General features: G+C 71.2%; 51 protein-coding genes and 1 pseudogene (2 of these 52 running past the window's edge). 22 read left to right on the top strand and 30 right to left on the bottom strand.

All coding sequences use genetic code 11. The features are described 5' to 3' along the window. A protein-coding gene (gene phaZ, locus JGR68_RS03975) for a polyhydroxyalkanoate depolymerase (protein WP_199360776.1) crosses the window boundary here: on the top strand, positions 1-591 show its 3' portion. The gene continues 696 nt to the left of window position 1, outside the view; only the last 591 of its 1,287 coding nucleotides appear in the window; its start codon lies off the left edge, out of view; the stop codon is at positions 589-591. On the opposite strand, the gene JGR68_RS03970 is transcribed toward phaZ, so the two are convergent. After that, positions 569-1,489: a sensor domain-containing protein gene (locus JGR68_RS03970; RefSeq protein ID WP_199360774.1), complete on the bottom strand. Its 921-nt coding sequence runs from the start codon at positions 1,487-1,489 to the stop codon at positions 569-571. The genes phaZ and JGR68_RS03970 overlap by 23 nt on opposite strands. Then, a complete protein-coding gene (locus JGR68_RS03965; RefSeq protein WP_199360922.1) occupies positions 1,486-1,854 on the bottom strand; it encodes a PadR family transcriptional regulator in 369 nt (122 codons plus the stop codon). The genes JGR68_RS03970 and JGR68_RS03965 overlap by 4 nt, the downstream gene beginning before the upstream one ends. A 176-nt stretch (positions 1,855-2,030) precedes the next feature. Between JGR68_RS03965 and JGR68_RS03960 the strand changes: the two genes are divergently transcribed. The 3 genes from JGR68_RS03960 (at position 2,031) to JGR68_RS03950 (ending at position 5,226) form a co-directional block, all read left to right on the top strand. Further along, positions 2,031-2,942, top strand: coding sequence for a peptidylprolyl isomerase (locus tag JGR68_RS03960; RefSeq protein ID WP_199360920.1), 912 nt, complete (start codon positions 2,031-2,033; stop codon positions 2,940-2,942). A 94-nt stretch (positions 2,943-3,036) separates the two neighbouring features. Continuing rightward, positions 3,037-3,333 carry a hypothetical protein gene (locus tag JGR68_RS03955; RefSeq protein ID WP_199360771.1) on the top strand — a complete coding sequence of 99 codons (297 nt, stop codon included), beginning with the start codon at positions 3,037-3,039 and terminating at the stop codon, positions 3,331-3,333. An 84-nt stretch (positions 3,334-3,417) separates the two neighbouring features. Next, positions 3,418-5,226 carry a DUF885 domain-containing protein gene (locus JGR68_RS03950; RefSeq protein WP_199360770.1) on the top strand — a complete coding sequence of 603 codons (1,809 nt, stop codon included), beginning with the start codon at positions 3,418-3,420 and terminating at the stop codon, positions 5,224-5,226. 144 nt (positions 5,227-5,370) lie between these two features. Here JGR68_RS03950 and JGR68_RS03945 read toward each other — a convergent pair whose 3' ends face one another. After that, positions 5,371-6,981: a serine hydrolase gene (locus JGR68_RS03945; protein WP_199360767.1), complete on the bottom strand. Its 1,611-nt coding sequence runs from the start codon at positions 6,979-6,981 to the stop codon at positions 5,371-5,373. Positions 6,982-7,108: 127 nt separating this feature from the next. Between JGR68_RS03945 and JGR68_RS03940 the strand changes: the two genes are divergently transcribed. From JGR68_RS03940 to JGR68_RS03915, 6 genes are all read left to right on the top strand, one after another. Then, positions 7,109-7,984: a DUF72 domain-containing protein gene (locus JGR68_RS03940; protein WP_199360765.1), complete on the top strand. Its 876-nt coding sequence runs from the start codon at positions 7,109-7,111 to the stop codon at positions 7,982-7,984. A gap of 110 nt (positions 7,985-8,094) precedes the next feature. Then, on the top strand, positions 8,095-9,036 hold the full coding sequence (locus tag JGR68_RS03935; protein WP_199360763.1) for a DMT family transporter: 942 nt from the start codon (positions 8,095-8,097) through the stop codon (positions 9,034-9,036). 4 nt (positions 9,037-9,040) lie between these two features. Further along, the gene (locus tag JGR68_RS03930; RefSeq protein WP_199360760.1) at positions 9,041-10,753 is read left to right on the top strand and encodes an ExeA family protein; all 1,713 of its coding nucleotides are present in this window, start codon (positions 9,041-9,043) and stop codon (positions 10,751-10,753) included. Between the two features lie 8 nt (positions 10,754-10,761). Beyond that, positions 10,762-11,544 carry a general secretion pathway protein GspB gene (locus tag JGR68_RS03925; protein ID WP_199360758.1) on the top strand — a complete coding sequence of 261 codons (783 nt, stop codon included), beginning with the start codon at positions 10,762-10,764 and terminating at the stop codon, positions 11,542-11,544. Between the two features lie 75 nt (positions 11,545-11,619). Beyond that, on the top strand, positions 11,620-12,153 hold the full coding sequence (locus JGR68_RS03920) for a sigma-70 family RNA polymerase sigma factor (RefSeq protein ID WP_199360756.1): 534 nt from the start codon (positions 11,620-11,622) through the stop codon (positions 12,151-12,153). Between the two features lie 8 nt (positions 12,154-12,161). Then, positions 12,162-12,809, top strand: coding sequence for a hypothetical protein (locus tag JGR68_RS03915; protein WP_200672723.1), 648 nt, complete (start codon positions 12,162-12,164; stop codon positions 12,807-12,809). Between the two features lies 1 nt (position 12,810). Here JGR68_RS03915 and JGR68_RS03910 read toward each other — a convergent pair whose 3' ends face one another. Next, the gene (locus JGR68_RS03910) at positions 12,811-13,200 is read right to left on the bottom strand and encodes an MAPEG family protein (RefSeq protein WP_199360752.1); all 390 of its coding nucleotides are present in this window, start codon (positions 13,198-13,200) and stop codon (positions 12,811-12,813) included. A gap of 102 nt (positions 13,201-13,302) precedes the next feature. On the opposite strand from JGR68_RS03910, the gene JGR68_RS03905 reads away from it, so the two are divergent. The 4 genes from JGR68_RS03905 to JGR68_RS03890 are packed head-to-tail and all read left to right on the top strand — an operon-like array spanning position 13,303 to position 17,708. Continuing rightward, positions 13,303-13,530 carry an RNA-binding S4 domain-containing protein gene (locus JGR68_RS03905; RefSeq protein WP_199360750.1) on the top strand — a complete coding sequence of 76 codons (228 nt, stop codon included), beginning with the start codon at positions 13,303-13,305 and terminating at the stop codon, positions 13,528-13,530. Then, complete coding sequence (locus tag JGR68_RS03900) at positions 13,527-14,084, top strand: LemA family protein (RefSeq protein ID WP_199360748.1); 558 nt, start codon at positions 13,527-13,529, stop codon at positions 14,082-14,084. Before JGR68_RS03905 ends, JGR68_RS03900 begins: the two co-directional genes overlap by 4 nt. Further along, a complete protein-coding gene (locus JGR68_RS03895; protein ID WP_199360746.1) occupies positions 14,081-15,853 on the top strand; it encodes a DUF2207 domain-containing protein in 1,773 nt (590 codons plus the stop codon). Before JGR68_RS03900 ends, JGR68_RS03895 begins: the two co-directional genes overlap by 4 nt. Before the next feature lie 19 nt (positions 15,854-15,872). After that, positions 15,873-17,708 (top strand): ABC transporter ATP-binding protein, encoded by a 1,836-nt coding sequence (locus JGR68_RS03890; RefSeq protein ID WP_199360918.1) that lies wholly within the window; start codon positions 15,873-15,875, stop codon positions 17,706-17,708. A 129-nt stretch (positions 17,709-17,837) separates the two neighbouring features. Here the strand turns inward: JGR68_RS03890 and JGR68_RS03885 are convergent, their stop codons facing one another. From JGR68_RS03885 to JGR68_RS03855, 7 genes are all read right to left on the bottom strand, one after another. Beyond that, positions 17,838-18,983: a hypothetical protein gene (locus JGR68_RS03885; RefSeq protein WP_199360744.1), complete on the bottom strand. Its 1,146-nt coding sequence runs from the start codon at positions 18,981-18,983 to the stop codon at positions 17,838-17,840. 104 nt (positions 18,984-19,087) lie between these two features. Further along, positions 19,088-22,363 carry an error-prone DNA polymerase gene (locus JGR68_RS03880; RefSeq protein ID WP_234446622.1) on the bottom strand — a complete coding sequence of 1,092 codons (3,276 nt, stop codon included), beginning with the start codon at positions 22,361-22,363 and terminating at the stop codon, positions 19,088-19,090. A 130-nt stretch (positions 22,364-22,493) separates the two neighbouring features. Then, positions 22,494-23,975 carry a DNA polymerase Y family protein gene (locus JGR68_RS03875; RefSeq protein WP_199360740.1) on the bottom strand — a complete coding sequence of 494 codons (1,482 nt, stop codon included), beginning with the start codon at positions 23,973-23,975 and terminating at the stop codon, positions 22,494-22,496. Positions 23,976-23,982: 7 nt separating this feature from the next. Beyond that, a complete protein-coding gene (gene imuA / locus JGR68_RS03870) occupies positions 23,983-24,606 on the bottom strand; it encodes a translesion DNA synthesis-associated protein ImuA (RefSeq protein ID WP_234446583.1) in 624 nt (207 codons plus the stop codon). A gap of 20 nt (positions 24,607-24,626) precedes the next feature. Continuing rightward, a complete protein-coding gene (gene lexA / locus JGR68_RS03865) occupies positions 24,627-25,301 on the bottom strand; it encodes a transcriptional repressor LexA (protein WP_199360735.1) in 675 nt (224 codons plus the stop codon). A 137-nt stretch (positions 25,302-25,438) separates the two neighbouring features. Beyond that, positions 25,439-25,735, bottom strand: coding sequence for a type II toxin-antitoxin system RelE/ParE family toxin (locus JGR68_RS03860; RefSeq protein WP_199360733.1), 297 nt, complete (start codon positions 25,733-25,735; stop codon positions 25,439-25,441). Then, a complete protein-coding gene (locus JGR68_RS03855) occupies positions 25,735-25,929 on the bottom strand; it encodes an addiction module protein (protein ID WP_200672721.1) in 195 nt (64 codons plus the stop codon). Before JGR68_RS03855 ends, JGR68_RS03860 begins: the two co-directional genes overlap by 1 nt. A 124-nt stretch (positions 25,930-26,053) precedes the next feature. Here JGR68_RS03855 and JGR68_RS03850 point away from each other — a divergent pair, with 124 nt between their 5' ends. From JGR68_RS03850 to JGR68_RS03835, 4 genes are read left to right on the top strand one after another with little or no spacing between them, the layout of a single operon-like run. Further along, positions 26,054-27,508: a Wadjet anti-phage system protein JetA family protein gene (locus tag JGR68_RS03850; protein ID WP_234446582.1), complete on the top strand. Its 1,455-nt coding sequence runs from the start codon at positions 26,054-26,056 to the stop codon at positions 27,506-27,508. Next, positions 27,505-28,176 carry a DUF4194 domain-containing protein gene (locus JGR68_RS03845; protein ID WP_199360728.1) on the top strand — a complete coding sequence of 224 codons (672 nt, stop codon included), beginning with the start codon at positions 27,505-27,507 and terminating at the stop codon, positions 28,174-28,176. Before JGR68_RS03850 ends, JGR68_RS03845 begins: the two co-directional genes overlap by 4 nt. Continuing rightward, on the top strand, positions 28,163-31,591 hold the full coding sequence (locus JGR68_RS03840; protein ID WP_199360726.1) for an SbcC/MukB-like Walker B domain-containing protein: 3,429 nt from the start codon (positions 28,163-28,165) through the stop codon (positions 31,589-31,591). Before JGR68_RS03845 ends, JGR68_RS03840 begins: the two co-directional genes overlap by 14 nt. Continuing rightward, positions 31,588-32,805, top strand: a complete 1,218-nt coding sequence (locus JGR68_RS03835; protein ID WP_199360724.1) for a Wadjet anti-phage system protein JetD domain-containing protein — start codon at positions 31,588-31,590, stop codon at positions 32,803-32,805. Before JGR68_RS03840 ends, JGR68_RS03835 begins: the two co-directional genes overlap by 4 nt. 244 nt (positions 32,806-33,049) lie before the next feature. On the opposite strand, the gene JGR68_RS03830 is transcribed toward JGR68_RS03835, so the two are convergent. Continuing rightward, positions 33,050-33,649, bottom strand: a complete 600-nt coding sequence (locus JGR68_RS03830) for a YdeI/OmpD-associated family protein (protein WP_199360722.1) — start codon at positions 33,647-33,649, stop codon at positions 33,050-33,052. Between the two features lie 161 nt (positions 33,650-33,810). Between JGR68_RS03830 and JGR68_RS03825 the strand changes: the two genes are divergently transcribed. Continuing rightward, positions 33,811-36,336: an excinuclease ABC subunit UvrA gene (locus JGR68_RS03825; protein ID WP_199360720.1), complete on the top strand. Its 2,526-nt coding sequence runs from the start codon at positions 33,811-33,813 to the stop codon at positions 36,334-36,336. A 30-nt stretch (positions 36,337-36,366) separates the two neighbouring features. On the opposite strand, the gene JGR68_RS13995 is transcribed toward JGR68_RS03825, so the two are convergent. From JGR68_RS13995 to JGR68_RS03785, 9 genes and pseudogenes are all read right to left on the bottom strand, one after another. Next, complete coding sequence (locus JGR68_RS13995) at positions 36,367-36,531, bottom strand: CrcB family protein (RefSeq protein WP_343225115.1); 165 nt, start codon at positions 36,529-36,531, stop codon at positions 36,367-36,369. 107 nt (positions 36,532-36,638) lie between these two features. Continuing rightward, a pseudogene (locus tag JGR68_RS14140) lies at positions 36,639-36,746 on the bottom strand (hypothetical protein); the annotation flags it as partial. A gap of 39 nt (positions 36,747-36,785) precedes the next feature. After that, entirely contained in the window at positions 36,786-37,256 is a 471-nt protein-coding gene (locus JGR68_RS03815; RefSeq protein WP_199360718.1) for an RDD family protein, read from the bottom strand. A gap of 247 nt (positions 37,257-37,503) precedes the next feature. Next, positions 37,504-37,830: a hypothetical protein gene (locus tag JGR68_RS03810; RefSeq protein ID WP_199360716.1), complete on the bottom strand. Its 327-nt coding sequence runs from the start codon at positions 37,828-37,830 to the stop codon at positions 37,504-37,506. A 74-nt stretch (positions 37,831-37,904) separates the two neighbouring features. Next, positions 37,905-38,831 (bottom strand): restriction endonuclease, encoded by a 927-nt coding sequence (locus tag JGR68_RS03805; protein ID WP_305067840.1) that lies wholly within the window; start codon positions 38,829-38,831, stop codon positions 37,905-37,907. Further along, positions 38,828-42,502, bottom strand: a complete 3,675-nt coding sequence (locus JGR68_RS03800; RefSeq protein WP_199360714.1) for a class I SAM-dependent DNA methyltransferase — start codon at positions 42,500-42,502, stop codon at positions 38,828-38,830. The genes JGR68_RS03805 and JGR68_RS03800 overlap by 4 nt, the downstream gene beginning before the upstream one ends. A gap of 95 nt (positions 42,503-42,597) precedes the next feature. Beyond that, on the bottom strand, positions 42,598-42,948 hold the full coding sequence (locus JGR68_RS03795; protein ID WP_199360712.1) for a response regulator: 351 nt from the start codon (positions 42,946-42,948) through the stop codon (positions 42,598-42,600). Next, entirely contained in the window at positions 42,945-44,087 is a 1,143-nt protein-coding gene (locus JGR68_RS03790; protein WP_199360710.1) for a PAS domain-containing sensor histidine kinase, read from the bottom strand. Before JGR68_RS03790 ends, JGR68_RS03795 begins: the two co-directional genes overlap by 4 nt. Before the next feature lie 55 nt (positions 44,088-44,142). Beyond that, positions 44,143-44,517, bottom strand: a complete 375-nt coding sequence (locus tag JGR68_RS03785; protein ID WP_199360708.1) for a response regulator — start codon at positions 44,515-44,517, stop codon at positions 44,143-44,145. A gap of 106 nt (positions 44,518-44,623) precedes the next feature. Here JGR68_RS03785 and JGR68_RS03780 point away from each other — a divergent pair, with 106 nt between their 5' ends. Continuing rightward, the gene (locus tag JGR68_RS03780; RefSeq protein WP_199360706.1) at positions 44,624-44,842 is read left to right on the top strand and encodes a hypothetical protein; all 219 of its coding nucleotides are present in this window, start codon (positions 44,624-44,626) and stop codon (positions 44,840-44,842) included. A gap of 34 nt (positions 44,843-44,876) precedes the next feature. Here the strand turns inward: JGR68_RS03780 and JGR68_RS03775 are convergent, their stop codons facing one another. From JGR68_RS03775 to JGR68_RS03740, 8 genes are all read right to left on the bottom strand, one after another. Continuing rightward, positions 44,877-46,229 (bottom strand): sigma-54 dependent transcriptional regulator, encoded by a 1,353-nt coding sequence (locus tag JGR68_RS03775; RefSeq protein WP_199360703.1) that lies wholly within the window; start codon positions 46,227-46,229, stop codon positions 44,877-44,879. Between the two features lie 3 nt (positions 46,230-46,232). Next, positions 46,233-46,748: a hypothetical protein gene (locus JGR68_RS03770; RefSeq protein WP_199360701.1), complete on the bottom strand. Its 516-nt coding sequence runs from the start codon at positions 46,746-46,748 to the stop codon at positions 46,233-46,235. A 99-nt stretch (positions 46,749-46,847) separates the two neighbouring features. Next, a complete protein-coding gene (locus JGR68_RS03765) occupies positions 46,848-48,347 on the bottom strand; it encodes a catalase (RefSeq protein WP_199360699.1) in 1,500 nt (499 codons plus the stop codon). Positions 48,348-48,417: 70 nt separating this feature from the next. Continuing rightward, positions 48,418-49,365 (bottom strand): glutathione S-transferase family protein, encoded by a 948-nt coding sequence (locus JGR68_RS03760; RefSeq protein ID WP_199360697.1) that lies wholly within the window; start codon positions 49,363-49,365, stop codon positions 48,418-48,420. 27 nt (positions 49,366-49,392) lie between these two features. Further along, entirely contained in the window at positions 49,393-50,940 is a 1,548-nt protein-coding gene (locus JGR68_RS03755) for a UdgX family uracil-DNA binding protein (RefSeq protein ID WP_199360695.1), read from the bottom strand. Beyond that, a complete protein-coding gene (locus tag JGR68_RS03750) occupies positions 50,940-52,160 on the bottom strand; it encodes a putative DNA modification/repair radical SAM protein (protein WP_199360692.1) in 1,221 nt (406 codons plus the stop codon). The genes JGR68_RS03755 and JGR68_RS03750 overlap by 1 nt, the downstream gene beginning before the upstream one ends. A 63-nt stretch (positions 52,161-52,223) precedes the next feature. After that, positions 52,224-53,201, bottom strand: a complete 978-nt coding sequence (locus JGR68_RS03745; RefSeq protein WP_199360910.1) for an NAD(P)H-quinone oxidoreductase — start codon at positions 53,199-53,201, stop codon at positions 52,224-52,226. Further along, entirely contained in the window at positions 53,198-53,602 is a 405-nt protein-coding gene (locus JGR68_RS03740; RefSeq protein WP_199360690.1) for a DUF6165 family protein, read from the bottom strand. Before JGR68_RS03740 ends, JGR68_RS03745 begins: the two co-directional genes overlap by 4 nt. A gap of 75 nt (positions 53,603-53,677) precedes the next feature. Here JGR68_RS03740 and JGR68_RS03735 point away from each other — a divergent pair, with 75 nt between their 5' ends. Together JGR68_RS03735 and JGR68_RS03730 are read left to right on the top strand one after the other, a co-directional pair. After that, positions 53,678-54,442, top strand: coding sequence for a hypothetical protein (locus tag JGR68_RS03735; RefSeq protein WP_199360688.1), 765 nt, complete (start codon positions 53,678-53,680; stop codon positions 54,440-54,442). A gap of 127 nt (positions 54,443-54,569) precedes the next feature. Next, positions 54,570-55,061: a BON domain-containing protein gene (locus JGR68_RS03730; RefSeq protein WP_199360686.1), complete on the top strand. Its 492-nt coding sequence runs from the start codon at positions 54,570-54,572 to the stop codon at positions 55,059-55,061. Between the two features lie 33 nt (positions 55,062-55,094). On the opposite strand, the gene JGR68_RS03725 is transcribed toward JGR68_RS03730, so the two are convergent. Further along, positions 55,095-56,730 carry the 3' portion of a DUF885 family protein gene (locus JGR68_RS03725; protein ID WP_199360684.1) on the bottom strand. 197 nt of this gene lie beyond the right edge of the window, so the window shows 1,636 of its 1,833 coding nt (coding positions 198-1,833); its start codon lies beyond the right edge, outside the window; it ends in the stop codon at positions 55,095-55,097.

The following is a 56,730-nucleotide window of genomic DNA, read 5'->3' as shown; positions in this document are numbered from 1 at the left end:
TCGTGGTTCGAGCAGAACGTGATCCACGTGGTGCCGCAGAACTATCCCGGCCGCGGACGCCGGGTGTACCCGGGCTTCCTGCAGCACACCGGCTTCGTGGCCATGAATCCCGAGCGCCACTTCATGTCGCACTGGGATTTCTACCAGGACCTGGTCAAGGGCGACCTCGACGACGCGCAGTCGCATCGCCGCTTCTACGACGAGTACAACGCGGTGCTCGACATGCCCGCCGAGTACTACCTCGACACCATCCGCGTGGTGTTCCAGCAGCAGCTGCTGCCGCAGGGCGCCTGGGACGTGGCGGGCGAGCGCGTGGATCCCGCGGCGATCCGCGGCTGCGCGCTGATGACCATCGAGGGCGAGCTCGACGACATCTCCGGCCTGGGCCAGACCCGCGCGGCGCATGCGCTGTGCACCGGCATCGCCGAGGCCGACCGCAGGCACCTGACGGTGGAGGGCGCCGGACACTACGGCATCTTCAGCGGCCGCCGCTGGCGCACCCAGGTCTACCCGCAGGTGCGCGACTTCATCGCCGGCCACGACACCCCGGCGGGTGCCGCCCGGCCGCTCAGGAATACTGGGCGGTCTTGACCAGCAGGTGCTTGGCCAGCAGCCCGTGGCCGCGTCCGATCGCGCGCGCCAGGTGCAGGGTGGCGAACAGCAGGACCACGCCGGCCAGCAGCATCAGCACCAGCTCCCAGGCCTGGAGCCCGACGCCGTTGATCCCGACCAGGACGACGTCGCTGTGCTCGGCCCACTCCTCCGCCAGGCCGGTCCAGACCGCGAGCGGGGCCAGCACGAAGCTCACGCCCACCGCCAGCAGGCTCACCGCGAGGGTGAAATAGACCACGCCCAGCGGCAGCATCAGCAGCATGTAGAGCAGCGTGCTCCAGGTGCGCGGATCGGTGAACATGTCGACGATCCGCTGCCAGATGCTGCGCCCACGCGCGGAGTACAGCGGCCGGCGCGGCATGCGCTCGCCCAGCATCACCTCGACGATCCGCCCCTCGACCAGCGACAGCACGCGCACCGAGCCGAAGAACAGGATCAGCAGCGGGATGCCGACGATCGTCACCGACAGCCCGGCCGAGATGGAGAAGCCGGCCACCACCCAGGTGAAGTAGAAGATGCCGGTGGCCAGCGCCAGCACCATGTAGAACAGCGAGGCATAGCTGCGCGGGTCGGCGGCCACGCCGAAGAATCGGCCCGCCAGCGACCTGCGCGGCCGCGGAGCCGGCGAGCGCAGCGCGGTCTGCACCGTGGCTTCGGTGTCGCGGTAGATGTCGGCCACCTCGTCGGGCGCGCCGTAGCTCGACGCCACCGCGGCGATCACCTCGGCCTCGGACCTGCCGGGGTGTTCCGCCAGCTCCGAGCGCAGGTATTCCTCGGCGTCGTAGAGCGCGTCCTGGATCATCGCCAGGTCGGCCCCGGCCAGGGCACGCCGCAGCTGCTCGAGGTATTCGGGAATGGTGCGCGGCAGGCTGTTCATGGGGTCCCCTCCAGGACGGTATCGACGGAGTCGCGGGTCGCGCGCCAGGCGGCGGCCCATTCGCGCAGGGCGGCCTGCCCGGCGGCGGTGATGGCGTAGTAGCGCCGTGGCGGGCCGGCGTCGGACGGGCCGACGTGGCTGGCCAGAAAGCCGGCGCCTTCCAGGTTGCGCAGGACCGGGTACAGCGCGCTCTGCTTGCCGCTCAGCACGCCCTCGCCGAAGCGCTCCAGGGTCTTGGCGATCTGGTAGCCGTACATCGGCTCGGCCGCGCGCGACAGCACCGCCAGCAGGGCCAGTGCCACCACGCCCGAGCTCAGCTCGCGCTGGAACTTGCGCAGGGCGGCGTCGATGTCCGGAGGTGGCAGCTGTTCAACCATGGCCAGATGCTATTGCGAACTTCCATATAGCGAATGTGCCGATAGTCAGGACGCCCTTCGCCTGGGCAACAATCGCGGCATTCCTTCGGAGTCCGCCCATGAACCCAAGCCACGTCGTCCGCCGCCTGCCCCTGACCGCCGCCCTGCTCGTGGCCTGCGCGGCGATGACCGCCTCCGCGGCCCCGCCCGACGCGGCGACCGCCGCAGCCACGACGCCCGCGGCCGAGACCGCCGGCAGCGCAGCACGGGCACCGACCACGCAGGAACTGCTCGAGGCGTCCCGGCCGGCCGACTGGCGCCGCCCCGACCCCGCGAACACGCTCTACATGGAGCTCGAAGGCGGCCGTGTGGTGATCGAACTGGCGCCCGATTTCGCGCCGGAACACGTGGCCAATATCCGCACCCTCGCGAAGCAGGGCTTCTGGGATGGCCTGACGATCTACCGGGCGCAGGACAACTTCGTGGTCCAGTTCGGCGACCTCGTCGACGAGGGCGGCACGCCCAAGCCAACCGGCGCGGCGAAGACCACCCTTCCGGCCGAGTTCGCGCGTCCCGCCGAAGGCCTGGCCTTCCACGCCCTGCCGGACCGCGACGGCTGGGCGCCCGAGACCGGTTTCGCCGCCGGCTTCCCCGCCGCGCGCGATCCCGAATCCGGCCTGGCCTGGTTGACCCACTGCTACGGCACGCTGGGCGCGGGGCGCGACACGGCGCCCGACTCCAGCACGGGCACCGAGCTCTACGTCGTGATCGGCCAGGCGCCGCGCCAGCTCGACCGCAACATCACCCAGGTCGGGCGCGTGCTGCAGGGGATGGAACTGCTGAGCGCGCTGCCCCGGGGCAGCGGACCGCTCGGCTTCCACGAGGACGCCGCGCTGCGCACACCGATCCGCGCGGTGCGCCTGGCGTCGGAGGTGCCCGCGTCCGAACGCAGCGAACTCGAAGTCCTGCGCACCGACACGCCGCTGTTCGACGCGGTGGTCGAATCGCGCCGCAACCGTCGCGACGGCTGGTACCTGCAGCCCGCCGGGCACATCGACCTGTGCAACATCAGCGTGCCGGTGCGCGCCGCGAAATGAGCAGCGGGGTCGTCACGCCGCCTTGGCCGTCGCCTTCCTAGCCTGCGGCACAGCGTTTCCTTCCCCCTCCCGACCACACTTCCGAGGACCCCCCATGGCCCTGCTCCGCATCCGCCTTACCGGCAGCGACGACACCACGCGCGCCGTCATGAACCTGCTGCAGAGCCTGGAGGGCATCGAGCACGTCGAGGAGATCGACGACCTGATGCCGCAGCTCGATGACGCCGATTCCAGCTCCGCCGGACTCAGCGACGTGGGCGGCCCGCAGGGCCACACGATCGAGATCGACGCACCCAACCCGTCGACCGCGCGCCGGGTGCGCGAAGCAGTCGAGGCGCTCGCCTTCGACCTGGACGCCCTGGTCGAGTTCGAGGACGACGAGCAGGAGTAGGCGCTCCCGGCGGCGCACGATCGGCCCGGGCGCGTCGGCCGCGGCGGCACTATGCTGCGCGCTGCCATCCCATCCGGAACCCGCATGTCCCGATCGCTGTTTGCCGCCTCCCTGCTCGCGCTGTCGTTGGCCGCCTGCCAGGGCCAGGCCACCACGCCACCAACGCCCGCGGCCGGTGCCGCCGCCCCCTCGGAGACCGCCCAGGACCAGGCGTTCGCCGCGCTCGCGGCCCGCTTCCTCGACGAGGGCCTCGCCCTCTCGCCGGTGGCGGCCACGCAGATCGGCGACCACCGCTTCGATGCCGAACTCGATGACCTGAGCGCCGAGGGCCGGCGCAAATCGGCGGACTGGACCCGCGGCATGCTCGCCGCACTCGACGGCATCGATGCGGCCACGCTGTCGCGCGAGCACCAGGTCGACGCGCTGATCCTGCGCAACCAGCTGGACAGCACGCTCTGGGACCTGGAGACCATGCAGTCCTGGGCCTGGGACCCGCAGGTGTACAGCGGATTGGCCGGCGGCGCGATCTACGGCCTGATGGCGCGCGAATTCGCGCCGATGCCCGAGCGGCTGAAGTCGGCCGCCGCGCGCATGGAGAAGATCCCGGCCCTGCTCGCGCAGGCGCGCGCCAACCTCGACCCGGCGCGCGTGCCGAAGACGCATGCCGAGACCGTGGCGCGGCAGAACCGCGGCATCTTCACCCTGATCGAGACCTTCATCACCCCCAATGCCGACCAGCTGCAGGGCGCCGACCGCGCGCGCCTGGACGCCGCCATCGCCGCGCTGCGCCCGGCGGTGGAGGAGCACCAGGCCTGGCTCGACGGCACCCTGGTGCCGGATGCCAGGGGCGAGTTCCGCATCGGCGCCGAGCGCTACGACCGGAAGCTGCGCCTGTCGCTCAATTCGTCGCTCAGCCGCCAGGAAATCCGCCGCCGCGCCGAGGCGGAACTTGCCCGTGTGCGGGACGAGATGTACGACGTCGCGAAGGTGGTGCTGAAGGACCGGGAAGGCGCGCCGGACACGCCGGACCAGCCGACCGGGGCGCAGCGCCAGGCCGCGATCGAGGCGGCGATGGAGCTGGCCAACGAGGACCGACCCGGTCGCGAGGAGGTGGTGGAGTTCGCCCGGCACACCCTGGAAGTCGCGACGGACTTCGTGCGCCGCCACGACATCGTGACCGTGCCCGACGACCCGGTGAAGATCATCCTGATGCCGGAGTTCCAGCGCGGCTTCTCGGTGGCGTACTGCGACTCGCCGGGGCCGCTCGACAAGGGCCTGGACACCTACTACGCGATCTCGCCGATCCCGGATGACTGGAGCGACGCCCAGGTCACCTCGTTCCTGCGCGAATACAACCGGCGCATGATCCACGTGCTCACCATCCACGAGGCGATGCCCGGGCATTACCTCGAAGGTGCTCATTCGGCCAAGCATCCTTCGACGCTGCGCGCGGCGCTGCGCTCGGGACCGTTCGCCGAGGGCTGGGCGGTGTACACCGAGCGCGTGCTGGCCGACGCCGGCTACCTCGACAAGGACCCGCTGTTCCGCCTGATGCAGCTGAAGTTCTATGCGCGCTCGGTCGGCAACGCGATCCTCGACCAGGGCATCCACGTCGACAACTGGACGAAGGAGCAGGCGATGGACCTGATGGTCCGCCAGACCTTCCAGCAGCAGAGCGAGGCGGAGGGCAAGTGGATCCGCGCGCAGCTGTCGTCGACCCAGCTGGCGACCTATTTCGTCGGCGCGCAGGAGCACTTCGACATGCGCCGCGCGGCCGAGGCCAAGGCCGGCGAGGCGTTCGACATGAAGCGGTACCACGACAGCGTGCTCGCCCAGGGCGCCCCGCCGGTGCGCTTCGCCCGGCAGCTGCTGCTGGACGAACCGATCCAGTGAGCCGCCGCGGCCACCCTCTCGGGGGTGGCCGTCCTCCACTGTAGGAGCGGCTACAGCCGCGATAGGCTTTTGCCGGGACAATCGGTACTGGGGATCGCGGCTATAGCCGCTCCTACAGTCCTGGCCAGAGGGAGCGCGCGGCCATCAGTCCGCCAGCGGCACCAGCCGCAGGTCGTGGAAGTCGAAGCTGAAGTCGGTCAGCGGGGAGACCGCTTCCATCCGCGCGCCCAGCACCTTGCCGTCCTGGTCGAGGCTGAAGTTGACGAAGGCATCGGCGTTCAGCGTGCGGTCGTCCCAGCGCACGATGAAGCTGTCGTGCTGCCAGTGCTCCAGTGATCCGACCAGCTGCGGCGTGCGGCTGAAGCGCATCCGCAGGCCCTTGCCGGCCGGCTCCACCACCACGTCGCCGTACCAGGGGTCGGCATAGGTCGCCGCGTAGCCGCGCAGCGGCAGCGAGGGCTTCGAGCCGGCGTCACGCGCGGCCACGTGTTTGGCCCAGTCCTCGTCGGCCTTGTCGCCACCCTTGCCGACGGCGGCGGCGTAGGCCGCGACCCAATCCGTGGCCGGCGCGTCCATGTAGGCATCCAGCACGTGCATGGTCACGGCATTGAAGGCCGCACCGGCTTCCTGGTTGGTCAGCACCACCACGCCCAGGTCGAGCTCCGGCACCAGGGTCAGGCGCGAGACCATGCCCGGCCAGCCGCCGGTGTGCCACACCAGGCGGCGGCCGCGGTAGTCACTGAGGCTCCAGGCCTCGCCGTAGCCGGCGAAGTTCGGCTTCGTAGCCGCGAGTTCCGGCACGGCCGGCTCGCGGATCGGGATCGGCGTGACCAGGGTCCACATCGCCTCGTGGCGCTTGGCGCTGAACAGGCGCTTCGCGTCTTCGCCCTCACCCTCCGGCGCCCTGCCATGAAGCACGCCGCCGTCCAGCTGCACGCGCATCCACTTCGCCATGTCCTTGACGCTGGAGTAGATGCCGCCCGCGGCAGTGTTGTTCGACCACGACATGGCCGGCACGGGTTCCGGGTCGCCGGTGAAGCCGGGCCGCGCATGGCCCATGGCGACATTGGTGTCGGTTGGCCGCAGGGCCTTGCTGTCGATGCGCGTGGACGCCATGCCCACCGGTTCGAACAGGCGCGTGCGCACGAAGTCGGCATAGGGCTGCCCGGAGACCCGCTCGATCACCAGCTGCGCCACGGCGTACAGCACGTTGTCGTAGGCGTAGCGCTCGCGGAAGCCGCCTTCGATCGGCACCTGCGCCAGTCGCTCCACCACCTCGCGCGTGTCGTAGTCGCTGGGCGGCCAGAACAGCAGGTCGCCGGCACCAAGGCCGAGGCCGCTGCGGTGCACCAGCAGGTCGCGGATGCGCATCTCGCGCGTGATGTACGCGTCGGACATGCGGAACCACGGCAGGTGGTCGATGACGCGGTCGTCCATGTCGAGCTTGCCCTCGTCGGCGAGGATCGACAGCGAGGCGGAGGTAAAGGCCTTGGTGATGGAGGCGATGGAGAACAGGGTGTCGCCGTCGACCTTGCCGGGCTTGCCGACCTCGCGCTCGCCCCAGCCGTCGGCGAAGACCAGCTCGCCGTCCTTGACCACGGCCACGGCGATGCCGGGCACCTTGAACGTGTCGCGGACCGATTCGACCTGCGCGTCCAGGCCCGCCAGTTCGGGCGGACGTGGTGCCTGCGCGGCCGCGCGCGGCGCGAGGGACAGCAGCAGCAGTGAAACGGCGGCCACGAGCGGCTTCGACATGGATGGATTCCCCGGATGGACTGGCCGCCAGTATCGAGTGCCGGCGCACGCCCCGCCAAGCGTGCGCGGGTGCGCGGCTTGCCCTAACCTGCAGCGCAGCCGTTTTCGATCGAGCAGGAGCCGCGCCATGGCCGCACGACCCGCCGACACCCCCGCGACCGGCGACGCGCCCGCCACCGGCGTGCCCCCGGTCGACGGCATCCGCACCGGCGTCGGCGGCTGGGTCTACCCGCCGTGGCGCGACAACTTCTACCCCAAGGGACTCGTGCAGCGGCGCGAGCTGCAGTACGCCAGCCGCCGGCTGTCGGCGATCGAGATCAATGGCACCTTCTACCGGGCGCAGACGCCGGCAACCTATGCCAAATGGCGCGACGAGACCCCGCCCGGATTCGTGTTCTCGGCCAAGGCGCCCATGCGCATCACGCAGTCGCGCGCGTTGGACCAGACCGGTGGCCAGGTGGCGGATTTCATCGGCGGCATCGCCGGGCTCGGCGACCGGCTGGGTCCGCTGGTCTGGCAGTTCGATCGCGGCCCCCGGCCGGACCGCGACCGCTTCGCCGCCTTCCTCGAACTGCTCCCGCGCGATGTGGGCGGGCGCCCGCTGCGGCACGTGCTCGACGTGCGCGATCCCGGTTTCGTCGACGCGGACTACGTCGCGCTGGCGCGCCGGCACGGCATGGCCACGGTCTTCACCGACTCCGACGAGCACCCTTCGTTCGCCGACGCCACCGCCGGCTTCGTCTATGCGCGGCTGATGCGGGCGCGCAGCGACATTGCGACCGGCTACACGGGCCCCGCACTCGCGCGCTGGGCGAAGCGCGCACGCGCATGGGCCGCCGGCGGCGAGCCGGACGACCTGCCGCGCATCACGCCAGCCGCCGCGCCCGCGGGCAAGCGCAAGCCGCGCGACGTCTTCGTGTTCTTCATTTCCGCGGCCAAGGAGCGCAACCCCGCGGCGGCGATGGCCCTGCACGCCCGGCTCGTCCGGACCGCGGGCGGCTGAGCGGCTGAGCGGCCGAGCGGCCGAGCGGCCGAGCGGCCACAGGCTCGCCGGCGGCGGCGACCACGGCGACGCATCCGCGATAATCGCCGGCCCCGACCGCGACGCCCGCCATGACCCCCGCCGCCCGTGCCCAGCTGCAGATCCATCTCTGCGTCCTGCTCTGGGGCTTCACCGCCATCCTCGGCAAGCTGATCACCCTGCCGGCGCTGCCGCTGGTGTGGTGGCGGATGCTGCTGGTGGCGGCCGCGCTGGCCCTGGTGCCGCGCGTGTGGCTCGGCGTGCGCGGCCTGCCGCGCCGGCTGCTGCTGTCGTATGCCGGCATCGGCGTGCTGGTGGCGCTGCACTGGCTGACCTTCTACGGCGCGGTGAAGCTGGCCAACGCCTCGGTGGCGGCGACCTGCATGGCGCTGGCCACGGTCTTCGTGGCGATGGTGGAACCGAAGCTCGCCGGCCGGCGCTTCTCGCGCGCGGAGCTCGCGCTCGGCGTCGCCGTGCTGCCGGGCGTCGCGCTGGTGGTCGGCGGCATCCCCGACGGCATGCGCATCGGCGTCGCGGTGGGCGCGCTGTCGGCGCTGTTCGTGGCGCTGTTCGGCTCGCTCAACAAGCGCCTGGTCGAACACGCCGACCCGCTGGTGGTGACCGCCGTCGAGCTGGGCGCCGGCGCGGTCGCGCTGACCCTGCTGGCGCCGGTGATGCCGAGGCTGTTCCCGGCCTTCGCCGGCCCGCTCTTCGTCCTGCCCGGCGGGCAGGACGCCGCCTGGCTGCTGCTGCTCGCCTTCGCCTGCACCCTGTTCCCGTTCGCACTGTCGCTGGTGGCCCTGCGCCACATGAGCGCGTTTTCGGCGCAGCTGGCGGTGAACCTGGAGCCGGTCTACGCGATCATCCTGGCGATCCTGCTGCTGTCCGAGCAGCAGGAGCTGAGCCTGCCGTTCTACCTGGGCGTGGTGATCATCCTCGCGGCGGTGCTGGTGCACCCGCTGCTGGCGCGTCCGCACCGGATCACCCACGCCGAAGCCCTGGCCGTGGGCGAGTCCCGCGACGTGACAGACTGAATCCATGTACCTGGCGCACTACGGGCTCTCCGAGCCGCCGTTCTCGATCACGCCGGACCCGCGTTTCGTCTTCCTCGGCGAGCGCCACCGCGATGCCCTCGCACACCTGCTGTTCGGCATCACCCAGGGCGGCGGCGGCGGCTTCGTCCAGCTCACCGGCGAGGTCGGCACCGGCAAGACCACGCTCAGCCGCCTGCTGCTGGGCCAGCTGCCGGAGAACGTGCGCGTCGCCCTGGTGCTCAATCCGCGCCAGGACCCGGTGCAGCTCCTGGAGACGGTGTGCGAGGAGCTGCGCATCGACCTCGACGGCCGCCGCGGCAACGCCAAGGCCCTGGTCGACGCGCTCAACGCCCACCTGCTTGCGGCCTATGCGCAGGGCCTGCGCGTGGTGCTGGTCATCGACGAGGCGCAGGCGCTGCCGGTGGAGACGCTGGAGCAGGTGAGGCTGCTGACCAACCTCGAGACCGACACCCAGAAGCTGCTGCAGATCATCCTCGTCGGCCAGCCCGAACTGCGCGACATGCTGGCCGAGCCCGGCCTGCGCCAGCTGGCGCAGCGCATCACCGCGCGCTTCCACCTCACCCCGCTCGACGGCGCCGGAACCGCGGCCTACCTGCGCCACCGCTTCCGCGTGGCCGGCGGACAGCATTTCCCCTTCGACGAGGGCGCGGTGCAGCGCGTGCACCTGCGCAGCGGCGGCATCCCGCGGCTGGTCAACGTGATCGCCGAGCGCGCGCTGCTGGCGGGCTACGCGCGGGACCGCGGCAGCATCGACGCCGCGCTGGTCGAGGAGGCGGCCCGCGAGGCGCTGCCGCCGGCGCGCCGCGCGGATGGTCCGCGGGCACGCTGGCTGGCCGTGGCCGCGGGGCTGGGTGCCGCGGCGGGGGTGGCGATCGTCATTGCGGCGCTGTGGCCGATGCCCGGTCGGCACGCCGCGAGCGGGACTGGATCCGTGGACGTGGACGCCGACGTCGGCGCTGCCGCCGTCGCGGCACGCACGCCGGCGGACGGCGCTGCGGCCCCCGCGCGAGCCCGCAGCGGTGGCGCCACCGGACCCGGCGCTGGCGCCACGGGCGAAGCGCAGGCGCTCGACGGCGAAGCGCTGTCGGCCCGTATCGCCGGCGCATCCAACCCGGCCGCGCAGCAAGCCGCGTGGCGCGCCATGCTCGAGGCCTGGTCCCTGCCGCACACCGCCGAGGATGTCCGCGCCGCGGCCAGCTGCGCCGCGCTGCTCGCGCCGGGCACGTACTGCACGCGCGGGACGGCGCACCTCGACCGGCTGGCCGCGCTGGGCCGGCCGGTGCTGCTGCAGCTCGAATCCGGACGCGACGGCACCTGGGCGCTGCTGCAGGCCACCGACGGCCATCGCGCGCGCCTGCGCCTCGGCGACGACGTGGTCGAGGTCGACCGCGCCACCCTGCAGCGCGCATGGCCCGGGCGCTACGCCGCGGTGTGGCGTTCGGCGGCGACGCTGGCGCCAGCGCCCGCGCGCGGCGCGTCCGGCGCCGCGGTCGACTGGCTGCGCGAACGCCTGGCGCGCGAAGGCGTGGCGGGCGAAGCCCCGCCGGGCACCGCGTTCGACGAGTCCCTGGCCGACGGCGTGCGCCGCTTCCAGCGCGCGCGTGGACTTGCCGTGGACGGCGTGGTCGGCTCCGAAACCCTGTTCGCGCTGGCCGCCGGCGATCCCGGCCCGCGCCTCGAACGCACCCTCGACTGAGGCCGCGCATGTCCCTGATCCTCGAAGCCCTGCGCAAGTCCGAAGCCGAACGCCGCCGCGGCGAGGCACCTGACCTGCGCGTGGAGCTGCCGCCACCTGCCCCGCCGAAGTCGCGCCTTGCGCCGGCGGCCTGGGCCGCCGTCGGCGCGTTGCTGGCGGCGCTGGTCCTGGTGGCGCTGTGGCCGCGCGGCGACGCGCGCGATGCCGGCTCGACGCAGGACCCGGACCGCGCCGCGACACGGACATCGGAACCGCCCTCCACCGGGCCGGATTCCGCGTCGCGTGATGCCATGGTGTCCAGGGACGCCGCCGCGGGCAGGCCGCGGACCGCCCCGCCCGCGGGCGGGTTTCCGCGGGTCGAACGCATCCAGGCCGCCGGCGCGGCGCCGGCGCCCGAGCCCGCGGCGGACCGTCCGCTCGCGCCCCCTCCAATGGCCGTCCGCGCCGCGGAAGAAGCGGCGGCCGCGGCGGACCGCAGCGGCGCGGAGACCGCGGCCGCGCCCCGCGACGCCGAGGCCCCCCTGTCCCCTCGGCCAGCCGCGCCGGCCACCGCCGTCACCGGCGATGCCCTCCGCATCACCGGCCTGTCCAGCAGCCAGCGCGAGCGCCTGCCCGCACTCAGGCTCAGCCTGCACATGTGGAACGACGATCCCGCCCGCCGCTTCGCGGTGATCGACGGCCAGCGCCGGGTCGAGGGCGACCGGCTGGGCGACGCCACCATCACCGCCATCGACCGCGACGGCGTCCTGCTCGACCTGGATGGCGAGGCGGTCCGCGTGCCGCTGCCCTGATCCGGACGGCGTGACAAACCGCGCGGCGGCGCGAACCACGGTCCTGTCACGCACACTCAGGGATCGGCCACCGGGATGGACGCCATCGCCAGCCACCGCCAGCGCGAGGATGCCGAAGGGTTCGCCGCGCTGCTGCAGCGCCACCGCGGCATCGTCTACAAGGTCGCCGGCACCTACGCCCGCGGCATCGACGATCGCGAGGACCTCGCCCAGGACATCGCCACCGAGCTGTGGCACGCCTGGCCGCGCTACGACCCCCAACGCAGCTTCTCCACCTGGATGTACCGGGTGGCGCTGAACGTCGGCATCTCGCACCTGCGCGGCGACGGGCGCCGCCGCCAGCACCTCGTGCCGTTCGATGCGGCGCTGCACGACGCAGCCGAAGCCACCGGCGACGACCACGAGCGCGACCAGCACCTGCGCCTGCTGCACGGCTTCATCGCCACCCTCGACCCGCTCAACCGCGCCTTGCTCCTGCTCTACCTCGAGGACCGGGGCGCGCGCGAGATCGGCGAAGTGCTGGGCATGTCCGAAAGCAGCGTCACCACCCGCGTCAGCCGCCTGCGGCAACGCATCCGCGACCACGTCGCGCCTCCAACGACCGCGTGAGGACTCCCATGGAACTCGACGAACTCCGCTCCGCCTGGCAGGTCCTCGGCCGCCAGCTCGAACGCCACGATGCGCTGCAGCTGCGCCTGTACCGCAGCGACCGCGCGGACGCGGCCCGCCGCGCCCTGCGTCCGCTGGTCTGGGGCCAGGCGCTGCAGGTCGCGTTCGGCCTGGGCCTGCTGCTGCTGGGGCTGGCGTGCTGGACGCGCAACGTCGACGTCCCGGCGCTGCTGGCGACCGGCCTGATCCTGCACGCCTTCGGCCTGCTCAACATCGTGCTGGCCGCCGCCACCATCGGACTGGCGGCCACCGTCGACTATGGCGCGCCGGTGCTCGACATCCAGCGGCGCCTGGCGCGCCTGCTGCGCCTCCACGGCATCAATGCCAGGGCCTGCGGCCTGCCGTGGTGGATCATGTGGGTGCTGGTGGTGCTCGCCGTGGCCGGGCTGCAGGGCCTCCCCGCCGGGGCCGGCACGCCGGGCTGGATCACGCTGTCGCTCGGCGTCGGCATCCTGGGCCTGCTCGCGACCGGCCTGTACGCCTGGCTGCGCCGGCCCGCCGCGGTCGAACCCGATGCGCCGCGCTGCGACGGTGGCGACGGCATCCGCCGCAGCCAGCGCATCCTCGCCGATCTCGCGGAATTCGAACGCGACTGACTCAGAACAGCCCGCTCAGCACGAGCACGATGCCGGCCAGCGACACGGCCCAGACCAGGCTGCGCACATACGGGATGCCGGCGGCATAGAGCGGGATATAGGCCAGGCGCGCCCAGAAGTAGAGCTGGGCGCCGAGCGCGGTGTTGCCGTCGGTGCGGCCGGCCACCACCACCGCCAGCACCGCGGCGGCGAACATCGGGAAGGTCTCGAGGAAATTCGACCAGCTGCGGTTGACCCGGCCTGCCACGGGCCCCAGAGGCTTCGCCTCGCCATCGCGGGCGCTCGCATTCCACGCCAGGCCGCGCTCGGAGGTCTTAATGCCGGCGTCGAGCATCAGGTGGACCAGGCCCAGCACGATCGCCCACGCCAGCATCTGCAGTTCGGTTCCCATCGCGTCGCTCCTTCGCCCCGGCGGGGCGTGCGTGTCGAGGGTAACCCCGCCGGGCGTGCGGCTTGCGTTACGCTCGCCGTCCGGATCCAGGCGGCGAGCCCCATGCAGCACATCGATTTCGAACTCGAGGGCGACTACGTCGAGCTCAACCAGCTCCTCAAGCTCTGCGGCCTCTGCGACAGCGGCGGTGCCGGCAAGGCGTTGGTCGCGTCCGGCGCGGTGCGCGTGGACGGCGCCGTGGAGTCGCGCAAGACCGCGAAGATCCGTGCGGGCCAGATGGTGGCGCTGGGCGACGTCGAGGTGCGCGTCCAGGCAGGGCCCAGCCCGTGACCGCGCTGCTGGTCGCGGCCGTGCTGGTGGCCGCGCTGGCGGCCTGGGCGATCGCGGCCTACAACCGCCTGGTACGCCTGCGCAACCAGGTGGCGACGGCATGGTCCGACATCGACGTGCAGCTGCAGCGCCGGCATGACCTGGTGCCGCAGCTGGTGGCCGCGGTGCGGGGCTACGCCAGCCACGAGGGCGCGGTGCTGGAAGCGGTCACCGCGCTGCGCGCACGTGCGCTCGGGCTGCGTGACCCGGCCGAGCTGGGCCAGGTCGAGGCCGAGCTGGAGCAGGCGCTCGGCCGCCTGGTGCTGCTGCGCGAGGCCTATCCCGAGCTCAGGGCCAGCGACAACTTCGCCGCCCTGCAGCGCGACCTCGTCGAGGTGGAAGCGCAGCTGCAGTACGCGCGGCGCTTCTACAACGGCGCGGTGCGCGATCTCAACGACGGCGTGCAGCGCATTCCCGACGTGCTGGTCGCGCGCACCTTCGGCTTCGGCGAGGCGGCCTTCTTCCAGGCCGGCGCGGACAGCCGCGAGGCGCCGCCGGTGGACCTGTCGCGATGAGCCTGCCGCGCGCGCCGTCGCGCGGCAGGCGCACGGCCTGGCTGCTGGCCGTGGTGCTGGCGCTGTCGGCGGTCCAGGCCGTCGCCGCCGAGCGCATCCTCGCCTACGACAGCGTGGTCGAGGTCCGCGCCGACGGCTCGATGGACGTCACCGAACGCATCCGCGTCCGTGCCGAAGGCGAGGCCATCCGCCGCGGCATCTACCGCGACTTCCCCACGCGCTACAAGGACCGCCACGGCAACAACGTGGTGGTCGGCTTCGACGTCGTCGGCGTGGAGCGCGACGGACGCGCCGAACCGTGGTTCACCGAACGCGCGTCCAATGGCGTGCGCGTCAACACCGGCAACGACACCCTGTTGCCGGTGCCGCTCGACACCACCTACACCCTGCGCTACCGCACCACGCGGCAGCTCGGCTTCTTCGACGCGCGCGACGAGCTGTACTGGAACGCGATCGGCCACGGCTGGGACTTCCCCGTCGAAACCGCCAGCGTCGAAGTGCGCCTGCCCTCGGCGGTGCCGGCGGCTTCGATGGAGCTGGACGGCTGGTCGGGCGCGCAGGGCGCGCGCGAACAGGGCTTCGCCGCCGGCGTGACCGGGCCGGGCGTGGCGCGCTGGACGCTCGGGCAGCCGCTCGGGCCGCGCGAAGGCCTGACCATCGTGCTGGCGTTCCCCAAGGGCGTCGTCGCCGCGCCCTCGCGCGCCGACCGGCTCGGCTGGCTGCTGCGCGACAACCTGTCGCTGCTGGCGGCGCTGGCGGGCCTCGCCGCGCTGCTGGCCTTCTGCCTGAAGCGGTGGCACCGGGTCGGACGCGATCCGCGGCCGGGCGTGGTCATCGCCCGTTATGACCCCCCGCGCGACGAGTCCCCGGCCGCCCTGCGCTACATGGTGCGCCGCCATTACGACAACACCTGCCTGTCGGCCGACCTGCTGGCCTGCGCGGTCCAGGGCGCGGTGGCCATCGAACAGGACGACCGCCTGCCGGGCGACCGCTGGACGCTGCAGCGCCGCGACCTGCCGGCGGAGGCGATCGCCAACGGCGACGAACGCCGGCTGCTGGAGGCCCTGCTGCCGCCGTCGCGGCCGCGGCTGGATCTGGAGAAGGGCAACGCCAGCCACCTGCAGGCCGCGATCGCCGCGCACGGCAAGGGCCTGGAGCAGCGCTTCCAGCCGGCGATGTTCCGCCACAACGGCGGCAGCATCGCGATCGCGTTCCTGATCCTTGGCGCGATGGTGCTGGCCAGCATGGTGCTGGCCGCCACCAACAACGGCGGCGGCATGCCCTGGCTGCTGCTGCCGCTGGCCCTTGGGCTGGCGGTGGCCATCGCCTTCGCCGTGCTGGTGGGCGCGCCGACGCCCGAGGGACGCCGGCTGCTGGACGAGATCGAGGGCTTCAAGCGCTACCTGTCGGTGGCCGAGCAGGACGACCTCGCACGCCTCCAGGGCCCGGGCACGGGCGCACCACCACCGCTGGACGCCCCCCGCTTCGAGGCGCTGCTGCCCTACGCGGTGGCGCTGGGCGTGGAGAAGGCCTGGACCGCGAAGTTCACCGCCGCCGTGGGTGCCGCCGCGGCCGCCGCCGCGGTATCCGGCATCGCCTGGTACCACGGCAGCGGCAGCGCCGACATCGGCCGCTTCACCAGCAGCATCGGCAGCGCGCTGGGCGCGCAGATCGCTGCGTCGTCGAGCCCGCCGGGCAGCAGTTCCGGCGGTGGGGGCGGCGGCTTCTCCGGCGGCGGCGGCGGTGGTGGAGGTGGCGGTGGGCGCTGAGCATCCGCGCCGGCGCGGCATCTTCGGCTGGTTCGAATCGCGCCTGGACCCCTTCCCCGAGGCGCCGCCGCGGCAGCCGCCGCGCGGCCTGGTCGCGTTCTGCCTGCACTACACCCGCGGCGCCGGCGGCTGGCTGGCGCTGATGGCGCTGACCGGCGCGCTGATCGCGGTCGCCGAGCTCGGCCTCTACGTCTACCTCGGCGCCCTGGTCGACCGCCTGGGGCAGCACACCCCGACGAGCTTCCTGGAAGCCGAGGGCACGCGCCTGGCGTGGATGGCGCTGCTGGTGGCAGTGGGCCTGCCGCTGGTGGTCTGGCTGGACAACCTGGTCCAGCTGCAGGTGCTGCTGGGCAACTTCCCCATGCGCATCCGCTGGAACGTGCACCGTTACCTGCTGCGGCAGTCGATGGGCTACTTCCAGGACGAGTTCGCCGGGCGCATCGCCACCAAGCTGATGCAGACCTCGCTGGCGGTGCGCGAGACGGTGGTGAAGCTGCTCGACGTCGGCGTCTACGTCAGCGTCTACGTGGTCGGCGCGATGGTCGCGATGGCGGCCACCGACTGGCGGCTGATGCTGCCCTTCCTCGGCTGGCTCACCGGCTACGCCCTGCTGATGCTGTACTTCGTGCCGCGCATGGAGCGCGTCTCGCGCGAACAGGCCGACGCGCGCTCGGACATGACCGGGCGCATCGTCGACAGCTACACCAACATCGCCACGGTCAAGCTGTTCTCGCACTCGCGGCGCGAGCAGGCCTATGCGCGCGAGGCGATGGACGGCTTCCTCGGCACCGTCTACCGGCAGATGCGTCTCGGGTCCGGGGTCAGCGCCGGCAACTACGCGCTCAACATGGCGCTGGTGTTCGCGGTGACCGGCACCGGCCTGTGGCTGTGGCTCGACGACGCGGTCAGCGCCGGCGCGGTGGCCGTGGGCATCGCGCTCGCGCTGCGCCTGGTGGGCATGAGCCAGTGGATCATGTGGGAGCTGTCGGCGCTGTTCGAGAACATCGGCACCGTGCAGGACGGCATCAACTCGATCTCGCTGCCGCCGACGGTCGACGATGCCCCCGGCGCGCCCGAGCTGTGCGACGTCGGCGGCGACATCCGCTTCGAAGGCGTCGGCTTCCACTACGGCAAGGGCTCGGGCGTGATCGAACGCCTGGACCTGCACGTGCGCCCGGGCGAGCGGATCGGCGTGATCGGACGTTCGGGCGCGGGCAAGTCGACCCTGGTCAACCTGCTGCTGCGCTTCCACGACGTCGAGGGTGGCCGGATCCTGGTCGACGGCGCCGACATCGCCCGCGTGCAGCAGGACAGCCTCCGCGCCAACGTCGGCGTGGTGACCCAGGACACGTCGCTGCTGCACCGCTCGGTGCGCGACAACATCCTCTACGGCCGCCCGGACGCGACCGAGGCCGAGATGATCGAAGCCGCGCGCCAGGCCGAGGCGCATGACTTCATCCTCGAGCTCTCCGATTCCGCAGGCCGCCGCGGCTACGACGCCCACGTCGGCGAGCGCGGGGTGAAACTGTCGGGCGGCCAGCGCCAGCGCGTGGCGATCGCCCGCGTGCTGCTGAAGGACGCACCGATCCTGGTGCTGGACGAGGCGACGTCGGCGCTGGACTCCGAGGTCGAGGCCGCGATCCAGGGCAACCTGTACCGGCTGATGGAAGGCAAGACGGTGATCGCGATCGCGCACCGGCTGTCGACCATCGCGGCCATGGACCGCCTGGTGGTGATGGACCGCGGCGCGATCGTCGAACAGGGGACGCACGAGGAGCTGGTGGCGGGCGGCGGCATCTACGCGCAGCTCTGGCAGCGCCAGTCCGGCGGCTTCCTGGCGGAGGCGGACGAGTAGGCACAGATCGATTCCGGCGCCGCTCCGCTGCCTCTTGTAGGAGCAGCTACAGCTGCGATTGCCAGCCGCCAGGCACCCGGATCGCAGCTGTAGCTGCTCCTACAGAAAGCAGACTGTCGCAGGTCTGGCCTAGGGGGAGCCGCTGGTGCCGGATGCGCTGGTGGCGTCGGCCAGGGATCCGGTCTCCCCGCTGCCCCGCTCGTCCACCGACACTTCGGGGGCGGGTTCGCGGCGCTGGAAGAAGGCGCTGCGGACGACGTCGAATTCGCTCATCGGACTGTCGTCCGGGCAGGTCGCGTCGGGGAAGCCGAACTCCTCGCGCAGGGTCAGCCCGCACTCGTTGAGTTCCTCGAGCTCGCGCTCGGGCATCTTGCACTGGCGGTCGAAGTTGCGCTGGAAGGCGTCGCGGCGGCGCACGAAGTCCTCGCCGCACTTGCGCATCAGCTGCAGCCGGTCGAGGTCGTCCTGCGCCGGATTGGTGCCGTCCAGGCCGTATTCCAGCAGCTCCTCGGCGGTGAGCAGGCGCAGGTTGCGGTTGGGCACGGCCATCATCATGTCGGCCACGGCCACGGCCACGCCGTTGCGCGCCAGGTATTCCTTGACCCGGCCGTAGACCGCCTGCAGCTCCTCGTTGAGCTGTCCGCGCGAGGTCGCGGTGGAACTCATGCGGATGATGCGGTGGATGCCGACCGGGCCGGAGATCATGCGCACGTCGCCGGCGCCCAGGATCAGCACGCAGGCGCTGTGGCAGCTGGCGCCCTCGCGCACCCAGATGGTCCAGCCCGAGGCGCCGATGGCGTCGCCGGCCTTGACCGCGTCCTCCACCTGTCCGCCGGTGGAATCGATGTCGAGCACGCGCTTGCCGATGGCCATGCGGTCGGCGACCGCGGCCACGCGTTCGACCAGGGCATGGAAGCCGGCGTTGATCTTGCCCTGGTAACGCAGGCGCAGCAGGCCGACCTCCTGGCAGGGCGCGAGCGCGTCGTTGACGCTCGCGAACGACAGGTCGGCGAGCGGTTCGCCGTCGCCGGCGGTGGCGTAGTCGAGTTCGCAGCTGACCGCGGCGCTGCCGTCGGCCAGCGTGGCCTCGGGCCAGTCGGTCCCGGTCCGCACGTCATAGGGCTTCGGGGCGGTCTCGACCGGCGCGGAGATGAACTCGCCGGCGCCGTTGGCCTCGCTGATCGTCTCCACCTCGGGCTGCGGCGGCGGCTGCGGCTGCGCGCTGCAGCCGGCCATCAGGGCACAGAGGGCAAGGACGCGGAGGATGGACGACATGGGCGGGCGCGGTGGGGACATGTCGGCCCAGTCTATGGCCTGCCCGGGGCGCGGGTCTCAACGCGGGATGAACCCCGCGGACAGCCGGGGCCTGCGCGACCCGTTCAGCGGAAGTCGCGCGATTCGGCGGGCAGCCCGCCGAGCAGGCCGGACAGGTCCTCGAGCCCGCCGGCGATCAGGTGCTCCACGCCGTCCACGCGTTCCCAGCGCCCGCGCACGCCGAGCAGCGTGGCGCCCAGCAGCGCCTTGCGCCAGCGCTCGGCCACGCGCGGCCAGACCACCACGTTCACCATGCCGGCCTCGTCCTCCAGGGTGACGAAGATGGTGCCGCTGGCGGTCTGCGGCTTCTGCCGCTGGGTGACGATGCCGGCGGTGGCGACGTGGCTGCCGTGGCGCCGGCCGTGCAGGTCGGCCGAACCCAGCAGCCGGCGCGCGCGCAGCTGGTCGCGCAGCAGGGCGAGCGGATGCGCGCGCAGGCTGAGGCCGAGGGTGCGGTAGTCGGACAGCACGTCCTCGCCGGTGGTGGGCGCCGGCAGCGCCACGTCGATTTCCTCCGGGCTGCCGGGCAGCAGCGGACGCTGGCGTTCGATGCCCGCGACCTGCCAGCGCGCGTCGTGCCGGTGCCCGGCGATGGACTGCAATGCACCGGCCTCGGCCAGCAGGCTGCGCGCGCGCTCGTCGAGGCCGGCGCGGCGGCAGAGGTCGGCGACGTCGCGGAACGGACGCTCCGCGCGCGCGGCGACGATGGCGCGTGCGGTGGCTTCGGACAGTCCCGAGACCATGCGCAGGCCAAGGCGGATGGCCAGCGGGGGGTGCCGGTGCGCATCCGTGCGCGAGCGTGGGACGGATTCAAGGGTGCAGTCCCATTCGCTGCAGGCGATCTCCACCGGCCGCACATCCACGCCCTGGCGCGCGTCCTTGCCACGGCGCGCGTCCTGCACGATCTGGCTGGGTGAGTAGAAGCCCATCGGCTGCGAGTTCAAGAGCGCGCAGGCGAACGCCGCCGGTGCATGGCGCTTCAGCCAGCAGCTCGCGTACACCAGCTTGGCGAACGAGGCCGCATGGCTCTGCGGGAAGCCGTAGGAGCCGAAACCCTTGATCTGCTCGAAGATCTGGTCGATGAACGCCGACGCATAGCCCTTGTCTTCCATCAGCTCGCGGATGCGCAGGCGGTGCGGTTCCATGTCGCCGCCATGGCGCCAGGCGGCCATCGAACGACGCAGGTGGTCGGCCTCCTCGGGCGTGTAGCCGGCGTGGATCACCAGCTCCATCACCTGCTCCTGGAACAGCGGCACGCCCAGCGTGGGGCCGAGGATTTCCTCGATGCCCGGCGAGGGATACGTCACCCGCTCCTGGCCCATGCGCCGGCGCAGGTAGGGATGCACCATGTCGCCCTGGATCGGGCCCGGGCGCACGATCGCCACTTCCACCACCAGGTCGTAGAAGGTCCGGGGCTTCAGCCGCGGCAGCATCGCCATCTGCGCGCGCGACTCGATCTGGAACACGCCCACGGTGTCGGCGCGCTGGATCATCGCGTAGGTCGGCGGGTCCTCGTTCGGGATGGTGGCCAGCTCCAGGTCGCGGCCGTGGTGCTTGCGCACCAGGTCCAGCGCCTTGCGGATGCAGGTCAGCATGCCGAGCGCCAGGCAATCGACCTTGAGCAGGCCCAGCGCCTCCAGGTCGTCCTTCTCCCACTGGATGATGGTGCGCTCGGCCATGGCGGCGTTCTCCACCGGCACCAGGTTCCACAGCGGCGCGTCCGAGATCACGAAACCACCGACGTGCTGCGAGAGATGCCGCGGCTTGCCGCGCAGCAGCGTGGTGACGCCGAGGATGCGCGCGATGAGCGGGTTGTCGATGTCGAAGCCGACATCGGCCAGGCGCCGGTCCATCGGCGTCTCGCCATTGCCCCAGCCGAAGCACCCGGCCAGCAGCGTGACCTGGTCGGGCGGCAGGCCGAAGGCCTTGGCCACGTCGCGCACCGCGCTCTTGCCGCGGTAGCGGATCACGGTCGCGGCCAGCGCCGCGCGTTCGCGGCCGTACTTGCGGTAGACGTACTGCATCACCTCCTCGCGCCGTTCGTGCTCGAAGTCGACGTCGATGTCGGGCGGCTCGTTGCGCGCCTTCGACAGGAAACGCGCCATCAGCAGCCGGCTCTCGGCGGGATCGACCGAGGTGATGCCCAGCGCGAAGCACACCGCCGAGTTGGCCGCCGAACCACGGCCCTGGCAGAGGATCCCCTGCCCGCGCGCGAAGCGGACGATGTCCTCGACGGTGAGGAAGAAGGCTTCGTACTGGAGCTCGGCGATCAGCGCGAGTTCGCCTTCGATCTGCGCGGCGACCTTCGGCGTGGGGCCATTGGGCCAGCGCCGGCGCATGCCGGCCTCGGTCAGCTTGCGCAGGTGGCTGGCCGGCGTCTCGCCTGCCGGCACCAGCTCGGCCGGATAGGTGTAGCTGACCTCGGACATCGAGAACCGGCAGCGGCGCGCGAGCGCGGCGGCGTTGTCCAGCAGCGCGCGCGGATGGATGTTGCCCAGCGTGTAGCGGTGCCGCAGGTGGCGCTCGCCGTTGCGGAACAGGTGGGCGCCGGCATCGGCCAGCGGCAGCCCGTGGCGGATCGCGACCATCGTGTCCTGCAGCACGCGCTGGCGGCGCGTGGCCATGTGCACGTCGCCGGCGGCCAGCGGCGTGAGGCCGAGCTGGTCGGCCAGCGCGAGCAGGCGCGCCAGGCGCGCGGCATCGTCGTCCTCGCGGTGCAATTCGACGGCGAGGTGGGCGCGGTCGGCGAAGACGCGCTTCAGCCACGCACCCTCCCCCGCATCCGCCCCCCGGCCAGGCAGCCACAGCGCAAACAACCCGCCCCCCGCTTCTGTAGGAGCGGCTACAGCCGCGATTGCCTGATGCGACGGCACAGCCATGTCCACATCGCGGCTATAGCCGCTCCCACAGTCGATTTCCCGGCCATTCCCGTGCGAAAGAAACAGGGCTTCGATATCGGCGCGCGACAGGCGGTACTCGCCCTTGGTCGCCGCGCGGCGCGCGGTGGTGATCAGCCGGCACAGTCGCGCATAGCCCGCGGCGTCCTCGACCAGCAGCACCAGGCGCAGGCCGTCGTCGAGCCGGAACTCCGCGCCCACCACCAGCTTCACCCCGGTGATCTTCGCCGCCTCGTGCGCGCGCACGATGCCGGCCAGCGAGCATTCGTCGGTGATCGCCAGCGCCTCGTAGCCGCACTGTGCGGCGCGGGTGAACAGCTCTTCCGCGCTGGCCGCGCCGCGCAGGAAGCTGAAGTCGGACAGGCAGTGCAGTTCGGCATAGGCCGGCAGCTCCGCGGCGGGCCCACCGCCGGGATCGTTGGCGGCCTCGAAGCGCAACTGCATCTGCAGCTGGCGCTGCATGCGCACGATGCGCGGCGGACGCGCGCCTGGCGTGTCCGGCGCCACGCCCGGAGGCAGGTCGTCGTGGTCGTCGTCGCGGCTCATGGCGGGCCGCCGCCTGCCTCGGGGCCGCTCATGCGAACCACCCGTGCAGCATCCAGCCGCCGAGCTCGCCCGGCGGCGCGAACGCCCAGGCCCGCTGGCCGCGCGAGGTCTCCAGCACGTAGTAGTCGCGGCGCGCGTCCTCGCCGTCCCACCAGCCGCTCTCCAGCCGCTCCGGGCCGGACACGATGCGCAGTTGGGCATCGCGCAGCGGCACCGGGCGTGGCAGCAGCCAGGCCGGCCGCGGCGGGCGCGCTGGCGCGGGCGTGGCGCAGGCCGCGTCGCCGCCCTCGCCCGCGTCGGCGCGCCGCCAGGCGCGTTCGGGACGTGGATCACCGGCAGGTGCCACGCGATGCACGGCCTCGTCGCCGAGGCGCGCGCGCAGGCGCTCGCGCAGCTGCGGCCAGGGCACCGCCTGCGCCGGACGGGTATCGAACAGGTCGCGCTCGGCCGGGACGAAGGGCGGCAGCTCGCGCGCCAGCAGGCGCAGGCCGATCACCGGCGCCGGCAGCGCCACCTGCTCCAGGCGGTTGCGGGTGAGTTCGAACAGCAGCCCCGCGTCGCGCTCGGCGGCGAGCAGCCCGACCGGCACCTCGGTGAAGCGCACGGCGTCGTGCTGCACCTGGTCGGCCTCGTGCGAAGGCAGGGCGTGCCGCGCCTCGTGCTCCAGGCGCAGGCTGAAGCGCTGCACCCCGCCGTCGCGCGCGGAGAGATACGTGGCGAGGTCGGTGACCAGCCGGCGCAGCGGGAACAGCAGCGCCTGGTGGCTTTCGACCTCGAAGCCGAGCTCGATGCGGCCGTCGAAGTGGTCCGCCGGCGCATAGAGCGCGAGCGGATCGTCGGCATCGCCGTGCAGGCGGTCGAGGTGCTGCAGCAGCTCGATGCCGAAGCGCCGGCGCAGCCCGTCGCGCGGCAGCGCGCGCAGGTCGCCCAGCGTGCGCAGGCCCATGCGCTGCAGGCGCTCGCCGGCGTTGCCGGGCAGCGCGGCGCGGCGCACCGGCACCCGCGCCAGCGCCTCGCGCATGGCGCTTCCGCTGGTGACCGCGAAGCCGTCGCGCAGGCCGGCGAAGACCCGCGCCGCGCGCGGCGTCGGCGCCAGCGCGATGCGGTGGCTGAAGCCGAGGCCATCGAGCTCCTCGCGCAGGCGCGCCTCGAAGCGCGGCCAAGGCCCGAACAGGCGGAAGCTGGCGCGTACCTCCAGCACGATCGCGCCCGGCCACTGCGCGCTCACCTGCGAGCTGTGGCGATAGGCCCAGGCGGCGAGGAAGCGCTGCCAGCGCGCGTCGGCCGCGGGATCGTGGTCGACCATCGACACGTCCGCCAGCAGCGCGTGCGCGGCGGACAGGCGCATGCCGGCCTTCAGCCCGGCCTCGGCGGCGGCGGCGTTGACCGCGTGCAGGTGGCGCAGCTGCGCGGGGCCGGAGACCAGGGCCAGCGGCCGCGACGGATCCGGCACCCGGCGGAGGACGGCGTCCAGCGCCAGCCGCGGCAGCGCGATGCAGGCCCAGAGCACGGCGGCCTCAGGACAGCTGGACGGCGCGGGTGGGCGGGTTGGCGCCGCGGCATTTGCGCACGTGCCAGCCGCCCTCGCCCGCCGCCGAATACTCCATCCGCAGCGCCGCCGGCGAGGGATTGGCCGCGTGCTTGGCATCGCGGAAGGCGAAGCCCAGGCAGTCGCCGCTGTCGGCGGCCACCTGCAGCCGCCGCAGCGCCTGCGCATCGGCCTGCAGCGGCCAGCCCAGCACCGCCGCGCAGGCGGCGCTGCGCAGGCACTGCTCGAAGGCCCACAGCGCGCCGCGCGCGTCGGCCTCGATGATCTCGAGCTGCCGCAGGTCCACCCCTGCCGCCTGCCACGCCGGCGCATATGGCAGGTAGGGCGGCGCCACCAGCGCCACGACGCCGCCGGCCCGGGTCAGCCGCGCCAGCGTCGGCAGCAGCAGCGACAGCTCGCCCACGCCGTCGGCCGGCAGCAGCAGCTCGGTCAGCGCCGCGCGCGGCCAGCCGCCCTGCGGCAGCAGCGCATCGAGCGCGGCGTGCCCCGTCGGCTCGCCGTCGTCGGCCACCACCGGCGCCCGCGCCGCGCGCCACACCGTGCGCGCCGACAGCATCGCGTCGAGGTCGGGGGGCGCCGCGGGAGCGGGCATCGCAGGGGCCGGCATCGCGTTCATTCCGCGCGCACCAGTCCGCAGTAGATGCCTTCGATGGCGAAGTCGCTGCCCGCCGGCACCTCGATCGGCGCGTAGTCCGGATTGCGCGGCAAGAGCCGCAGCCGCGCGCGCGTGCGTTCCAGCCGCTTGATGGTGATCTCGCCGTCGATGCGCGCCACCACCACCTGGCCGTTGCGCGCGTCGCTGGCGCGCTGCACCGCCACCAGGTCGCCGTCGAAGATGCCGTCGTCGCGCATCGAATCGCCCTTCACCCGCAGCAGGTAGTCGGGGCGGCTTGAAAACAGCGCGCGGTCGAGCAGCACGTGGCGCTCGATGCCGGCATCGGCGCTGATCGGCGAACCCGCGGCCACGCGGCCGAGCACGGGCAGTTCCAGGCGGTCGTCGCGGACCTTCAGCCGGGTGCCGGGGACCTGGCGCCCGCGCCCTGCCCGGCCCGACGCGCCGCCCTGCGCCAGGCCGCCCACCACGCGGATCCCGCGCGCCTCGTTGGGTCGAACCTCCAGGTAACCCGCCTGCTGCAGCCGGCGCACGTGCTTGTGCGCCGCGCAGGCCTGGCGGAAGCCGAAGGCGTCGGCGATCTGCTGCAGCGTGGGCGGCGCGCCCTCGGCCCCGGCATGGGCCTGGATGAAATCGAGCACGTCGCGCTGTCGGGGGGTGAGGTCGTCGGTCATGGGTAAAAATCTATTTACCTTGCCGGGAAAGGGCAAGCCCGGCCGTCGGACGGATTCCGGCACCGGGCGGTCTCAGGGAGTGAGAGGGGTTTCAGATCAACAGCTTGGCGGGCGATCGATCTGAAGGGGTCGCAGACCTAGTCCTTTATCCGGCGAACCAGCCTGGCCGGGCTGCGCCGATGGTGAAAGACCGCCAACACGACCAACTCGTCAGCTCGCGCCCGATACACCAGGGAAAACGGAAACCGGCGAAGCAGGAGCCGGCGGCAATCCGACGCAACCTGACTGGCAGCGTCCGGATTCCTGCTCGCCAAGGCGACTGCGGCCTCCACTGCTCGGGCGAACTCCAGCCCCAGACCCGTTGCTTTGGATTCGTACCAGGCCCGTGCTTCAAGAAGCTCGTCGCGCGCTTCAGGCCTGAAGACGATGCGCATCAGCGCTGGAACAGCTCCGAACGCACTTCGTCCCAGGCTACCGCCGAAGACGGATCGCGCTCGTGTTCATCCAAGCGTGTCCGGATTTCCTGCAGTTGGACAGGCGTCAACGTGACAGCATCGGGATTTTCCGCCGGGATACTGTCCCAGATGTCCTCCGCGAGCTGGATCCGCTCGGACACGGAAAGCTTCATGAAATCTGGCCTGGGCTGACCCATGAAAGCAGTATAGACCGCCTGTCTCGCCTGTCGCGACGCGCCCGGCGATACTGCCGGTCCAAGGAGCTGTTCCGGGCGCAGGCCCGGCCGGGGAAAGCTGTTGACCACATCGCCACCCACCCTGTTCACGGTGGTCCCGCCGGGGCTGTTCGGCCCGCTGGCCTCGGCCAACCGCGAACACTACTGGCTGCTGCTGTGCCGCCTGCACGATGAATTCTTCGGCGGCCCGGATGCCCCGGTGCCGCCCAGCCACGGCTATCCCCGGCGCGAGGTCACCGCCGCGATCGAGCGCTACCTGCTGGGCGACGATCCCTGGGAGGACGAGGACGGCCAGGCGCCCGGCACCCCGCTCACCGTCCGCGCCAACACCCTCTACGAGCGCTTCCGCCAGGCCGGCTGGCTGCGCCAGGAGAAGTTCGGCGCGCGCGAGATGGTCATGATGACGCCGGCGGTGTCGCAGCTGCTGTCGCTGCTGGTCGAGTTCAGCGAGCGCGGCCCGACCTTCGTCTCCGCCCGCATCCGCTCGATCGAACTGCAGCTGCAGCAGGTGGTCGAAGGCCGCGCCGGCGGCGACACCCTGGACGAGGCCGCCGACCAGGCGCGCCGGCTGCTGGCCTCGCTGGCCTCGATGAGCCTGCAGGTGCGCGACCTGATGCCCGAGCTGAGCCGCTCGGAGACCACGGCGCAGTTCGCGCGCCAGTGGTTCGAGCGCTACGTCGGCCAGTTCTTCATCGGCGACTACGCCGACCTGCACAAGGCCGACCACCCGCTGGCCCGGCGCAGCGCGATCCTGGCGATGGCGCGCCAGCTCGAGGCCGACCCGCTGCGCGGCCGCCTGCTCGCCTGGTATGCCGAGCACCTCGCCGGCGGCGACCCGGAGCGCGCCGAAGCGCGGCTGCAGCGCGGCCTGCGCCGCCTGCGCGAACTCGAGCGCATCGACGAGTACCTGGCCCGGCTCGACGAGGACATGCGCCAGGCCAACCGCCGCGCGATGGCCTTCCTCGATTACCGCCTGCGCGCGCCCGACCGCCTGGACGAGCTGCTGCGCCGCGCCATCCGCGGCGCCCAGCGGGCGCCGGACGGCGCGCTGCGCATGCCGGTCGCGCCGGGCGCGCTGATGGACGAAGCGCAGCTGCGCCCGCCCCGGCGCAAGCCGAAGCCGATCCCGCGCAGCGCCAACGCCATGCAGCGGCCCACGCCGGAACAACTGGCCCGGCTGGCGCTGCTGCGGCGGATCAAGCGCGCGCGCCTGGTCACCGCCGAGGACATGGCGCGCTACGTCGGGCGCCACCTCACGGCCGAGGGCCACATCGACTCCGAGATGCTGCAGATCCGTTCGATCGAGGACCTGCGCGCCTACCAGACGCTGCTGACCCTGGCCCAGCGCAGCCGCCGCAGCGGCGGCCTGCGCCGCGACGACCCGCTCGGACGCCTGCTGCGCGGCTTCCGCGTCGAGCTGGCCGACGCCGGCGACGGCCCCGGCGACAACGGCTACCTGCGCGCACCGCGCTTCACCCTCCACCGCCTCGCGCCGCCGCACCGGGACACCGCATGAAACGCAGCTGGACCACGCTCAGCCAACTCACCAACGGCACCTGCGTCGAACAGGACTTCGAGCGTGCCGCCTGGCGCCTGGTGACCGAGCAGGTGCTGTACGCCGCCGACCACCGTTCGCGCGTGGCCTACCACCTGGTCGAGGAGTTCCTCGACGACTTCGCCGCCGCGCTCGCGCCGCTGGGCATCCGCCTGGAGCGCAACCCCGCCCACCGCTACATCATCGCCCTGCCCCGCCACGGCGAAGGCGCGCCGGTGCGCCTGGACGAGACCCTGTTCCTGCTGGTGCTGCGCCAGCGCTACGACGAGGCCATCCGCCAGGGGCGGGTGGAGGAGCACGGCGAGGTGGTGGTGGAACTGCCCGACCTGCAGGAAGCCTGGCCGGCGCTGACCGGCCGGCCGATGCCCGACATCGGCAGCCTGCGCATGCTGGCCGCCACCCTCCGCCGCTGGGGCTGCTGCCGCCTGGTCGAGGGCGAGGGCGACGCGCTGCAGCCCTTCCAGCTGATGGTGCGCCCGGCCATCGTCGACATCGTCGGCGAGCAGTGGCTGCAGCGCCTGGACCAGCACAGCCTCGACGACGAGGACGACGGCGACGGCGACGGCGACACCGGCAACGCCGATGGCAGCGCCGTCGCGGCCGCGGAGGGCGACGATGCAGCTGCTTGAGCGCATGCACCTGCTGCAGTTCTTCCTGTTCGAAGCGCAGACCCTGCACTTCGACCGCACCAGCGCCATCATCGCGCCCAACGGCGCCGGCAAGAGCGCGCTGCTGGACGCGCTGCAGATCGTCCTGCTCGGCGGCGACCGCCGCTACATCCACTTCAACGCCCAGGCCGGCGGCAAGGCGCGCTCGCGCAGCATCCGCGACTACTGCCTGGGCGTGTACCGCAGCGGCGACGAGGGCCGCAAGCGGCGCACCGCCACCACCTACATCAGCCTGGTGTTCCGCGACCAGGACAGCGGCCTGCCGCTGACCGCGGGCATCGCCCTGGGGGCGTCGGCCGACGAGCCCGAGCACCGCCAGCACGGGCTGTACCTGCTGCCGGGGGTGGCGCTGGACCTGGAGGACCACGTCGAGCGGATCGATGGCCGCGAACTGCCGCTGGAATGGAGCCGTTTCCGCGCCCTGGCCGGGCAGCGCTGCCGCGAGGCCGGCACCAGCCCCGAGTTCCATGCCAGCGGCGAACGCTTCGTCCGCGACCTGCTGACCCGGCTGCGCGCCTCGCCCGGCGCGCACCCGGACTTCAACGCCTTCCGCAAGGCCTTCCAGAACGCGCTCAACCTGCAGCGGGTGGAGGACGTGGACCTGTTCGTGCGCACCCTGGTGGCCGAGGACCGGCCCACCGACGTCGCCCGCTTCCGCGCCCTGCTCGACAGCTTCCGCCAGATCAAGGAGCGGATCGAACAGCTGCAGCACCGCATCGATTCGGCGGACAGGGTCGACGGCCAGTACGCCCGGATCTCCGCCCAGGCCGTGCGCGCGGCGTCGTACCGCGCGCTGGCCGCGGAGTACCAGCGCGACCTGCTCGGCGAACAGGTGGAGACCGCGCAGGATGCGTGCGACGGCGCCGCCGAAGCCCTGGCGTCGCTGGGCCGGGACCTGGCCGCGGCGCGTGCCGGGCGCGGCCAGCTGCGCGACGAACATGCCCATGCCCTGGCGCTGCTGCAGGGCCGCGAAGGCTATGGCGAGCAGGCCCAGCTGGACGAGCTCGCCGGGCGCGACCGCGACCGCCTGCAACAGCTGAAGACCGCCCTGCTGCGCGAGATCGCCGCGGTGCGCGAGCGCTACCGCGACACCGGCCGGCTTGGCCTGCCCGGCGTCGACGCCACCGCGCTGGCCAACGCGGGCGCGCCATGGGAGGCGTGGCACGAGGCCTTGGTCGCACTGCCGGGCGATGCCGCCCTGCCGTGGACGCCCGCGCAGCTGCATGCGCAAGCGAAGGCCGCCCTGGCCGCGGCGGCACCGCTGGTGGACGCGGTCGACGGCCATGCGCGCGGCCGCCACGCCGCGTTCGAGCAGGCGCGCGACCGCCTCGAATCCGCCCGCCACAACCTGAAGCGCCTCGCCGCGGGCCAGGCCGAACTCCACCCGGACGCGGTGCGGCTGATGAACTACCTGCGCGACGAAGGCATCGTCGCGCAGCCGGTCTGCGACCTGGTGCGGGTGGTCGACGCCGCCTGGCAGCCGGCCATCGAGGCCTATCTGCGCAGCAACGTCGAGGCGCTGCTGGTCCCCGCGCAGGACGAGGAGCGCGCGGTGAAGCTGTACCGCTCGCTGCGCGACGGGCGCGCGGTATACGGCGTCAAGCTCGCCCTCGCCAGCCAGGCGCGCGGCGCACGCGGCGCCACCCCGGACGCCGGCAGCGTGGCCGCGCTGCTGGTCGGCGACAACGCCGATGCGCTGGCCTTCCTGCGCCGTCAGCTGGGCGAGCTGCGCTGCGTGGAGACCGAAGCCGAACTGGTCCACAGCCGCCAGGCGCTGGCGCGCGACGGCCTGCTGGCCAAGGGCGGCAGCATCGAACGCCTGCGCCTGCCGGCAGCGGCGGATCTCCGGATCGGCGCTTCCAGCAGCCGCGAACGGGCGCGCGCACTGCGCGAAGACGTCGAGGCCGCCGAGGCCGACCTCCGCCGCATCGAACCCGAGCTCAGGCGCGCCGAAGCCTGCCAGCGCGGCATGGCCCGCCTGGCCGAACCGGAGGAGCTGGCGCAGGCCCTGCATGCGCGCGTCCTGGAACATGAGCAGGTGGAAAGCCACTACCGCAGCGGCCAGGACAGCCGCGAGGCCGCACGCGACCCCGACCTGCTGCGCATGAGCGAGCGCGTGGCCGCGCTGAAGCAGGCGCTGGACGCCGGCGAATCCCGCGTCGAGGGCCTGATCAGCGCCGAGGCGCTGGCGCAGAGCGCGCTGGCGCAGCAGCAGGCCCTGCTCGCTGCCCTGCAGGCCCAGGCGGAAATCGCCGCCCGGCGCGCGGTCGAGGCCTTCCGCGACGGTGATGTCGACGCCAACCTGGTCGAACGCCACCGCGAGGAGCTCGAGCAGAAGCAAATGGGCCTGGAGGACTGCGCCGCCCTGTGCGACAAGCGCGCCCGCGACAACGCCGACCAGTTGCAGAAGCTCCTGCCCGAAGCCTGGAGCGCGCTGCAGCAGTACGCCAGCACGCACGGCGTGGACATCGGGTTCGAAGCCAGCCAGTGGCGCGAGGCCCGCCGCCTGCTGCAGGGCGAACTCACCCGCCTGCGCGACACCGAGCTGGTCAACTATCAGGCCGAGGCCCGCCAGGCTTACGACACCGCGGTCGAGACCTTCCGCAGCAACGTCGCCAACACCCTGCACGACAACTTCGTGCGCCTGAAGACCCAGATCGACGCGCTCAACCGCACCCTGCGCAACAGCCCGGCGTTCTCCAACAACGAGCGCTACCGCTTCCACTACGAGGTGCTGCCCGACTACCGCGACCTGCACCGCTTCATCGGCCGCATCGCCGACCTCGGCGGCGAGGACAACCTGTTCGGCAGCGCCGGCGAGGTGCCCGCGGCCTTCGCCGAGCTGGTGGACGAAAGCGCCAGTGCGCGCGCGATCGACTCGCCGCTGGACGACTACCGCCGTTTCTTCCAGTTCGGGGTGCAGATCCGCCAGGACGAACACGTGATCGGCACCCTCAGCGAGCGCATGCGCTCGGGCTCCGGCGGCGAGCACCGCGCGCCGCTGTACGTGATCGCCGGCGCCGCGCTGGCCGCGGCCTACGGCAAGAGCGAAGCGCATCCCGGCGGCCTGGGCCTGATCCTGCTCGACGAGTTCGGCGACAAGATCGACGCCCAGAACGCGCGCGCCACCACCAACTATCTGCGCTCGCTCGGCCTGCAGCTGGTGCTGGCCGCGCCCGACACCGCCCAAGGCACGCTCAGCGGCGTGCTCGACAGCTACATCGAACTGTTCCGCGACGAGGACCTGCTGCAGGCCGAACGCATCGAGGTCCGGCCGGAGGCGCGCGAACTGCTGCTGAGCGACCAGTTCGACCTGCATCCGGAGCTGCTGGCCGAAGAGACGGCCCGCATCGCAGGCCAGCAGGCGCCGACGTGAGTCCGGCGCGCGGCACGCTGGAACGGCTGCTGCGCAAGGGCGAGCGCGCGCGCCTGCGCGGCGACGACGGGCCCGCGAGCCTGCCGATGACCACCGCCGCCAGCGCCGGCGACTACCTCGCGCTGCAGACACTGGCCGAGCGCGAGGCCTTCCATGCCGGCATCGCCATGGCCGAGCGCGCCGGGGCGCTCGACGTCGAACGCGACCGGCATCGCAGCGACGGCGAGCGCCTGCTGCGGATCACCGTCGCCGACCTCGACGCGCTTGCCGTGCACCTGGGCGTGGAGCTGCTGGACGCCCGCGCCGCCCGCGCCGAAACCCTCCTGCACCCGTGGCAGGCGCGCTTCCCGGTCCTCGACGCCGTGCTGCAGGCCTGGCGCAGCGACCGCACGGTCCGCGGCCAGGGCCCGGAGGCCGCCGCCGACGTGGCCGATGCCGCCCGCGCCGTCGCCACCCTGCAGGAGGCCCCCGGCGGCGAGCGCATCCTGCGCCGCGAGAGCGTGCGCCTGTTCGGCGACAGCAAGCGGCTGGAGCGGCTGACGCCGTGGCTGGAACTGCTGGCCACCGGCGAGCCCGCCGCCTCGGGGCTGGCGCGCGAGGAGGTCTGGTCGGCCATCGGCCTGCGGCGCGAACCGCAGCCGCTGCTGCTGGCCGGCAGCGGCCGCGTGGACCTGGGCGGCACCGGAGTGCCGCTGGTGCGTCCCTACCTCGGCGTGCCCATGGACGCCCTGCGCAGCCTGGCCACCGAAGCCCGCTACCTGCTGACGATCGAGAACCTCGCCAGCTTCCACGACGCCGCCCGCGACCCCGCCGCCGCGCAGGGCCTGCTGCTCTACACCGGCGGCATGCCCTCGCCCGCCTGGCGCCGCGCCTGCGCGCGGATCATCGCGGGCCTGCCGGCCACGGCCACGCTGTACCACTGGGGCGACATCGACGAAGGCGGCTTCCGCATCGCCGCGGTGCTGGCCGAGGTCGCCCGCGGCGCCGGACGCACCTTGCAGCCGTGGCGGATGTCGATGGCCTCGCTGCGCCAGGCCATGGACGAGGGCATGAATCGCCAGCCCACGCCCGCCACCCTGGCCGCCATGCAGCACTGGGCGCGGCGCGCCGGCTGGGACGAGGTGGCCGAGGACCTGGCGCGCCAGCCGATGCAGCTGGAGCAGGAGCGGCTGGAGATCGTGCTGCCGGTGGCTGGCGGCGCTGCCCTGAATTGATCCGAACGCCGCCATTCGCCCCCTTGTTACTTTCCGGTACATGCCTCCGGATGACAGCCATGGCCAAGCACACGAGCATCAGCATGGACGAAACAGCGGAAAGCAGGCTGGAAGTGCTTCGCCAGGCACTACGCGAAGGTGAACGCAGCGGGCGGGCCGACTACAGCTACGATTCCCTGGTTTCCGAACTGGACGCCGAGCAGCTTTGGGCTGGTCTTGGCCTCACCAAGGCCACCCGGGCTGATCAACAACCCGCGTACTTCCAGTTCTTCGACTTCCCCTCCGCGATCCACTCCACCGCCTGCGCCACGCGCCGGGCGCGCGTGTCCGCGCCCTTGGCCCCGGTGATCCAGTCGGCGTACTCGCGCTGCTTGCCGGGGGTGAACGCATCCCAGTGTCCGCGTGCCGCCGCGTTGCCGCGCATCGCGGCCGCCAGGTCGTCCGGCAGCGACGGCGGCGGCTTGCGCGAGCGCGGGGTCGCGGCGGTGGTGCCCGCCTCGACCAGCGCCATCGCGGCGCGGATGTGGGCGGTGGTCTCGCGCTTCGCGGGGAGATCCTTCAGGGCCGTGATGCGCCCGTACTGGCCCATGCCCGCCTGCGCCGCGGCGTCCTCGCCCACGATCTGCCTGCCGTGCCACAGGTTGAAGGCCGCATGCTGCTTGAAGCCGGCCATCACGCCCAGCAGCTTGTCCCGATACGTGAACGCCGGCGCGCCCCACTTGATGGTTTCCACCGCCTCGGGACAGGCCGCATGCACGCGGCGGCGCAGCTCCTCCAGGATCGGCCGGGCGAAGTCCGCCTGGCGGGCGATGTAGGCGTCGATGCGCGGGTCATGGCTGGTCATGGTGGTCTCCGGGCGACGGGCTGGCTGATGCACGGCATCAGCAGGTGACACTACAGCCGCCGACATGGCGGGATCCACCGCGCACGGGGAAACAGGGGTAGCCCTTTGACGGAGCGTTCCTCCAACTTCATCGATAGTGACGGGCCGTCGGGAGCCCACGCATGGCCCGCCCCACCAGACCCCGCGAATCCGCCCCCACCAGCGCCTTCGTGCAGGTCCGCGGCGCGCGCGAGCACAACCTCCGCGACGTCGACGTCGACATCCCGCGCGACGCGCTGGTCGTGTTCACCGGCATCTCGGGCTCCGGCAAGTCGTCGCTGGCCTTCGGCACCCTTTTCGCCGAGGCCCAGCGGCGCTACCTCGATTCGATCTCGCCCTATGCGCGGCGCCTGATCGACCAGGCCGGCGTTCCCGACGTCGATTCCATCGAGGGCCTGCCGCCTGCCGTCGCCCTGCAGCAGCAGCGGGGATCGCCCAGCACGCGCTCCTCGGTCGGCAGCGTCACCACCATCTCCAATTCGCTGCGCATGCTGTACTCGCGCGCCGGCCTGTATCCGCCGGGCCAGGACATCATCCATGCCGACGGGTTCTCGCCGAACACGCCGGCGGGCGCATGTCCGGAATGCCATGGCCTGGGCCGGGTCTACGACGCGACCGAAGCCTCGATGGTGCCCGACCGCAACCTCAGCATCCGCGAGCGTGCCGTGGCCGCGTGGCCGCTGGCCTGGCACGGGCAGAACCTGCGCGACATCCTGACCACGCTCGGCCACGACGTTGACCTGCCCTGGCACCGGCTGCCGAAGAAGACCCGCGACTGGATCCTGTTCACCGACGAGCAGCCCGTGGTGCCGGTGTACGCGGGCTTCACCCTGGCCGAGACCCAAAGCGCGCTGCGGCGGAAGATGGAGCCCAGCTACATGGGCACATTCACCAGCGCGCGCCGCTACCTGCTGCACACCTTCGCCAACACGCAGAGCCCGCTGATCAAGCGGCGCGTGTCGCTGTACCTGCTGAGCACCGCGTGTCCCACCTGCGACGGCAAGCGCCTGCGCCGCGAGGCGCTGTCGGTCACGTTCGCCGGCCTCGACATCGGCGCCCTGTCGCAGCGGCCGCTGACCGAGGTGGCGAGGCTGCTCGAGCCCGCTGCGAATGGAAAGACCGGCACCACGAAGCAGCATCCCGAGCAGGCGGTGGCGGCGCAGCGCATCGCCGCCGACCTGCTGGCCCGCATCCGCATCGTCGAACAGCTGGGGCTGGGCTACCTGACGCTGGAGCGCACCACGCCGACGCTGTCGCCGGGCGAACTGCAGCGCCTGCGCCTGGCCACCCAGATCCGCTCGCACCTGTTCGGCGTGGTGTACGTGCTGGACGAACCTTCGGCCGGCCTGCATCCCGCCGATACGGAGTCGCTGCTGCGCGCGCTGCACGCGCTGAAGGAGGTCGGCAACACGCTGTTCGTCGTCGAACACGAGATGGACGTGATCCGCCATGCCGACTGGATCGTGGACGTCGGGCCGGGTGCCGGCGAACACGGTGGACGCGTGCTGTACAGCGGGCCGCCGGCCGGGCTCCAGCAGGTCGAGGCGTCGAGCACGCGGCGGTATCTGTTCGACGGCGCACCGCGGCCGGCGCGCGCGCCACGCACGCCCACGGGCTGGCTGCGCATGCGCGAGGTCACCCGCAACAACCTCGACCAGGTCGACGTCGACATCCCGCTGGGCGTGCTGGCCACCGTCACCGGCGTGTCCGGCTCCGGCAAGTCCTCGCTCGTCAGCCAGGCCCTGGTTGAACTGCTTGCCGCCCACCTCGGGCACGCACCGGGCGATACGGAAGAGGAGGTCGATCCGCTGGAACGCCGCGACGCGCAGGACGCCACGGGCCGCGTCGAGGGCCTGGAGCAGGTGCGCCGCCTGGTGCAGGTGGACCAGAAGCCCATCGGCCGCACGCCGCGCTCCAACCTGGCGACCTACACCGGCCTGTTCGACCACGTGCGCAAGCGCTTCGCGGCCACGCAGGCCGCACGCAAGCGCCGCTACGACGCCGGCCGCTTCTCGTTCAACGTCGCCAAGGGGCGCTGCGCGACCTGCGAGGGCGAAGGCTCCGTGTGCGTGGAACTGCTGTTCATGCCGAGCGTGTACGCCCCCTGCCCCGACTGCCACGGCGCCCGCTACAACGCGGCGACGCTGGCAATCACGCTGGAAGGCCGCAACATCGCCGAGGTGCTGGCCATGACCGTGGCCGAGGCCGCGCGGTTCTTCGCCGACGATGCGGCGGTGCTGCGTCCGCTAAAGGTGCTGGAGGAAGTGGGCCTGGGCTACCTGCGCCTGGGCCAGCCCGCCACCGAGCTTTCGGGCGGCGAGGCGCAGCGGATCAAGCTCGCCACCGAGCTGCAGCGCGCCCAGCGCCGCGACACGGTGTACGTGCTCGACGAGCCCACCACCGGGCTGCACCCGGCCGATGTCGACCGGTTGATGCAGCAGCTGCAGTCGCTGGTCGACGCCGGCAACACGGTGCTGATGGTCGAGCACGACATGCGCGTGGCCGCCGACAGTGACTGGATCATCGACATGGGACCCGGGGCCGGGCAGGACGGTGGCCGGGTCGTGGTCGTGGGCCAACCGGCCAAGGTGGCGGGCCACCGACGCAGCAGGACGGCGCGGTTCCTCGCCGCAGAGCTCGCCCAGTAGGGATAAAGCGCGGGGTGCGTGCCGTGCGACTCAGCGCGCGGCCAGCCCCACCAGTTTCAGGCCCAGCCACACGGCTGCGATCCCGAGCACCACGCTGCCGCCCGCATACAGCGCGGCAGTGGCCAGCTCGCCGCGACGCAGCAGGTGGACCGCCTCCAGGCCGAAGGCCGAAAACGTGGTGAAGCCGCCGAGCAGCCCGGTGAACAGGAACAGTCGCGCGTCCGGCCCGCGTGATGGCGCTCGGCGAGCCCGGCGAGGATGCCGACAACCAGGCAGCGGAGCACGTTCACCGCGAAGGTGCTGTACGGAAAGCGCTCCTGCGCCGTCAGGTGCAGCACCAGCCCGCCAAGCTTGTAGCGCGCGACCGCGCCGAGGAAACCGCCAAGGCCGACCAGCAGGATGGGATGCATGTCAGCGCCGATCTTCAGCGAATCCTTGCGGGCGCTGCGTCACGACCGATCGAAACGCACCGGCTCGGGGCCGCGGTTCCGCGAGCGGACCACGACCGTGCCAGCCAGCTTGTCGTGCCAGCCCTGCTTCCTCGGATCGAATGCGACCCAGATGACCCCCAGGAACAGCGGAATCATGGAAATGAAGTACGCGAGATAGCGTCCGATCGCCTGGCCCACGCTCATCGGATGTCCGGTTTTCGCGTCCACCACGCGGGCGGACACGACCATCTTTCCAGGGGTGGCCTGCTTGTACAGCCAGAACAGGATCACCGCGATGGCTGGCATGACCCATGAGATGAGGAAATCGGCGGGGCCGGCGATCAAAGGCTTGTCGATCGCGGTGTAGCCCGCCCAACCGTAGACCGCGATCAGCAATGGGAGGGTTATGACTCCGACGATGAGCGAATCCACGATGGTCGCTCCCACGCGCGCCCAAAAGCCAACGTATTCCAGTTCTTGATCCTGCATTGAATCCCCCTTTTTCTGTTGGTTGAAATGAATCGTCCCGATCTCTGTAGACCCTACAGCAGCCTCACCGGCGCCCCCGTCACCACTGCTCCTCAATCTCCTGATCTCGGCGCACTACGCGTGAAGTTCGTCAATTCACTCCTGATTCCATTGCATGACTTGCTAAGCACTAACTGGAACTAGCGCAACAAGAAAGGATGTTCCTTTAGGAAGCCTCTTCCGATACCTCGCTTCCATCTTGTCTTCGTCAAGGTTGTACCAAGGATCCATCCAACCCTGAGGGGTTTTTCAGGATGTAGTGATCACCATCGTACGGCGCGTCACCGGAGATGCACACGATCGACCCGTCAGGTAGCTCGCCTGGGTTCCAGTCCGCCACCAGCTTGACGTGCTTCTTGACTGCACGCGCGATGTGATGAAGCTCGAGACCGCGAGGACGTGCGTTGACAGAGCGCCCTTTAACAGACTCAACCAGCCTCTTTGCTTTTGGATACGAAATGTCTAGCAGCGATGCCACGCATGCCGCCCCGCAGCCCCACTCGTCCTCTTGAGTAACCAAATCATACTTGGCCATAAACCCGCCCCTTAGTGTCTTACGTTGCTTCCCAGAAGTTTTCTTCGACTTTCCATGTTTCGAAGTCGCACGCCTCATTCGTCGAAGTAGTCGCTGTCGATCTTCGGAATGCGGATGCTCTGCGATGAAACGCCGACTTCGTTGTCCATCATCAGGTTGGCGAGTGTGGCGCCATCCACGAGCACGATCCGCTCTACCGACCGGGCGAAGTCAACCGCCTGCGCGGTGAAGCTGGAGGTCGTGAGGAAGACACCCTTGTTCGCCCGTTGTCCCGCGAGGGCGCCGTAGAACCCTTGAATTTCCGGGCGTCCCACCACGCTCTGCCAGCGCTTGGCCTGCACATACACCTTCTCGAGGCCAAGGCGGTCCAGGGAAATGACCCCGTCGATCCCTCCGTCGCCACTCCCGCCAACCCGCTGGAGGTCGCTGCGACTCGTGCCGTATCCAAGCTTGTGCAGAAGATCGAGCACCACGGTTTCGAAGTACTTGGGAGAAATCTGGAGAAGCAGGTCAAGCAGCTCGGAACGGACAGACGCTCGGATCTCCCCCAGCGCCATCTGTAAGCGATCGTCAGGACTCTGCACTTCTTCGGCCGGACCATCGCCTCCCAAAGGATCCGATGGTCCGTGTGCGCTGGGCTTGAGCTTGACGTCCAGGTAGTTCCTCGCCAGCGCCTCCACCTGCAGCGCAGACAACGGTGCGGGGTTGTCGGCAATGAACTTGCGACCGGCCTCGGTCAGGCGCCAGATCCCATGCTTCGGACTCGCCGAGTAACCCGCACGCTTGAGCCGGTCGTGCGCCCATCCAGCGCGATTCTTGTACGTGGCCTGCCCTGTCGGCAGGGCGAGCTCTCGATCCGATTCGGTCAGCAGCAAGATGTCTGCTGCCGCTTCGTGAGCCTCACGCGCAGGCACCCCATCCGGGCGCGTAGCGAGGAAACGGAGAATGGGCTCTATGAATCGGTCGTAGGTGGGCACCGCCATCGCAAATTCCTTGTTCATCGAGCCGCAAACCGGCCACTTTCTTCGTGCGCCCGTCCTAGTGCCACCAGCATTTCCACCAGCTTGGGCAGACGCTTCTTCCACGGGCCGCGCGCAGTGAACCGCGCTCCGATCTCATCGAGCGAGAGCGGTACCGGGCTGGCGGCAAGCAGGTCGGCTACCGCGCGTACCTGGTCGACGGTGTCCTTGGGCCAGGGCTGGGGTTTGCTCGACGCAACGGTCGCGGCGTCCTCACCCGCATCGGGCTGCTGCTCCGGGTCGCGCTCGGTGGCCAAGCTGGCCTGCTCGGGTTGGGGCTCGCGGGCGAGGTCGGGATTCTGGAACTCCGGACGCAGCCAGCGGACGTGGCCGCGGGCTTCCTCTGCGGCACGTTCGGCGTTGAGAGCCACGAGGCGTTCGAGGATGGCTTCGTCGAAGGCGCGCTTGGCATCTTCGGGTGTGGACGCCGGGCCGCCATGGACATGACGCTCGTTCGGTCGCAGGTCGCGTTCGGCATCGGCCATCCGCTGAAGCGTGTCGGGCGAGTCGTTGCCATGGGCGACGCGGAGCAACGGCAGCAGGTCGCCCCAGCCGTAGGCGTAGAGCACGGCCTCGTCGAGTTCGTCGTGCAGCTGGCGCAGCACGGAGACCAGACCCTGCTCGTGGATGCTGCGCTCCTTGGCGGTCAGCACCTCGGCGCTGCGCAGCTTGTCGAGCACGTTGTACATGCCGGTCAGCGTCAGGCCGGGGTGCGCGGCCTGGTGGCGCTTGCGGTGGGCGTCGAGCCGTTCGGCGAGGTTGCGGATGCGGTCAGAGGGGCACTCGCCCACCCTGCTGTACTTACCCGGGTGACCGTTGTCGTCTTCTAATGCATAGGTGATCGGGCCGCCGAACTTGTCGGCGGCATGGAGGTCGGGGAAAGGGAAGGTCTCAAAGCAACGTGTCTTGACGTAGACCGGATCGTTTCCAACACCGAGGTTGCCGCCCGCTACCGTTGCCCAGCGCGCGTGGAGAACGCTTGAAAGGACGCCCAACCACGCTCCGTCATCAAGCGCAATCACAATGAGCTTGTTGTCGGGCGCGATAGTCTCGCTCAAGAACTGGAAGACGCGATGTTTTGCGGTCTCTACTGTGGCAATGTATCGCCTCAGCCCGCTCAATGCTCGGCGTATTTCGGGTCGCGTACGTCCATGCAACCACCAATTCGCACGGATCGCTCTGTCCTTGTTTTGGTCTCTCTCGGGTTTCACCCTAGAGTGAAGCCACTGATAGACTTCGGGATGCTTCCGCAGCAGGTCGTCTTCCGTCAAACCGAAACAGTCAATGACTCTTACGTTTCTGGGCTTATCAGTCAGGTCACGACCGTTCCTATACGGACGAACGAGCGGACTATCGAGAAGCGAGACCGGCGCGTCAGAAGTGACGATGAACCCAGAGCCGAAGAGCATAAAGCCGCGCGAGGTTACTTCTCGGTTTGCAAGCAAATGACCGCAGGATGCAACAGCAGGTCCTGCACGGAGGTCTTGGTGAATCAGCCCCCTCCGTTCTGAGAGTTCGACTTCGATTTCGCCGTCGCCCGCCGGCACTTCTGCATTAACAACCAGAAGATGGCCTGGTAGCGCAATGCCTGGCGCCGCGACAGTCATCGCGATTCGCACATCCGCGCCGTCACCAGCGTCAACCCATGGATGGTCTGGAATAGCGAAGACGAGTGACAAGGCGTTCTTGCTCTCCGCCAAGAACGGCTCGATAACGCGCCGATTGAAAGATTGACGTATCGAGTTCGTAGTAATAAGACCGAAGCGTCCGCGTTGCTTGTCACTCAACTGTGCTGCAGCCTGATGCCACCAGTACATCACGAAATCGGAGGACTCCGGAACTTCTGGCCATGCAGCGCGTAGTGCTTCCACGTAGCCATCGCCCAATGCGCGACGCATCGTGCTGGCCCCAATAAACGGCGGATTCCCCACCACAAAATCCGCCTCCGGCCACGCCGCCTTCCGCGGATTCAGGTACCGCTCCACCGGCATCCGCGCCGCCTCGTCCGGCACCAGTTCCCCGGTCACCGGCGACACCTTCATCGTCTCCCCGTCCCACCGCGTCACCGGAACGCCGCGTTCGTCGGTCACGAACTCCACGCCGTCATGCGCCAGCACCGCATCGCGGTTCTCGATGTTGCGGAAATCCCGGATCACCGGCTGCGGCGGGTGCACGTCGCCGCGCGTGCGGTAGTGCCATTGCAGGTAGCCGATCCACAGCACCACCTCGGCGATCGCCGCGGCGCGCGGGTTCAACTCGATGCCCAGCAGGTTGTGCGGGTCCACGGTCTCGCCACCCATGGCGTCTGCGCGTTCGCTGCCCAGGGCCAGGCCGGTCTGGCGGTCGCCGAGTTCGTCCAGCGCGTTGAGCACCTCGCCTTCCAGGCGCTTCAGGTGCTCCAGCGTCACGTACAGGAAGTTGCCCGAGCCGCAGGCGGGGTCGAGCACGCGCACGGTGCACAGGCGGTGGTGGAAGCGCTTGAGTTCGGCGATCGCCTCGTCCGCCTTGCCTTCGTCGGCCAGGGTGCCGGCGGCGGCCTGGGCGTCGCTCCATTCGCGCCGCAGCGGTTCGATCACGGTCGGCAGCACCAGGCGTTCGACGTAGGCGCGCGGGGTGTAGTGGGCGCCGAGCTTGTGGCGGTCCTTGGGGCTCAGCGCGCGCTCCAGCAGGGTGCCGAAGATCGCCGGCTCGACGTGCTTCCAGTCGGCGCGGGCGGCGTCGAGCAGCAGGGCGATCTGGGCCGCGTCCAGCGGCAGGGTGTCGGGCTGCTTGAACAGCTTGCCGTTGAAGCGCAGCACGGTGCCGGCCAGCACGGCGGAGAAGCCGCCGGCATCCATGTCGCGCCACAGCTGGGCGAGCATGCGCATGGCGACGTCGGGCTGCTCGGCGTGGCGCGCCAGCAGGTCGCGGAAGCTGTGCGCGGGCAGCAGCTTCACGTCCTCGGCGAACATGGTGAACAGGCAGCGCATCAGGAACTGGGCCACGGCCTCGGCGTCGAAGCCGCCCTGCTCCAGGCTGCGCGCCAGCGTGGCCAAGCGGTCGGCGATCTGGCGGGTGACGCGCGCGGACTCGCGGCTGGGGTCCAGGGCCAGCGGGTCGGTCCATACGCGACGCAGGCGTTCGCGGATTTCCGGCTTGCGCAGGTCGGCCAGCGCGATGCGGTGGCTGCGCGGGTCCGGGAACGGCACGTAGGTGGCGCCGGAGCGGCTGAACTCGGAATACAGCTCGATGCGCTGGCCCACGTCCACCACCACCACGAACGGCGGCCGGCCCTCGTCGGCGGGCAGCGCGCGGGCATAGCCTTCGGCCTGGCTGCGGGCGCGCAGCAGGGCGTCGTCGAAGCCCTTGGTGTGGCTGCCCAGGCGCACCTTCTTCGACTCGAGCACGAAGGCGCCGCGGCGGTACAGGTCGATGCGCCCGGCGCTGCGGCCGCCGTCGCCGTGGCGGAAGGTGATCGGCCGCTCGAACATGTAGTCCTGTTCGGGCGTGGGGTGCGGGACTTCCACGTCGAGCAGGCGGCACAGGTCGATCAGGAAGCTCTGCGAGGTCGAGAGCTCGGAGGCGGTGACGCCCTGCCAGCGCGCGATGAAGGCGTCGGCGGCGGCATCGGCTGCCGTCGTGGCGGCGGTCGGTCTCTGTGCGGCGTCCTGCACGCGCCCCCCCTGGCACGGCGCATCCTGCGGATGGCCAAGCATACCGCCTCGAACCACGCCGGGTGCCGCGCGGGATCGGTCGGCAGGCCGATCCGCTAGCCGAGCACGTCCAGCAGCTGCGAGATCCGGTACGGCTTGGGCAGGAAGGTCACGCCGGCCGGCAGCGGGGGCAGCTGCCCGCGCGCGAGCCCCGATACCAGCACGATGCGGGCCTGCGACTCGGAAGCGAGCACGTGCTCGGCGATGTCGAAGCCGGAGATGCCGCCGGGCATGCTGATATCGGAGACCACGTAGTCGAAGCCGCCCTCGTCCTGCAGCCGCGCCATCGCCTGGACGCCATCGTGGGCCGGCACCACGTCGAATCCGGTGTCCTCCAGGGCATCGCCGACCAGCATCAGCAGCGAACGCTCGTCCTCGACCAGCAGCAGCCGCTTGCCCGCGCTCATGCCGCCTCCTCGCCGACCGGCAGGCAGATCCGCACGCGGGTGCCCTGCCCGACCTGGCTGTGCAGCTCGGCATAGCCGCCCGACTGCGCGGCGAAGCCGAACACCTGGCTCAGCCCCAGTCCGCTGCCCTTGCCGACTTCCTTGGTGGTGAAGAACGGCTCGAAGACATGTGGCTGGATGTCGGGCGCGATGCCCTGGCCATCGTCGGTCACCTCCACGCACACGTGAAGGCGCTCGCTGTCGCCCACCGCCGCCGGGTCGCGCGTCTGCAGCGCACGCGTGCCGATCCGGATGCAGCCGCCATCCGGCATCGCGTCGCGGCTGTTGGCCACGAGGTTGAGGATGGCCGCCTCGAACTGCGCATGGTCCACCCAGACCGGTGGCAGTCCCGCAGCGGGCTCCAGTTCAACCTGCACCGAGCCCGCGCAGGCGCGTCGGTAAAGATCCATCGAGTCCTCCAGCAACTGGTTGATGTCGCACAGCTCCGGCGCCAGGGCCTGGCCGCGGCCGAACGACAGCAGCTGGCGCGTCAGCAGCGCGCCGCGGTCGCAGGCCTGCAGCGCGGTCTCGGCCAGCATGCGCGTGCGCGCATCGGCCGTCGGACGGCCCTCGATCAGTTCCAGGCTGTTGACGATGATCGTGATGAGGTTGTTGAAGTCGTGCGCCAGCCCGAGGGTGAGCTTGCCGACCGACTCCATCTTCCGCGATTCGAGCAGGGCTTCGCGCGCCTGCTCCAGCGCCTGTTCGGCGTGGTAGCGCTCGGTGATGTCGCGGGTCACCTTGGCGAATCCGACCAGGCGGCCGGATTCGTACACCGGATCGATCACCACGCTGGCGCGGAAGCGGCTGCCATCCTTGCGCACGCGCCAGCCCTCGGCCTCGAAGCGGCCGGCGTCGCGCGCCGCCGCCAGGCCTTCTTCCGGCAGCCCGAGCGCCACGTCCTCGGGCGTATAGAAGCGCGAGAAGTGCTGGCCGACGATCTCGCTGGCGCTGTAACCCTTGATCTGTTCGCCACCGGTGTTCCAGCTGCGGACATAGCCATCCGCATCGAGCATGTAGATCGCGTAATCGACCAAGCTGCGCAGCAGCAGCGCCATGCCCGCGGCGTCGTTGTCCAGTGATTCGTGTGGCCGGTTCATCCGTGCCCCCCCGCTCGGAAGCCGGAGACCCTAACACCGGGAGGTGAAGAAGGCTTCACGCCGATCCAAGCAACCGGGCGAGCTTTTCAACCAGTGCTTCGAACGTCGATGGCTTCCGCCATCGGGGCAGATGCACCAGGGCGGGCGGCAAGGCCGCCGCGTCGTAGCCGGTGGTGAGCAGCACCGGGACGTCCAGCGCCGCAAGCTGGACCGCGACGGGCTCCGACGAGTCGCCGGCGAGATTGACGTCGAGGATCGCGGCGTCCAGCCGGGCTTCGGCCGCGATCATCTCCAGCGCGTGCTGCACCGTTCCTGCCGGGCCAACGACCAACGCGCCCACGGCCGCCAACTCTTCGCACAGCAGCTCGGCCAGCAGGGCCTCGTCCTCCACCACCAGGATGCGGCGCTGCGCCAGGGGAGATCCACTCATGGACTGTCCTCCGGGACAGGGCTGGCCAAAGTCGGCGCTCACCTTCGGGACGCGCGCGTGAAGTCCTTGTGCATGGCCCACGTTGACGCGGGGGCATGATGCGGGCGTGGATGACCGGGACCCAGCAGGTGTGCGATCCGGGACGTGGGAACACGACCTCCGCAACGCGGTCAATAGCGCGCTGCTCTCGGTGGTCGTGGCCCGGCGGCTGCTCGCGCAAGGCGACGTGGAGCGCGCGGAGGCCCTGCTCGTGGATACCCAGGCAGCCTGCGAGCGTGGAGTCGAGTTGCTGTCCGGACCGCAGCCCACGACGAAGGACGAGTGAGCCGTCCGGGCGCAGCCACCGCTGCCACGTGGGTTCAGGCCGCCTTGCGCGGATCCGGGTCGACCGGATCCTTGCCCGAGATGCGCGCCAAGTGGTTGTAGATCGTGCGGACGCTGACACCGAGGGCCTTGGCGGCCGCGGTCTTGTCGTTGTCGAAGTGTTCAAGCGTGGCGAGGACGGCGCGCCGCTCGAGCTCGGCAAGCGTGTCGCCCACGGCGAACGACAGGGACGCGCCGCCGGAAACACGCGGCACGCAGCGCACCAGGGGCTGCGGCTGCACGCGCAGCTGGTCACCACGCTGCAGCAGGTAGGCGCGCTGCACGGCGCCGCGGAGCTCGCGGATATTGCCCGGCCAGTCGTGCTCGAGCAGCTCGCGCTCGGCGCCCGGGGCGAGGCGCTTGGCCTGCCCGTAGTGCTCGTTGAGGCGACGGATGAACACTCCGGCCAACAGGACGACGTCGTCGCCGCGCTCGCGCAGCGGCGGCAGGCAGAGGCGGAAGTCGCTGATGGCGTAGTACAGGTCCTCGCGGAAACCGCCCTCGGCGATACGCTCCGCGGGATCGATGGTCGTCGAGAAGACGAGCCGCACGTCCGCGGGTACGCCATCGTCGGCGCCGATGCGCTTCACTTCGCCACTGTCGATGAAACGCAGCAGCTGCGCCTGCAGGTACGACGGAAGCTCGGTCACGCGATCGAGGAACACCGTGCCGCCCGCGGCCTGTTCGAAGATCCCGGCGTGGTTGTCCCGGCGCGCGTCCGGATCGGACACGCTGCCGAAGAGCTCGTGGCCCAGGCCTTCATCGGGAAGGCTGTCGCATCCCAGCGCGACGAACCGGCCCTGGCGTCCGCTCACCTCATGCACCGCTCGCGCGACGCGCTCCTTGCCGGTTCCGCTCTCGCCGATCAACAGGACCGGGGCATCGCTCGAGGCGATCCGGAAAACGGTGTCCATGACCTCGCGCATCGCCGGCGACTTGCCGACCAGGCGATCCAGGATCGATCTGGCCTCGGCCGGCGGTTCGGGCCAGTGGCGCAGCATCGTCCGCCGCAGCAGCGACTCGAGCTGCTCGACGCGGACCGGCTTGAGCAGGTACTCGACCACCGGCGAGCCCACTGCACGACGTGCAGTGTCCAGTGTCGGATTGCCGGTCACGATGGCGACCTGGCCATGCTGCGACATGTCGAGCTCCTCGAGCAGGCCGAGCCCGCTGCCATCGGGGAGATCGAGATCGAGGATCAGCAGGTCGGCGCGATGCCGACCGAGCAGCTCGTGGGCCTCGCCCAGCGTGTGCGCGACCTGAACCTGGTAGCCCTCGGTGCAGGCAAGCTGCGAGAGGGCACGGGTGAATGCAGGATCGTCGTCGAGGATGAAGACCGTTGGCTGCATTGATCAGGGGCTCCACGCGGTTGACACGGCACCTGCACCGGAAGATAGCCAGCGTGCGGTTAAGCCCGTGTCTCGCGCCCGGGCGGCGCAGCGTGAACGGGTCGGGCCTGACCCGTCCTGAAAGTTTTTCAGGCACCCGCGTGCGCGGGTCACGCTCACCTCATGGCGCGTGGCGCTATCTGGGCCTGTCGCGGATCCGGCGACATTCCCCCAGCGGAGCAGACGATCATGGCCAACCAGCAGAACGAAAACGAACGCAACCAGCAGAACCAGCAGGGCCAGGGCCAGCAGGGCCAACAGCAGCGCCAGCAGGGCCAGGGCCAGCAGGGTCAGGGCCAGCAGGGTCAGGGCCAGCAAGGAGAACAGGGTCAGCAGGGACAGCGCACCCAGGGGCAGCAGCAGAACCAGCAGGAGCAGGGACAGCGCAGCCAGAACCAGCAGGGCACCCAAGGCCAGCAGCAGGGCCAGGACGGCCAGCGTCGCGACCAGCGCTAAGCGCTCGACACTGCCGCCCGGCATGAATTGCTGCCGGGCACGAAACGAGGCGACGCCCCCGGAGACGGGGGCGTCGTCGTATCCGCGGTGCGGAGGCCGCGGCCCGGCGGTGCCTTGCGTGCCTCAGGCTTCGCTCATCCCCGCCGCGGGTTCGGCGGCGCCGCCGCTGCGCACCTTCTCGGCGATGCGCTGGCCGACGTCGGGATCGATCGAGTTCCAGTAGTCCAGCGCGCGCTCCAGCACCGGGCTGCGCACGCCGCCCAGCAACGAGCCGGACACGGTTTCGACCAGCGCGCTGCGTTCGGCCTCGTTGAACACTTCGCGTACCAGGGTGCCGGGCTGGCTGAAATCGTCGTCGTCGGCGCGCAGCGTGTAGGCGCTGCGCACCATCTGCCCGTCCGCTTCCCAGCCGTCCTCCATCCTGCCCGTCGCATCCGCCCAGGGACGACCGCCGCTGTTGGGCGCGTGCACCGGCGCGGCGCCGCTGTGGTGGTAGGCCATCTGGCCATCGAACTGGTAGGTGTTGACGGGCACCTTCGGCTGGTTGACCGGCAGCTGGTGGAAGTTGGTGCCGATGCGGTTGCGCTGGGCGTCGTTGTAGGCGAACGCGCGGCCCAGCAGCATCTTGTCCGGCGACAGGCCGATGCCCGGCACGGTGTTGCCCGGCGAGAACGCCGCCTGTTCGATCTGGGCGAAGAAGTTCTCCGGGTTGCGGTCCAGCCGCAGCGTGCCGACCCGGATCAGCGGATAGTCGCCATGCGGCCAGACCTTGGTCAGGTCGAACGGATTGAAGCGATAGCCCTTGGCCTCCTCGTAGGGCATGACCTGCACCGACAGCACCCACTCCGGGTGCTCGCCGCGCGCGATGGCGTCGAACAGGTCGCGGCGGTGGAAGTCGGCATCGCGCCCGGCCATCTCCATGGCCTCGGCGTTGCTGAAGAATTCCATGCCCTGCCGCGTATGGAAGTGGTACTTCACGAAGAAGCGCTCGCCGGCAGCGTTGATCCACATGTAGGTGTGCGAGCCGTAGCCGTTCATGTTGCGCCAGGTCCGCGGCAGGCCGCGCGGGCCCATCAGATAGGTCACCTGGTGGGCGCTCTCCGGGTTGCTCGACCAGAAGTCCCACTGCATGTGGTTGTCGCGCAGCCCCGAGTCGGGCAGGCGCTTCTGGCTGCGGATGAAGTGCGGGAACTTCATCGGGTCGCGCACGAAGAACACCGGGGTGTTGTTGCCCACCAGGTCGTAGTTGCCTTCGCTGGTATAGAACTTCAGCGAAAAGCCACGCACGTCGCGCCAGGTGTCGGGGCTGCCCATCTCGCCGGCGACCGTGGAGAAGCGCAGCAGCAGGTCGGTCTTCGCACCCGGCTGGAACAGTGCCGCCTTCGTGTACTTCGACACGTCCTCGCTGGTCTCGAACACACCGAAGGCACCGGCCCCCTTCGCATGCGGCTGGCGCTCGGGCACCTTCTCGCGGTTGAAGTGCGCCATCTGCTCGAGGAAGTGCACGTCGTGCAGGACGATCGGGCCATCGGCGCCGATGGTGAGCGAGTTGCGGTCGCTGGGCGCGGGCGCACCGGTGCTCATCGTGGAACCGGTGGATCGCGTGTCGTCGCGGGCAGCCATGGGCCTCTCCTTGTGGGCGGTCCCGCCATGCTGGCCCCCGTCGCCGTTAAAAGTCCGTTCAACGCACCGCTCAGAACGGCTGCAGCGGCCCCAGCGGCACGATGCCGGTCGGATTGATGGTGCGGTGGCTCTCGTAGTAATGACGCTTGATGTGGTCGAAGTGCACGGTTGTGGCCACGCCGGGCAGCGCCATCATCCTGGCGGTGAAGGCCGCGAGCGCGGGATGGTCGGCGACGCGCGTCAGGTTGCACTTGAAGTGGCCGTGGTACACCGCGTCGAAACGCACCAGGGTGGTGAAGAGGCGGATGTCGGCCTCGGTGAGGCGGTCGCCCACCAGCCACTCGCGCCCGGACAGGCGCTGCTCGAGCCACTCCAGGGTCTCGAACAGCGGCCGCACCGCATCTTCATAGGCGGCCTGCGTGGTCGCGAAGCCGGCGCGGTACACGCCGTTGTTGACGTCGCGATAGACGCGGGCATTGACCGCATCGATGTCCGCGCGCAGCGCCTCCGGGCAGTAGTCGCCCGGTTTCGCGCCCAGCGCGTCGTAGGCGGTGTTGAACATGCGGATGATGTCCGAGGACTCGTTGCTGACGATCGTGTCCGTGGCCTGGTCCCACAGCAGCGGAACGGTCACGCGACCCGACATGCCCGGGCGCGCGCGGGTGTACAGCTGGTGCAGGTACTGCGCGGCCATCACCGGATCGCCGGTCACCCCCGGGCCGTCCTCGAAGGTCCAGCCGTGCTCGAGCATCCTCCAGTGCACCACCGAGACCGGCACCAGGTCCTCGAGCCCCTTCAGCACGCGCACGACCAGGGTGCGGTGCGCCCAGGGGCAGGCGTAGCTGACGTAGAGCCGGTAGCGGCCGGCTTCGGCGCGATGGCAGCGCTGGCCATCGGGTCCGGCGCGGCCGTCGGCGCTCAGCCAGTCGCGGAACGTCGCCTCCTCGCGCTTGAATTCGCCGTCGCCGGAGGTGTCGTACCAGGTGTCGCGCCAGGTGCCATCGACCAGCAGACCCATGGAAGTCTCCTTGTCCGAACCAGTGGCTCAGGCTAGCGTGGCCGCGGTCTGGAGCAGGCGAACGTCGGCGATGAAGCCGGGCCAGGCGGCGGCGCGCTCCGCATCGGACAGGCGCAGCAGCCACGAGGGGTGCACGGTCGGCAGCACCTGCAGGCCATCCTCCAGCCGGTACCAGCGCCCGCGCCCCGACAGCAGCGCGAAGCCGCGCCCCAGCATCGCCTGAGCGGCCGTCGCACCGAGGCAGAGCACCATCCGCGGACGCACGGCGGCCAGCTCGGCCTCGAGCCAGGGACGGCAGGCGGTCTGCTCCGCGGCGTCCGCGCGGACATGCAGCCGGCGCTTTCCGGTCGGCCGGAACTTGAAGTGCTTCACCGCGTTGGTGAGGTACAGCGCGTCGCGCGCGATGCCGGCCTCGGCCAGCGCGCGGTCGAGCAGTTGGCCGGCCGGTCCGACGAAGGGGCGGCCCACAAGATCCTCGCGGTCGCCTGGCTGCTCGCCGACGACCATGATCCGGGCGTCGGCAGGACCCTCGCCGGGCACGGCCTGGGTGGCGGGCTGCCACAGCGGGCACGCGCGGCAGGCGGAGACGGCGGCCTGCAGCGCCGGCAGTGCGGGCGCGACGTCGGCGGGACGGCTCCCGCCTGGCTCGCGCGGCGTGCCCGGCATGGCGGGCACGCCGCGTTCCCGCAGGCGGGCCGCGTCCGCGCGGCGGGTGCCCGGCGTCTCCAGCGGCGCGGGAAAGATCTTCTGCGGCACCGTGGGCGCCGCGTCCACCATCGCCTGCATGCGCGTGCCGGCATCACGCACCAGGGCCGGGATCAGCGCGGCCTCCGGCATGTTCTTCCAGTAGCGCACCGGCATCTCCTTGACCATCGCACCCACCTTCAGGCGCGCCGGGTTGAAGATGTTCGCGTAGTACACCCGCCAGAGGTCTTCCAGCCCATCGCCCGCGGGCGCGTCGCCGCGGCGCGCGCCGTCGCCCAGGTGCAGGGTCGCCCCGTCCCAGTGCGCGCTGCGCGCCGGCGTCAGGATCGACCAGCGCATGCCGGCGAAGCGGCGCACGAAGAACGGCGCGACCTGCGGCAGCACGTCGTGCTCCGGCTCGAACCAGGCCACGTACACGGCGCCCTGCCCGTCCGCCACTTCGCGGAAGCGCACGAAGGCCTTCATCTTGTGCTTCTCGCGGCTGACCGCCTTGGCCGCGTGCCGTGCCCAGGCCACGTCGTCGTCGGTGACCATCGCCAGCAGCGCGCGCTCGCCGTGGGCGATGCGCCACAGCAGCCGATAGAGCAGCGCGTGGCGGCGCGGGTCGGCGTGGGCGAGGACGAGGCCGGCAAGCTCGAGGAATTCGCGCGGCACCCGCGGCTCCGAAGCCACGCGGCGACGCGCGACAGCGACGCCGGGCTGTGCGGGAACGCTTCGCTCGAACATGTCCGCGCCCGCGCCGAGCAGGTCGTCCTGCGCGCCACCCGGCCACAGCACCTGGTCGGGCGGCACGCCATCGGCCAGCAGCGCGCGTGCCGCCTCGCGCCACTGCGCGAGGTCGGCGCCGTCGGACAGCTCCACCCGGCGCATCAGTGTCCGAACAGGTCCGGCTGCTTCGGCGGCGGCGCGACGGCCGCGCGCAGCACCGCGCCGTCGACGTCGGATCGCGGGCGATGGTCGAGCGTCGCCACGAAGGGCGCGACCTTCGACACCGACACTCCCAGCTTCACCAGGTCGGCATAGCGCAGGTGGCGATGGCGGCGCATCGCCAGCAGACGGCGCACGGTCTTCACCCCGAGCCCGGGCACGCGCAGCAGCATCTCGCGCGGCGCACTGTCCAGGTCGACCGGGAACTGCTCGCGGTGGCGCAGCGCCCAGGCCAGCTTCGGGTCGATGTCGAGGTCGAGCATGCCGTCGTTGCCGGCCGGCGCGATCTCGCCCACGTCGAAGCCATAGAAGCGCATCAGCCAGTCGGCCTGGTAGAGCCGGTGTTCGCGCATCAGCGGCGGCGGCCGCAGCGGCAGCGCGCGCGAGGCGTCGGGGATCGGGCTGAAGGCGGAAAAGTACACGCGCTTGAGCCCATAGCTCGCGTACAGCGTGCTGCTGGTTTCCAGCACGTCGCGGTCGCTGGCGGGATCGGCGCCGACGATCATCTGCGTGCTCTGCCCCGCGGGCGCGAAGCGCGGCGCCTTCTTCTCGGCCTTGGCCTCGTCGATACCCAGGCGCAGCCGGCCCATCGAACGGCGGATGTCCTGCGCGTCCTTCTCCGGTGCGAGCGCTTTCAGCCCGCCCTCGGTGGGCAGCTCGACGTTGATGCTGAGGCGATCGGCCCAGCGCCCGGCGGCCGAAAGCAGCTCTGGCGACGCGTCGGGAATCGTCTTCAGGTGGATGTAGCCGCGGAAGCGCTCCTCCACCCGCAGCCGGCGCGCGACCTCGACCAGCATCTCCATGGTGTAGTCGCTGGAGCGGATGATGCCGGACGACAGGAACAGGCCTTCGATGTAGTTGCGCCGGTAGAAGTCCATCGTCAGCCGCACCACTTCGTCGACGCTGAAGCGCGCGCGGCGCACGTTCGAGCTGCGCCGGTTGATGCAGTAGGCGCAGTCGTAGATGCAGAAGTTGGTCAGCAGGATCTTCAGCAGCGAAATGCAGCGCCCGTCCGGCGCGTACGCGTGGCAGATGCCGCTGCCCTCGTTGGAGCCGATGCCGCCGGTGCCGCGGGAGTCACGCTTCGCGCCGCCGCTCGACGAACAGGAGGCATCGTACTTGGCGGCATCGGCCAGGACCGCGAGTTTTTCGGTGAGCTCCATCGCGCGATGCTGGCAGGCGCCCGTCTCGGGATCTGAGACAGGCGACTGAATGGGGGCGGCCGCTCAGGGCAGCAGCACCACCTTGCCCTCGTGGCGACCGCTTTCCAGCCAGGCGTGGGCCTGGGCGGCATCGGCCAGCGGAAAGGTGCGGTCGACGATGGCGCGCACCCGGCCGGACGCGATCCAGGGCCAGACCACGCGCTCGATCTCCGCCGCCAGCGCCGCCTTCTCGTCGGCGCTGCGCGGGCGCAGCAGCGAGCCGGTGACGACCGCGCGCTTGCGCATCAGGGTGGCCAGCGGCAACTGCAGCTGGCCGCCGCCCTGGGCGGCGATGTAGACGATGCGGCCGTCCGGGTTGAGCGCGTCGAGGGTCGCCGCGAGGTAGGGCGCGCCGACCATGTCGAGCGCCACGTCGATCCCGCCCGCGGCCATCGCGGCGGTGCCGAAATCCTCGGCGCTGCTGTCGATGGCGATGTCGGCGCCGAGCCTGCGTGCCGCCGCGGCCTTGTCCGCGCCGCGGCTGGTCGCGATCACCCGCGCACCGGCGGCCTTGGCCATCTGGATCGCCGCCACGCCGATGCCCGACGTCGCGCCGTGCACCAGCAGGGTCTCGCCGGCCTGCAGCCGGCCGTGCAGGAAGACGTTGGCATACACCGTGAACACGGTTTCCGGCAGCGCCGCGGCCTGCACGAAGTCCAACCCCGCGGGCAGCGGCAGCGCGTGGCGCGCGTCGACCACCGCATGGCCGGCGTATCCGCCACCGCCCAGCAGCGCGCAGGCGCGATCGCCCGGCGACCAGCGCCCGGCGCCGACGACGACCTCGCCGGCCACTTCCAGCCCCAGCCGATCCGGTGCGCGGGGCGGCGCGGGATAACGGCCCTCGCGCTGGAGGATGTCGGGGCGGTTCACGCCGGCCGCGTGCACCCGCAGCAGGATCTCGCCCTCGCCCGGCACCGGCCGCGCGACCTGTTCCAGGTGCAGCGCCTCCGCGGAACCGGCGCCGCCGCGGATCGCGATGGCGGGCATGCGCGCGTCCATCAGCCGGCCTGGTATTGCTTTTCTTCGATGAACTCGGAGCCCGCGAGGCGGTTGATCCCGTTCTTGATTGCCACCCGCTCGCCATTGCGGACCGCGACCGCGCGCGCCAGCGCGATGAACGCGTCGTCGAAGGTCTTCGACGCCTCGCGCGCGCGCAGCCCGTCCTGCACGTCCCACATCTGCTCGTTGACGGCCTTCAGGCGGTCGTAGTGCTCGGCGAGGACCGGGTTGGCGGCGACCAGGCGCTCCCAGATCGGACGCAGGCCGTCCATCTCGATGACGACGTGCATGCGCTTGTCGGGATCGGCGATGCGTTCGTGCTTGATGTGCAGGATCGACAGCTTGTCGGCCAGTTCGCCGACGGCCACGGGCACGGAAATGGTCTGCACGGCGTGTGCGCTCATTGGACACTCCTGTCGGCTCTCGCCGTCATCTTGGTCCCGTACACTTTCACGGGCAAGCCCGCCGGACGGACCCACATGCCTGCAGTACGCCTTGCCGCGCTCCTCGCGGCCGCCCTCTCCGCCACCGCCACGACGCCGGCGATCGCCCGCACGCCACCGGCGCCACACTGCCTGGACGCGCGCGAAGTGCGCGAGGTGTTCCAGTCCGACGCCGGCACGCTGGCGCTGCTGCAGTCCGACGGCCGCCGCTTCCGCGTCGACCTGGCCGGCCCCTGCCCCGACATCGACGGCGACACGCGCACCCGCATGCTGGCCGCGGACGGCTGGATGTGCGGCGCCGGCAACGAGTACGTGGCGGTGGACCAGACGCTGTGCCCGGTGGCCGCCGTCGCGCCCATCACCGCGGCCGAATATGCAGGACATGCCCGTGGCAGCCAGACCGGCGCGGACGGCAGCACCACCCTGGCCACGGTGGTGGTGAAGGGCGAAGAGCGGCGCGGCTTCGCCGCTTCGCACAGCTACTGTTTCAGCCCGCGCCACGTGCGCGGCTGGTCGGAGGATCCGCGCGGCCTGGTGGTCGAGGTCAATCCCAACCGCTCGGGCGGGAACCGCTACTACCGCGTGGAGCTGGTGCGCTCCTGCCCGCATCTCGCCGGCCCGGTCGAGGTGGCGTTCCGTTCGGGACCGGGCATCGGCGTGATCTGCGGCAATCCCGGCGACGATATCCGCGTCACCTCCACGGGTCGCCCGGCGGACTTCGTCATGACCGGTTCGGACCGCCTGCAGGTGCTCGGCGCCCGGTCGGGCTGCCCGATCCGCGCCGTCTACCCGATGGACTGAGCGGCGCGGCACGGATACCTGCCGCGCCTGGGCGGCAGTCCCGGCGTGACGCGGCTTGAACATCGACCTCTGGAGACTGGGTCGCCTCGGGCGCGCCGCGCCCGTGACCCGTACAGGAGGCAATGCCATGACCCGATCCACTTCCAGCCAGGCGACCGACGAGCTTCGCGACGTCGCGCGTGACGCGCTGAAGCTCGGTGGCCGCTGCGTCGGTGCCGCCCGCGACTGGCTGGGCGCGAAGCGCAGCGAATTCGATTCCGGCCGCGCGGCAGGCGCGGCAGGCAGCACGCGCGACGGCGGTCCGTCCGGCGTGTCCGTGCATGGCTATCGCGGCATCGGCCCGCGCGGCTACCGCCGCGACGACGCGCGCATCCACGAGGACGTGTGCGACGCGCTGACCGAGAACGACGCGCTGGACGCCAGCGGCGTCAGCGTCACCGTGCAGGACGGCGTGGTGAAGCTGTCCGGCTCCGTGCCGCACCGGATGATGAAGCGCCTGGCGGAGGACGTGGCGGAAGGCTGCCCGGGCGTGCGCGACGTGGACAACATGCTGCGCGTGGGCGTCTCGCAGACCGCCGGCACGAGCAATGACGTGCCGGGCATGGATCCGCTGGCCTGACGCCGCGGTTCCCGCATGGTGCAGGGCGCGGCTTCAGCCCTCCTGCGCCGTGTCCCGGGCCTTCTCGCGCGCGATGAAGGCCCGCATCTCCTCTTCCAGCACCGGCAGCGGCACCGGACCCAGCGCCAGGATGGCGTCGTGGAACGGCCGCTGGTCGAAGCGCGCGCCCAGTTCGCGCTCGGCCTCGGCCCGCAGGTCGCGGATGGTGCGGTAGCCGATGTAGTAGGACAGTGCCTGGCCCGGCCAGGAGATGTAGCGGTCGACCTCGTTCTCGATGTCCGCGCGTGACAGCGCGGCATGGCTGGCGAGGTACTCGATGCCCTGCTCGCGGCTCCAGCCATCGGCGTGCAGGCCGGTGTCGATCACCAGCCGCGCCGCGCGCCACATCTCGAAGCTCAGGCGGCCGAAGTCCTCGTAGGGCGTCTCGTAGATGCCCATGCGCGTGCCCAGCCACTCGGTGTACAGCGCCCAGCCTTCGCCATAGCCGGAGAAGTAGCTGTTCTGGCGGAAGTCCGGCCGTTCCGGCGCCTCCAGCGCGAGCGCGGCCTGCAGGCTGTGCCCGGGCGAGCATTCGTGCAGGGTCAGCGCCGGCAGGTTGTACAGCGGCCGCGACGCCAGGTCCCAGGTGTTGAACCAGCAGGCATCGAGTCCGCCGCGCCCTGCGGTGTAGTTGGGCGCGATGTCGTCGGCCACCGGCAGGATGGTGAAGCGGTAGCGCGGCAGCGTGCCGAGCACGTGCTTGAGCTGGCCGTCGACCTTCTTCGCGACGTACGCGGCATGGGCCAGCAGCTCGCGCGGCGTGCGTGCATAGAACTTCGGGTCGGTGCGCAGGTAGGCGAGGAACGCCTCGAAGCTGCCCTCGAACCCGGCGCGCGCCATGACCGCGTGCATCTCCGCGCTGATGCGCGCCACCTCGGCCAGGCCGAGCGCGTGGATCTCGCGCGGATCCATGTCGCGGGTGACGTACTCGCGGATCTGCGCGCGGTAGAAGGCCTCGCCGTCCGGCAGCGCGGTGGCGGCGATGGTGGTGCGCGTGCGCGGCAGGTAGTCCTCGCGCATGTACGCCAGCAGGCCGCGGTAGGCCGGCACGACCTGTCCCAGCACCACGCGGCGCCCCTCGTCGCGCAGCTGGGTGCGCACGGGCTCCGGGATGCCGTGCGGAATCGCGTCGAAGGCGTCGAGCAGCGGATTGCCGGGCCCTTCGCCCACGTAGGCCTCGATGGTGCGGTCGCGACCTTCGAGCGATGACCGCGGCACGCTCCAGCCACGCGCCAGACCGCGTTCCATGTTCGCGATCTGCTCGTCGAAGTAGCGCGGCACGTCGCCCAGGCGGGAGATGAAGCGCCGCCAGTCCGCCTCGTCCTGCCATGGCTGGCGCGGGGCGAAGCCGGCCCAGAAGAAGGTGTCGCTGTTGAAGGGCGCCTCCCAGGTGCGGCGTCGGGCGTTGTCGAGCTCCGCCGCGCGGGTGGCGCGGAAGACCGCCAGGTTGACCTGGTCCTCGCGCGACAGCGTCGACGCATCGATCGCATCGACGGCCTGCAGGATCCGCGTCCAGTGCGCGATCCGCTGGTCCCACGCGGCGGGCGTCACCGAGGGCAGGCGTGCCGAGGGACGCCAGCGACCGTCGACCCGCTCGTGGCCGGACATGCGCTGGCGCCAGGCGGTGTCC

It is taken from the genome of Luteimonas sp. MC1750 (assembly GCF_016615955.1).
GTDB lineage: Bacteria > Pseudomonadota > Gammaproteobacteria > Xanthomonadales > Xanthomonadaceae > Luteimonas.
Note: the sequence above shows the minus strand (reverse complement) of the source record. Positions and strands in the feature narration are given on the sequence as shown.

Bases quoted from the DNA above. Each gene is read 5' to 3' on its own strand.
- JGR68_RS03970 (WP_199360774.1), bottom strand. From the start codon at position 1,489: ATGAACAGCCTGCCGCGCACCATTCCCGAATACCTCGAGCAGCTGCGG.
- JGR68_RS03960 (WP_199360920.1), top strand. From the start codon at position 2,031: ATGACCGCCTCCGCGGCCCCGCCCGACGCGGCGACCGCCGCAGCCACG.
- JGR68_RS03955 (WP_199360771.1), top strand. From the start codon at position 3,037: ATGGCCCTGCTCCGCATCCGCCTTACCGGCAGCGACGACACCACGCGC.
- JGR68_RS03950 (WP_199360770.1), top strand. From the start codon at position 3,418: ATGTCCCGATCGCTGTTTGCCGCCTCCCTGCTCGCGCTGTCGTTGGCC.
- JGR68_RS03945 (WP_199360767.1), bottom strand. From the start codon at position 6,981: ATGTCGAAGCCGCTCGTGGCCGCCGTTTCACTGCTGCTGCTGTCCCTC.
- JGR68_RS03940 (WP_199360765.1), top strand. From the start codon at position 7,109: ATGGCCGCACGACCCGCCGACACCCCCGCGACCGGCGACGCGCCCGCC.
- JGR68_RS03935 (WP_199360763.1), top strand. From the start codon at position 8,095: ATGACCCCCGCCGCCCGTGCCCAGCTGCAGATCCATCTCTGCGTCCTG.
- JGR68_RS03930 (WP_199360760.1), top strand. From the start codon at position 9,041: ATGTACCTGGCGCACTACGGGCTCTCCGAGCCGCCGTTCTCGATCACG.
- JGR68_RS03925 (WP_199360758.1), top strand. From the start codon at position 10,762: ATGTCCCTGATCCTCGAAGCCCTGCGCAAGTCCGAAGCCGAACGCCGC.
- JGR68_RS03920 (WP_199360756.1), top strand. From the start codon at position 11,620: ATGGACGCCATCGCCAGCCACCGCCAGCGCGAGGATGCCGAAGGGTTC.
- JGR68_RS03915 (WP_200672723.1), top strand. From the start codon at position 12,162: ATGGAACTCGACGAACTCCGCTCCGCCTGGCAGGTCCTCGGCCGCCAG.
- JGR68_RS03910 (WP_199360752.1), bottom strand. From the start codon at position 13,200: ATGGGAACCGAACTGCAGATGCTGGCGTGGGCGATCGTGCTGGGCCTG.
- JGR68_RS03905 (WP_199360750.1), top strand. From the start codon at position 13,303: ATGCAGCACATCGATTTCGAACTCGAGGGCGACTACGTCGAGCTCAAC.
- JGR68_RS03895 (WP_199360746.1), top strand. From the start codon at position 14,081: ATGAGCCTGCCGCGCGCGCCGTCGCGCGGCAGGCGCACGGCCTGGCTG.
- JGR68_RS03885 (WP_199360744.1), bottom strand. From the start codon at position 18,983: ATGTCGTCCATCCTCCGCGTCCTTGCCCTCTGTGCCCTGATGGCCGGC.
- JGR68_RS03880 (WP_234446622.1), bottom strand. From the start codon at position 22,363: ATGCAGTTGCGCTTCGAGGCCGCCAACGATCCCGGCGGTGGGCCCGCC.
- imuA (WP_234446583.1), bottom strand. From the start codon at position 24,606: ATGCCCGCTCCCGCGGCGCCCCCCGACCTCGACGCGATGCTGTCGGCG.
- lexA (WP_199360735.1), bottom strand. From the start codon at position 25,301: ATGACCGACGACCTCACCCCCCGACAGCGCGACGTGCTCGATTTCATC.
- JGR68_RS03860 (WP_199360733.1), bottom strand. From the start codon at position 25,735: ATGCGCATCGTCTTCAGGCCTGAAGCGCGCGACGAGCTTCTTGAAGCA.
- JGR68_RS03855 (WP_200672721.1), bottom strand. From the start codon at position 25,929: ATGAAGCTTTCCGTGTCCGAGCGGATCCAGCTCGCGGAGGACATCTGG.
- JGR68_RS03845 (WP_199360728.1), top strand. From the start codon at position 27,505: ATGAAACGCAGCTGGACCACGCTCAGCCAACTCACCAACGGCACCTGC.
- JGR68_RS03840 (WP_199360726.1), top strand. From the start codon at position 28,163: ATGCAGCTGCTTGAGCGCATGCACCTGCTGCAGTTCTTCCTGTTCGAA.
- JGR68_RS03830 (WP_199360722.1), bottom strand. From the start codon at position 33,649: ATGACCAGCCATGACCCGCGCATCGACGCCTACATCGCCCGCCAGGCG.
- JGR68_RS03825 (WP_199360720.1), top strand. From the start codon at position 33,811: ATGGCCCGCCCCACCAGACCCCGCGAATCCGCCCCCACCAGCGCCTTC.
- JGR68_RS03815 (WP_199360718.1), bottom strand. From the start codon at position 37,256: ATGCAGGATCAAGAACTGGAATACGTTGGCTTTTGGGCGCGCGTGGGA.
- JGR68_RS03810 (WP_199360716.1), bottom strand. From the start codon at position 37,830: ATGGCCAAGTATGATTTGGTTACTCAAGAGGACGAGTGGGGCTGCGGG.
- JGR68_RS03805 (WP_305067840.1), bottom strand. From the start codon at position 38,831: ATGAACAAGGAATTTGCGATGGCGGTGCCCACCTACGACCGATTCATA.
- JGR68_RS03795 (WP_199360712.1), bottom strand. From the start codon at position 42,948: ATGAGCGCGGGCAAGCGGCTGCTGCTGGTCGAGGACGAGCGTTCGCTG.
- JGR68_RS03790 (WP_199360710.1), bottom strand. From the start codon at position 44,087: ATGAACCGGCCACACGAATCACTGGACAACGACGCCGCGGGCATGGCG.
- JGR68_RS03785 (WP_199360708.1), bottom strand. From the start codon at position 44,517: ATGAGTGGATCTCCCCTGGCGCAGCGCCGCATCCTGGTGGTGGAGGAC.
- JGR68_RS03775 (WP_199360703.1), bottom strand. From the start codon at position 46,229: ATGCAGCCAACGGTCTTCATCCTCGACGACGATCCTGCATTCACCCGT.
- JGR68_RS03770 (WP_199360701.1), bottom strand. From the start codon at position 46,748: ATGCCGGGCGGCAGTGTCGAGCGCTTAGCGCTGGTCGCGACGCTGGCC.
- JGR68_RS03765 (WP_199360699.1), bottom strand. From the start codon at position 48,347: ATGGCTGCCCGCGACGACACGCGATCCACCGGTTCCACGATGAGCACC.
- JGR68_RS03760 (WP_199360697.1), bottom strand. From the start codon at position 49,365: ATGGGTCTGCTGGTCGATGGCACCTGGCGCGACACCTGGTACGACACC.
- JGR68_RS03755 (WP_199360695.1), bottom strand. From the start codon at position 50,940: ATGCGCCGGGTGGAGCTGTCCGACGGCGCCGACCTCGCGCAGTGGCGC.
- JGR68_RS03750 (WP_199360692.1), bottom strand. From the start codon at position 52,160: ATGGAGCTCACCGAAAAACTCGCGGTCCTGGCCGATGCCGCCAAGTAC.
- JGR68_RS03740 (WP_199360690.1), bottom strand. From the start codon at position 53,602: ATGAGCGCACACGCCGTGCAGACCATTTCCGTGCCCGTGGCCGTCGGC.
- JGR68_RS03735 (WP_199360688.1), top strand. From the start codon at position 53,678: ATGCCTGCAGTACGCCTTGCCGCGCTCCTCGCGGCCGCCCTCTCCGCC.
- JGR68_RS03730 (WP_199360686.1), top strand. From the start codon at position 54,570: ATGACCCGATCCACTTCCAGCCAGGCGACCGACGAGCTTCGCGACGTC.